The sequence below is a fragment of the Streptomyces sp. NPDC043870 genome, assembly GCF_056435785.1.
Genome location: NZ_JBWKDT010000007.1, coordinates 57,672 through 114,282 on the forward strand (window position 1 = coordinate 57,672; position 56,611 = coordinate 114,282).

Sequence of the window (56,611 nt, forward strand, 5' to 3'; positions counted from 1 at the left end):
GGTACACGCCGACCCGCAGATCGGCGAGCATCCGCAGAACGGCGTCGTGCGACACCAGCCGCTCGGCATACCGGAACACGGCCCGCCCGATCCCGAAGGCCCGTGTCGCCGTCACGGCCACCATCAGGTACAGCACCGGCGGCTGCTCCGACGCCCGCGAAATGAGCCACCCGGAAACCGCCATGAGCCCCACGGCCGACCCGAGCGCCAAGCTCCCGAGCACCAGCCCCACAACGAGCTGCCCCCGCAACGATCCCGCCATCGCCCGCACCCGCGCCAGCGCCCCGAGGCGAGTGCCCTCGCCCGCATGCCTCAGTGCGGCGGCACTCGGGCCCGTACCCGCGCCGGCCCCCGCAGGTGCGACCTGCGGACCGCTCGGCGCAGACGGCTGCGGCCCCCCGGAAGGGCTGGGAGAACCTGGGGTTCCCCCCTCGACGGCAGGCCGGAGCTCCACCACCCGGTCCGCCAGTGACAGCAGCGCCGGCCGGTGGACGACCAGCAGCACCGTCCGCCCCCGCGCCAGCCGCCGCACCGCGTCCACGATGCCCGCCTCGGTCTCACCGTCCAGCGCGGCCGTGGGCTCGTCGAGCAGAAGAAGCGGCCGGTCCGCGAGGAAGGCCCGGGCGAGCGCAAGCCGTTGGCGCTGCCCGGCGGACAAGCCCTCGCCGTCCTCGCCCAGGACCGTGTCCATCCCCTGCGGCAGCCCGGCCACGAAGTCGTACGCCCCCGCGTCCCGCAGCGCCGCCGCGACGTGCGCGTCATCCGCGTTCGGGCGGGCGAGCCGCACATTCTCCGCGACCGTTCCGGCGAAGAGACAGGGCCGCTGCGGCACCCAGGCAATGTGCCGGCGCCATGCCTCAAGGTCCACAGAGGCCAGGTCCACCGGGGCCTCACCGGCGCTCCCGATCCGCACGGCCCCCTCGTCCGGCGGCGCGAACCCCAGCACCACATCCAGCAGCGTCGACTTCCCGACCCCGCTCGGCCCGACCAGCGCGACGGTCTCACCGTTCTCCACCACGAGAGACGCCGCGTCCAGCGAGGGCTCGGACCGCCCCTCATGCCGTACGGTCACGGACTCCAGCTCCAGCCGGATTCCACGCGCGCCCGGCACCGCCGCCGTGCCGCCCGTGCGGACCGGCGCCTCCAGTACCGCGAAGATCTCCTCAGCCGCCGCGAGCCCCTCCGCCGCCGCGTGATACTGCGCCCCGACCTGCCGGATCGGCAGATACGCCTCGGGCGCGAGGATCAGCACCACGAGGCCGGTGTAGAGATCAAGTTCGCCGTGGACGAGCCGCGTCCCGATGCCGACCGCCACCAGCGCCACCGACAGCGTCGACAGCAACTCCAGCGCGAACGACGAGAGAAACGCGATCCGCATCGTCTTCAGCGTCGCGCGCCGGTACTCCGACGTGATCGTCCGGATCGACTCGGCCTGCGCCTTCGCCCGCCCGAAGACCTTGAGCGTCGGCAACCCCGCGACCACATCCAGAAAGTGCCCCGACAGCCGTGACAGCAGCTTCCACTGACGGTCCATCCGGGCCTCGGTGGCCCAGCCGATCAGCACCATGAAGACCGGAATCAGCGGCAGGGTCACCACGATGACCGCCGCCGACACCCAGTCCTCGGTCACGATCCGCGAGAGGACCGCCACCGGGACCACAACCGCAAGTCCGAGCTGCGGCAGATACCGGGCGAAGTAGTCGTCGAGTGCGTCCACGCCTCGCGTGGCCAGGGCGGCCAGTGAACCGCTCCGCTGTCCGCTCAGCCATCCCGGGCCCAGCCACGCAGCCCGGTCCAGCAGCCGCATCCGCAGCTCGGACTTGACCGCCGCACTCGCCCGGTACGCCGCCAGTTCGGTCAGCCAGGCCACCAGCCCCCGACCGGCCGCGACCGCCGCCAGCAGCATCAGCGGAGTCCACAGCTCGGAGGCGTCCAGTCCTCGCTGGAACGCCCCCACGACGACCTCGGCAATGAGCATCGCCTGGGCGACGACCAGCGCCGCCCCGGCAAGACCAAGGGCCACCACGGCCGCCATGAAGAGGCGTGTGGCCCTGGCGTACCGAAGCAGACGCGGGTCGACGGGTTTCACGTGAAACATCCCTCAGTCAGGGGACTCGGCGGTCCCTGCGGAACTCAGTGCGAGTCGGCGATGTGCTGCGTTCCGATCCGCTTCCGGAACACCCAGTACGTCCACCCCTGGTACAGGAGCACCACGGGTGTGGCGATCGCCGCACACCACGTCATGATCTTCAGCGTGTACGGGCTGGACGAGGCATTCGTCACGGTCAGGCTCCACTCCTCATGGAGCGACGACGGCATGACGTTGGGGAAGAGCGTCAGGAAGAGCATCGCGACCACGGCCACGATCGTGACGCCCGACAGTGCGAACGACCACCCTTCGCGCCCCACCTGGTTCGCCACGATCGCGCCGACGAGTGCCACCACGGCGACGATCATCGCGACCAGGCTGGTCCCGTCACCCTTCTCCGCCTGGGTCCAGCTCAGGAAGCCGAGTGCCAGCACAGCGGTGATCAGCCCCAGCGTCAGCGCCAGCTTCCGCGCCCGGCCGCGGATGTCCCCGACGGTCTTCAGCGCTGCGAACACCGTCCCGTGGAAGGTGAACAGGAACAGCGTCACCAGTCCGCCGAGGATCGCGTACGGATTGAGCAGGTCACCGAAGGTGCCGACGTACTCCATCTCCGCGTCGATCTTCACGCCGCGCACGATGTTCCCGAAGGCCACACCCCACAGCACCGCCGGCACCAGCGAGGTCCAGAAGATCGCCTCCTCCCAGTTGCGCTGCCACCGCTCCTCAGGCCGCTTCGCCCGGTACTCGAACGCGACACCGCGCACGATCAGACAGACCAGGATGATCAGCAGCGGCAGATAGAAGCCGGAGAAGAGCGTGGCGTACCACTCGGGGAACGCGGCGAACGTCGCACCACCCGCCGTCAGCAGCCACACCTCGTTGCCGTCCCATACAGGACCGATGGTGTTGATCAGGACGCGCTTCTCGACCCGGTCACGGGCGAGCAGCTTCGTCAGAACGCCGACCCCGAAGTCGAAGCCTTCGAGGAAGAAGTAGCCGGTCCAGAGGACGGCGATGAGTACGAACCAGACGTCGTGGAGTTCCATGCCTCGGCTCCCAGTCCTCGGTCTCAGTAGGAGAAGGCCATAGGCCGGTCGGCGTCACGGTCGTCGCCGCCGATCTTGGTGGGCGGATTGAGGTCGGATTCGGTGAGCTCGGGAGGCCCGGCCTTGACGTACTTCACCAGCAGCTTGACCTCGATCACGGCGAGCACCGCGTAGAGCGTTGTGAAGACGATCATCGAGGTGAGCACTTCACCCTGGGAGACGCCGGGGGAGACCGCGTCACGGGTGCGGAGCACGCCGTACACGACCCAGGGCTGCCGCCCCATCTCGGTGAAGATCCAGCCCCAGGAGTTGGCGATCAGCGGGAAACCGAGCGTCCAGATGGCGAGCAGCCAGTACAGCCGGGTGAGCTTCGGGCCGAGCGGCTTCTTGAACAGCACCACATGCGGCACTTCGTCCTCACCCACCCGCAGCGCCGACGGCAGCATGAACTTCTTGCGGGTCAGCCAGAGCCCGGCCAGGCCGATCGCGAACGAGGCCATTCCGAAGCCGATCATCCAGCGGAAGCCCCAGTAGGTGACGGGGATGTTGGGCCGGTAGTCGCCCGGCCCGTACTTCTCCTGCTCGGCCTTGTTGGTGTCGTTGATCCCCGGCACGTACGAGGTGAAGTCGTCGTTGGCCAGGAAGGACAGCAGACCGGGGATCTCTATCGCGACCTTGTTGTGGCCCTTGTCGACATCGCCGTACGCGAAGACGGAGAAGGGCGCCGGACCCTCGCCGTCCCAGAGCGCCTCGGCCGCGGCCATCTTCATCGGCTGCTGCTTGAACATGACCTTGCCGAGGAAGTCGCCGCTGAGCGCGGTGAGCAGACCGGCGATGACGACGGTGACCAGCCCCAGCCGCAGCGAGCTCTTCATCACCGGGATGTGCTTCTTGCGCGCGAGGTGGAAGGCAGCGATGCCGACCATGAACGCGCCGCCCGTGAGGAAGGCAGCGGAGAGGGTGTGGAAGACCTGCGTGAGGGCGGTGTTCTGGGTCAGCACGAGCCAGAAGTCGGTGAGCTCCGCCCGCCCGTTCTCCTTGTTGATCCGGTAGCCGACCGGGTGCTGCATCCAGGAGTTGGCCGCCAGGATGAAGTACGCGGAGAGGATCGTGCCGATGGAGACCATCCAGATGCAGGCGAGGTGGATCTTCTTCGGGAGCTTGTCCCAGCCGAAGATCCACAGCCCGATGAACGTGGACTCGAAGAAGAAGGCGATCAACGCCTCGAAGGCGAGCGGGGCTCCGAACACGTCGCCGACGAAGCGCGAGTAGTCGGACCAGTTCATGCCGAACTGGAACTCCTGCACGATGCCGGTGACCACGCCCATCGCGATGTTGATCAGAAAGAGCTTGCCCCAGAACTTGGTTGCCTTGAGGTACTTCTCCTTCTCCGTACGCACCCATGCCGTCTGCAGTCCCGCCGTCAGGGCGGCCAGCGAGATCGTCAGAGGGACGAAGAGGAAGTGGTAGACGGTGGTGATGCCGAATTGCCAGCGCGCCAAAGTCTCTGGCGCCAGAGCTAGGTCCACGTCGTCTCTCCTTACGTCGGCGTGGTCACATCGGCGCGGTCACGGCAGTTTGCCCTGTTGATCCCACCGATTCCGGTAGATTCAGGACCTGCTTGTGAACGCGTTCACATTCACAAGCATTATGGCTCATACGAAATCCGCACCATCGACCGGGGTCCCCCTATCGGCCACCGACGCCGACCCCGGTTACCCGACAGTCACCCTTCCCCAAGACTTCAACATATTGTTGAATCTGTCGAATGAAGATCCGAATCTCCTGGCCCGCCGGACAGCTCACGGCGACCCTCGAAGAAACCCCCACGAGCACGGCGCTCGCGGGGGCTCTCCCGGTCTCCTCCACCGCCCACACCTGGGGCGAAGAGGTCTACTTCACTGTGTTCTCCCGGGGGACGACCCCCGGAGCATCCGGCCACATCTCCCCCGCCCTCGAGGCCGACGCCCGCCAGGTGGTGGACCCGGGCACGGTCGCGTTCTGGACCGAGGGCGACGCTCTGGCACTGCCGTACGGACCGACGCCCATCTCTCTGGGCGACGAGCCCCGCCTCGCGAGCCCGTGCAACATCCTCGGCCGGATCGACGGCGATCCGCGCGTGCTCGCGACCGTACGGCCCGGCGACCCGATACGCGTCGAGCCCGTGACGGACTGAGACGCGCGTCCCCGGGGGCACGGCGCACCCCGGGAGAGCCGCCCGGACACCCCGGGCGCCCGGGCGGCTACAGCTCCTTGCGGAACGCCTCCGCCGTCTGCAGGAACACGTCATTCGCCTCGCACTCACCGATCGTGACCCGCACGCCCTCACCGGCGAACGGCCGCACCACGACCCCGGCCCGCTCGCACGCCATGGCGAAGTCGACCGTGCGCTCGCCGAGCCGCAGCCAGACGAAGTTCGCCTGTGTCCGCGGCACGGTCCAGCCCTGCTTCACCAGCCCGTCGTACACACGCGTCCGCTCGGCGACCAACGAGCCGACCCGCCCGAGCAGTTCGTCCTCCGCACGCAGCGACGCGACCGCGGCGTCCTGGGCGAGCTGGCTGACACCGAACGGCACCGCCGTCTTGCGCAGCGCGGCGGCCACCGGCTCATGGGCGATCGCGAAACCGACCCGCAGCCCCGCCAGCCCGTACGCCTTCGAGAAGGTACGCAGCACGGCGACGTTCGGCCGGTCCCGGTAGATCTCGATGCCGTCGGGCACGTCGACGTCCCGGATGAACTCGCGGTACGCCTCGTCCAGCACCACCAGGACATCGGACGGGACCCGGTCGAGGAACCGTTCCAGCTCCGCCCGGTGCACCACGGTGCCCGTGGGGTTGTTGGGGTTGCAGACGAAGATCAGCCGGGTCCGGTCGGTGACCGCGTCCGCCATCGCGTCCAGATCGTGCACATCGCCCGAGGTCAGCGGGATCGGCACCGCCGTGGCCCCGCTGATCTGGGTGATGATCGGATACGCCTCGAAGGACCGCCACGCGTAGATGACCTCGTCGCCCGGCCCCGACGTGGCCTGCAGCAGCTGCTGGGCGACGCCTACCGAGCCGGTGCCGGTCGCCAGATGCGAGACGGGCACCCCGAACCTGTCGGCAAGCTCGTTCATCAGGCCCGTGCAAGCCATGTCCGGGTACCGGTTGAAGCCGCCGGCCGCGGCGATGGCGCTCTGCATCACGCCCGGCAGCGGCGGGTACGGGTTCTCGTTGGAGGAGAGCTTGAATGCGACCGGACCGCCTGGCGCAGCGGGCTTGCCGGGCTTGTATGTGGGGATGCCGTCCAGCTCGGCGCGCAGCTTGGGGCTCGTCTCGCTCACCGCAGGTCCTCCTCGACCGTCGACCTCAGGCCGTACACATCAGTACCGCTCACCAATACTGCTCACCTTATGAGGATTCCCCGCTCCTGCGAATGGGCGGACGGGAACCGCGAGGAAAGCGGACGGCAACCGCGGGGAAGGGGGGAGCGCTCCCCGCCTGGCGCGCGCCGGTAGCTCGCTCCGTGGCGCGCATCCCCCGTAGTGGTGAGTTGAGACCTCTTCGAGACATCGGTCATTCGGCAGGCCTATACCGGCCGATAACCGCGAGACCGGCGCCGCATCCGCCAACTCCCTTAACTTCAAAGGCAATTGGGTATCCCAGACCATGCAGAAACGTACCTGTCAACGACTGCATATGCGACCGGCCCAACCGCCTGCCATCGCCCTACTATCGGCCTGCCATGACAGCAGCAGGGAAGCACCAGGTGAGCCGGACGGAGACAGCACGCCGGGGCAGCCGGCAAGGCCGGGCGGGCATCCGGGACGTAGCCGCCGCAGCCGGTGTCTCCATCACGACCGTCTCAGACGCACTGAACGGAAAGGGCCGGCTCCCGGACGCCACCCGCCGCCATGTCCGCGAGGTCGCCGACCGGCTGGGCTACCGCCCGTCGGCCGCGGCCCGAACCCTCCGTACCGGCAAGTCGGGACTCATCGGCCTGACCGTGACGACGTACGGGGATGAACCTTTCACCTTCACAGAATTCGCGTACTTCGCGGAGATGGCGAGAGCCGCGACCTCCGCCGCGCTCGCCCGCGGCTACGCCCTCGTCATCCTCCCCGCCACCTCACGCCATGACGTCTGGTCGAACGTCGCCCTCGACGGCACCGTCGTCATCGACCCCTCCGACCACGACCCGGTGGTCACCGAGCTGGTCCGCCAGGGTCTCCCCGTCGTCTCCGACGGACGCCCCGCCGGCACCCTCCCGGTCACCGCATGGGTGGACAACGACCACGAAGCCGCCGTCCTCGCACTGCTCGACCACCTCGCCGCCGCCGGCGCCCGCCGGATCGGCCTGCTCACCGGCACCACCACCGACACCTACACCCGGCTCTCCACCACCGCGTATCTGAACTGGTGCGAGCGCGTCGGCCAGGATCCGGTCTACGAGGCGTACCCCGCGCACGACCCGTGCGCCGGGGCCGTCGCCGCCGACCGGCTGCTCGCCCGGCCCGACCGGCCCGACGCCGTCTACGGTCTCTTCGACCCCAACGGCACCGACCTGCTCGCCGCCGCCCGGCGGTACGGGCTGCGCGTCCCCGACGATCTGCTGCTGGTCTGCTGCAGCGAGTCCACGGTGTACGCCAACACCGAACCGCCCATCACCACCCTCTCGCTCAAACCGCGGCGGATCGGCACCGCCGTCGTCCAGCTGCTCATCGACGCCATCGAGGGAATCGACGGCGGCCGTCCGGTCGAGCAGGTGATACCGACCGAACTCATCGTCCGTACGTCGTCGCAACGCCGTTCGCCACGGACGACCGTCAGCCCCCCGCGGTCGCCCTCCCAGGACGAGACGCAGGACTAGACGCAGGACCGGACACAGGGCCGGACGCAGGACCGGACACAGGGCCGGACACAGGACCGGACACAGGGCCGGACGCAGGACCGGTCGCAGGACTGGACGCAGGCCAAGGCTCAGGACGAGACTCCAGGACAGGACTCAGGACTAGACCAACCCAATTGGGGCGAAACAACCGGTGAACCCGGGGTATACCCGGATTCAGCACCCCTGGTGCGTCACACAGCACGATCCGCATTCCTATGATGGGCGCACGACACCGAGGACCTCCCCGACCAGGACGGTCCGATGGTGCAGGGCGGCACGACGGTGGTGGAGGGGTCGATGACACAGGGGGCCGGTCAGGGACCCGTGGAGCGGACGGCGACGTTGCGTGACTTCCGCGTGCCCCCGTACGCACAGGTTCCCGTGCAGTCGCAGGTCCCCGTGCAGCCACAGGCCCCGGTGCAGCCGCAGGCCCCCGTGCACCCACAGGCCCCGGTGCAGCCGCATGCCCAGCCCCCGTCCCCGGCCCACGCCCAGGTGCCCCCGCACCCCGGCAACGCGTTCCCGGACGACGAGCCGCCCGAGGGCTACACCCCCACCGAGCGCGACCTGCCGGTGATCAACCGCGGCGACACCGTCCAGGTGACCGTCACCCCCGACGAAGCGCCCGCGCCCGCATCCGATGGGCTCGGTCCGCTCTACGTCGTCGGTGACGTCCACGGCTATCTCGACGAACTCGTCGCCGCGCTCGCCGAGCAGGGCCTCATCGACGCCGAAGGCCACTGGTCCGCCGGGAACGCCCGGCTGTGGTTCCTCGGCGACTTCACCGACCGCGGCCCCGACGGCATCGGCGTCATCGACCTCGTCATGCGGCTCTCCGCGGAGGCCGCTGCGGCCGGCGGCTACTGCAAGGCCCTGATGGGCAATCACGAACTGCTGCTCATCGGCGCCCGGCGGTTCGCCGACACCCCCGTCAACTCCGGTGCGGGAACCGCCACCTTCCAGGCGGCCTGGCTGCTCAACGGCGGCCAGAAGAGCGACATGGACCGCCTCCAGGACGTCCATCTGCAGTGGATGGCCCGACTGGACGCGGTGGTCGAGGAGGACGGGCATCTGCTGATGCACTCCGACACGACCGCCTACCTCGAGTACGGCACCACGATCACGGACGTCAACGACAACGTCCACGAGATCCTCAACCGGAACGACCCCGACGAATGCTGGGACCTCTTCCGCAAGTTCACCAAGCGCTTCGCCTTCCGTGACGACGACGGCCCGCAGGCCGTGCGCGAGCTCCTCGACGCCTACGGCGGCACTCGCATCATCCATGGCCACAGCCCGATTCCGTATCTGCTGGGAGTAGTCGGCACGGAGGACGCGGCGGACGGTGAGGAGAGCTCCGGCCCGGTCGTCGAGGGCCCGCACGTGTACGCGGACGGACTCGCCGTCGCCATGGACGGCGGAGTGACCATGGCCGGAAAGCTGCTCGTCGCGCAGCTTCCTCTGCATAACTGAACGAATCCGGGGCAGGCGATTTCCGGAAACCCCCTGTCACCCCGTGCCTTAACCGCTCTACCATCGGCTTATCCGTAGCAGGCTCTCCTCCGTTTCCGCCCAACTGCCCCACCCACGTGGGCAAACCGGCCCTACGGAGCATCGGGGGATGCACATGAACAGCGCTCCGCACCTGCTGACCGAGGATCGCGCCGAGTACGAGCGCATCCTCGACGACGCGCTGCGCAACGCGCACGACCGTCCGGATCTCACCGCCGTCGGGGAGCGGCTCAACACGGAACAGCTTCGTACGATGGCGCTCAACGCCATCGCACTGATAACCGCTTCGGCCGCCGCCGAGTACGAGTACTTCGTGAAGGTCCGCGAGGAGAAGCGCTCACCCGCCGGCGCGTCCGTACGCCGTTCGGAGCCGGGCCCCGCAGTCGGCGACGCCACCGAATCCGGTGCCGGTTTCGGCGCCGTGCTCACCGTCCTCGCGCCGGTCCTGGCCGGCACCGCCGCGGTGATCTTTCTGTTCGTGGGCTATGTCCTGAAGATGCTCAGCCCTGAACCCGCCTTCGCGGAGACCCTGCTGACGGTGGGCTGGTTCTTCGGGGCGCTCACGGCCGCGGGGCTACTCGCCGCCGCGGTCGGCCTGCTGATCACGGCACTGCGCAATGGCGCCACCCAGCTGCCCGCCGAGGACGCGGGCGGCGAACTTCCCGACGAGGTGGCACGTGCCAAGGAGGCCTGGCGGCACGCGCTGCTGGAGCGTGGCGTCATTCCGTTCCTGCGGGCGGCCCTGGCCGACCCCAGCGCCGATCCCGCGTCGCCCGCACCACCGCGCAGCGTGAACCGGATCCCCAAGGTCGGCTACAGCGGACCCGACTTCTCCAGCCCGAGCGAGGGCTCGTCGGCCGGCTCCCGGCCGACGTTCACGAGCCCGGACTTCACGAGCCCGGACTTCGGCCCTCCGGAGCATCAGCCGGAGTAGCCCCCGGGCAGCACCCGCGCAGTCCCGGTCGGTCCCGGTCGGTCCCGGTCAGTGGACCGCTCGGCTGCGCAGCTGCCCGGGAGTGGTACCCAGCCGTTCGCGCAGGAGCGAGGCGAGTGTCGCTGCGTTCTCATAGCCCACGCGGCGCGCCACCACGTCGGTCGGCAGATCCGTGGTGCGCAGCAGATGCGTCGCCTGTTCGAGCCGGATCTGCTGGGCGAACCGCAACGGCGAGATGCCCAGCACCCGGTCCAGCGCCCGCTGCAGGGTGCGTTCGCTCGCGCCGACCGCCCGGGCCGCGTCCGCGATGCGCAGGGGACGGTCGATGTGCTCGCGCACCCAGCGTTCGTACGCGCTGACCGTCGGGTCCGTACGGGCGAGATGACCGGGTATGGCGTAGCTCGCCTGCGTGGGGCGGCTGTCGACCACGAGGTAGCGGGCGGTGAGGTCGGCGAGGGCCGGGCTGCTCTCCCGCACGAGGCAGAGCGCGAGGTCGAGGTGGGCCATGGCGGCGCCGGCCGTCGTGACACCTTCCGCGTGGGTGACCATGCGGGTCTCGTCCAGGGCCACGCGGGGGTAGCGCTGCCGGAAGGGAGGCGCCAGCCACCAGCTCGTGGTGGCAGGCAGGCCGTCCAGCACCCCGCTCTCGGCGAGCATCCACGTCCCCGTGCACGCGGCCGCCAGGCGCAGCCTGTCGGCGCGCGCCTGCCGCACCTCGTCGCGCACAGGCTGCTGCCCGGGAGCGCCCACCCACTCCGTGAGCGGCCCCGGCCGCTTGAACCCGACACCTGGCACGACCAGCACATCCGGCGCCCCCGCCGCCGCGGGCGTGGCCGCCTCCACCAGGTGCCCGGCGGCCGTACGAACCGCTCCCCGCGGGCCGACGCACGTCACCTGCCAAGGTGGGGGCGGCTCGGCCAGTTCGTCGCGCAGTTCATTGGCTGTCTGGAGGACATCGAGCACCGAGGCGAGCCCGGAGTCGAAGACTCCGTCAAAGACCAGCACCGAGATCTTCATGTCGGAAACGGTAAAGGACGTGTCGGATCCGCCACTGGGAGGGGGTTACGGTGGCCCCATACGTTGATCACACCGGCCGGAACCCGACCACTGACCACCGACCACCGATGACCGACGATCGACGGAGATCCCGATGACCAACGACACCACCCGCCTCGGCCTGCTCGCCCGTATCGAGGCCAAGCCTGAGCACGCCCAGGAGATCCAGGACCTGCTCACCGGCGCGGTCGCCCTCGCCGAACAGGAGGCCGGCACCACCGTCTGGTTCGCCCTGCGTCTGGGCCCCACCTCGTTCGGTGTCTTCGACGCCTTCAGCAGCGACGAGGCCCGCCGCGCCCACCTCGAAGGAAAGATCGCTGCCGCCCTCGTCGACGCGACCCCGCTCCTCACGGAAGCTCCGGACATCCGCCCGGTGGACGTACTCGCCGCGAAGCTCCCCACTGTCTGACACATACACACACCCACACGGACACCCGGGCGCTGCCGCGGAGGTTCCCCGGCCAGGCCCCGTCCGTTCCGGACGGGGCCTGGCCGGGTTCTCAGAAACGGGAGTACTGGCGCCCACCGACAGCGGCCGGACCGAGGGGGCGGACGGACCGGATCAGTCGGCCAGCGGGAGATACACGCGGTTGCCGGCCGCGGCGAACTCGGCGGACTTCTCCGCCATGCCCGCCTCGATCTCGTCCGGCTTCAGGTCGCCGCCGTGCTCGCGCCGGATGTCCTGGGAGATCTTCATCGAGCAGAACTTCGGACCGCACATCGAACAGAAATGCGCGGTCTTCGCCGGCTCCGCGGGCAGTGTCTCGTCGTGGAACTCTCGTGCCGTGTCCGGGTCCAGGGCCAGGTTGAACTGGTCCTCCCAGCGGAACTCGAAGCGCGCGTCGGAGAGGGCATCGTCCCACTCCTGCGCGCCCGGGTGCCCCTTGGCGAGATCCGCGGCATGAGCCGCGATCTTGTAAGTGATGACGCCGGTCTTGACGTCATCCCGGTTCGGCAGGCCCAGGTGCTCCTTGGGCGTGACGTAGCAGAGCATCGCCGTGCCCCACCAGGCGATCATCGCGGCACCGATGCCGGAAGTGATGTGGTCGTACGCGGGTGCCACATCAGTCGTCAGGGGCCCCAGGGTGTAGAAGGGCGCCTCTTCGCAGATCTCCTGCTGAAGGTCGATGTTCTCCTTGATCTTGTGCATCGGGACATGTCCCGGGCCCTCGATCATCGTCTGTACGTTGTGACGCTTGGCGATCGTGTTGAGTTCCCCGAGGGTCCTCAACTCGGCGAACTGCGCGTCGTCGTTGGCGTCCGCGATCGACCCGGGCCGCAGGCCGTCGCCCAGCGAGTACGTCACGTCGTACGCGGCGAGGATCTCGCACAGCTCCTCGAAGTTCTCGTACAGGAACGACTCCTTGTGGTGCGCCAGGCACCACGCCGCCATGATCGAGCCGCCGCGCGAGACGATGCCGGTCTTGCGGCGGGCCGTGAGCGGTACGTACCGCAGCAGCACACCCGCGTGGACCGTCATGTAGTCGACGCCCTGTTCGGCCTGCTCGATGACAGTGTCCTTGTAGATCTCCCAGGTCAGCTCTTCGGCGCGACCGTCGACCTTCTCCAGTGCCTGGTAGAGCGGGACGGTGCCGATCGGCACGGGGGAGTTGCGCAGCACCCACTCGCGGGTGGTGTGGATGTTGCGGCCGGTGGAGAGGTCCATGACCGTGTCCGCGCCCCAGCGGGTCGCCCAGGTCATCTTCTCCACCTCCTCCTCGATGGAGGAGGTCACGGCGGAGTTGCCGATGTTGGCGTTGACCTTCACCAGGAACCGCTTGCCGATGATCATCGGCTCGATCTCCGGGTGGTTGACGTTCGCCGGCAGGACCGCGCGCCCCGCGGCGATCTCCTCCCGGACGACCTCGGGAGAGACGTTCTCCCGGATCGCCACGTACTCCATCTCCGGCGTGATCTCGCCACGGCGGGCGTACGCGAGCTGCGTCACTGCCTGTCCGCCGCGGCCCCGGCGGGGCTGGCGCGGCCGGCCGGGGAAGACCGCGTCGAGGTTGCGGAGCCCGCCGCGCGGCGAGGTGTGCTTGATCCCGTCGTCCTCGGGGCGGACCGGACGGCCCGCGTACTCCTCGGTGTCGCCGCGGCCGACGATCCAGTTCTCCCGCAGGGGCGGCAGCCCCCGGCGGACATCCGTCTCGACGTTCGGATCGGTGTACGGGCCGGACGTGTCGTACAGGGTCACGTCCTTGCCGTTGGTGAGGTGCACCTGGCGCACCGGCACCCGGATGTCGGGGCGTGAGCCCTCGACGTATCCCTTGTGCCAGCCCATGGACTTCCCGGCCTCCGTCGTGCTGTCCGTGCTGGAGGCAGGCGTGCGCGTGTCCGATGTGGTCATGAGACCTACTCCCTACGCCGGCATTACCCGGTAACAGGTTCGGCGGTCGGCGCAGCTGTCCCGTACGGATGTACGGAGGTCAGCGCCCTCTCAGCCCGGTGCTCCGAGCTCCCGCGTGTGCAAAGGTGCCACCACGCTAGCGCGCAATCTGGCGTGCTGAACAGTGGGCCCCGTCCGTTCTTGCGATGATCGGTCGGTGACTTCCTCCCAGCAGACGCCCGCACCGGATGGCCACGCGGACGGCCGGACGGCCGGACACGCCCACGCCCATACGCACAGTCACGGGCCCGCCGCGCCTGTTTCACGGCATTTGCGGCGCGTCATCGCCGCGGTGCTGATTCCTTTCGCCACCGCGGTGGTGGTCGGTCTCGTCGTTCTCTGGCCGGGCGGCGCACCAGGTCACGAGCGCACCGGCGTCGGCTTCGACCGCCAGACCGAAGAGGCGCGGGTGGTCAGGGTCTTGCAGGTCGCCTGCAAGGACGTCAACGTGGGACAAGTGCCGCCGACCGGGGACACCTCCACCCCTGAGGGGCGCGAAGCGGTCAACTCCCAGCAGGGGGTGTGCAAGAAAGCGACCGTCGAGATCACGACCGGTAAGGACAAGGGCCGTACGTTTGTCGAGATCGTTCAGCCGGACGCGCCACGCCAGCTGAAGGAGGGCCAGGGCGTGGTGGTGGCGTACGCCCCCGACGCCCCGCGCGATCTGCAGTACTCGGTGAGCGATGTGAACCGCGACTTCCCGATGGCGCTGCTCGCCGGGATCTTCGCGCTCGTGGTCGTCCTGGTCGGGCGGATGCGCGGCGTGATGGCGCTGATCGCGCTCGCGCTGAGCTTCGCCGTACTGACCCTGTTCATCCTGCCGGCGATTCTGCAGGGTTCGAATCCGCTGATCGTGGCCGTGGTGGGGGCGAGCGCGATCATGCTGCTGGCGCTCTACCTGTGCCATGGTCTGACCGCCCGCACCTCGGTCGCGGTGCTCGGCACGCTCATCTCATTGCTGTTGATCGGGCTGCTCGGCTCGGTATTCATCGGCTGGGCATCCCTGTCCGGCAACACCGACGACAACACGGGACTGATCCACGGGCTGTTTCCGAACATCGACATGTCGGGTCTGCTGCTGGCGGGCGTCATCATCGGCTCGCTCGGTGTGCTCGACGACGTGACGGTGACTCAGACCTCGGCTGTCTGGGAACTGCACCAGGCGGATCCGGCGATGGGCCCGCGCGGTCTGTACAAGGCAGGCATCCGGATCGGCCGTGACCACATCGCCTCGGTCGTCAATACGCTCGTACTCGCTTATGCGGGCGCGTCGTTGCCTCTGCTCCTGCTGTTCTCGATCGCGGAGTCGAGTGTGGGGATGGTGGCCACCAGCGAGCTGGTGGCGGAAGAGATCGTACGGACGCTGATCGGTTCGATCGGCCTGGTCGCCTCTGTTCCGGTGACCACGGCGCTGGCCGCTCTGGTCGTTTCCGCCGACCGGCCGGGGGGCACCGTGACGCGCGCGATGACCGGCGCGGTACGCAGCAAGGGCCGCCGTCGGCGGGCGAAGTAGCCGGAGCGCAGAACAGGGCCCGGCGCGCCATGCGCCGCACGGGCGGAGTGGCCCGCGGGCGAAGTAGCCGGAGTGCAGAGGGACCGGTGCGCCACGTGCCGGATCTCAGAACGACCGGGGCGCGAAGGAGCCGCCCTGCGGTGCCCTCGCCTCAGCCGGCGTTCTCCTCGGCGAGGATGCGCCCGAGCGCTGCCTCCAGGTGGTCGTCGAAGTCACCGAGCGTGCACTCCTGCCCCAGCGGGACCAGCTTGTCGGTCCGGTCGAGGAATGCCACCAAGGGCGCGACGCTCGCCCGGAACAGAGCACGGTCGCAGCCGACCTGGAGCCGGATACGTACGTCGGACAGCCCCTCGGGCTCGGTCGGCGCGATGTGCACATCGCCGTCCCCGCTGGGCCGGTTGATGCCGTCGAGCAGCAATTCCCGGCCGAACGCCCAGGTCACGGGAGCGTCGCCCGGCAGATGAAAGGTCATTCGCACCGCGTAGGGGTCTCTGGTCTCGTACCGGAGTTCCACCGGGATCCGGAAGGACAGTTCTTCCGACACCAGAAAGCTCATCAGTACCTCGGCCTGAACCGACTCGCGCATCGTGTTACCCCGCAGTGGATGAAGCAGTCGTGAAGACGGCCAGGAATGACCCCTCTAGGCCCTCTTGACGCCATCGTGCTGCACCTACTAGCAGATCACAAGGAGTGATTTTTCAGATACTGATAGAGAACGTGATGGAGCTGAGCAGACTTTCGATACCTCTGCGTAGTTGATCAACTGCGGGCAGCAATCTTTCTGCCTGGTGATGAGGGAGAGAAATCGCCATCGCTGCGGCCGTGGAACCGGCGGTGACCGGAATGGCCGCGCAGACCGTGCCGAGTGCATATTCCTGTCGCTCGACCACGGGTTGCATCTGACCCATCCCGACCAGCCGCTCCAGCAGAGTCCGCCGATCACGCACCGTATAGGGGGTGATCGCCTCCACCGGATGGCGATCAAGATGGTCCTTGCGGGCCTGTTCGTCGAGCTGGCTCAGCAGGCACTGGCCGAGTGCATGCGCGTGCCCTGTCTCGCGGATGTCGGCCGATTCATCGACGGCGGGTGAGTAGGGGGTGTCGGCGACCGCGACGAGTTCGATTTCGCCCTCGCGGTAGACGGCGAAGTAGATGGGTACGCCGATCGTGTCCCGCCAGTGCGTCATGGCGTCCTGGATCTTGCTGCGACGATTCTGCATCGCCCCGCCGAACGCCAGCCGCACCGCCGCCTCACCGAAGACGAACACACCCTTCTCGCGCCGCAGATAACCCTCGTGCGTCAGGGTCCGCAGCAGGTGGTAGGCGGTCGGAAGCGGCAGCCCCGCCTCACGCGCGAGCTGTTTGGCAGGGGCTCCGTCGGTATGGGAGGCCACGGCCTCCATGAGTCTCAACGCCCGCTGGACCGAGCCGATCAGGGTAGGCGCGGCGGTCGTCGTAGGCGCAGAGCTGGTAGCCGTAGCCGTGGCCAAAGGTCACCCCCAGGCATGGTGACGGGCGGCTCGCCCGCCCGCGGGGGCCGCCCCCGCGCGCCCGCCGTGCTCCTTGGGACATGAGGTGTTCCTGAGATCAATGACAGAAACAACACAGAAAGTCGCACAATCCGCTGTTCACGGTGATCGTCGACTCAGGATTCCCAAGGGACGGCGGAGGTTTTGCCACTCTAATGGCAGCCCCCGTTCGGCCGCGTGGTACAGCCTTCACCATTCCCCCGGGCGGGCTAACAGGCGTACGTACCTTTCGTACTCTCGTACTCCTTGTATCCCCGGCGGTCGCTACCAGTCGCTACGAGTCGCTACCAGTCGCTCTTCGAGGACGAGGACGACGTCATGAACTTCCGTACGACGTAGATCAGTCCACCGACGATCGCCACGAAGAGAAGGATCTTGAAGAGCAGCCAGACCAGAAAGCCGACGAAACTCGCGATCATCCCGCCGAAGACGACAATGGCGATCAAGGGGATTGCGATCCACTTCACCCACCAGGGCGTCCCCGTCAATATCTCCCGCACCGCCATCGTCCTTACCTCGCTTCTCTGAGTTGTCCTGGTTTCGATGCTAGAGGTGCGAGAGCAGTCTCCGGGGCCCCGGCGGCCCTTGAAGTCCCCTGAGCCGTCCCCTAGGGAAGCCGGGGGTTACCTGTCAGCTCTCGGGTGGAGAGAAGACGACCAGAACCCGCAGGTCCTCCGTGATGTGGTGGAACTTGTGGGCCACTCCGGCGGGGACGTAGACGACGCTCCCCCGCCCCACCTGCGTCGTTTCCATACCGACGGTGATCGAGGCCCGGCCGCTGACGACGAAGTAGACCTCGTCCTGACCGTGGGGCTGCTGCGGGTCGAGCTCGCCGGCGTCCAGTGCGTACAGTCCGACCGACATGTTCGGCTCGCGCAGGAACTGCAGATACGCACCGTCATTGGCGGCGCGCTCCGCCTCCAGCTCGTCCAGTCGGAATGCCTTCATGCCCGTCCGCCCCTGCCGTTGGTCCGATCGTGTCTGCCACGATCAGACACATGATGAATTTCGTAGTCAAGACGATCGCGAACGCCGGGGCCCTGCTCGTGGCGATCTGGCTGGTCCAGGACATCACGCTCACCGGTGACAGCACCGGGAAGAAGGCGCTGACGCTGGTCGTCGTCGCCCTCCTCTTCGGCCTGGTCAACTTCCTTGTGAAGCCCGTCGTGAAGCTGCTGACGCTGCCGCTCTTCATCCTCACGCTCGGGCTGATCACGCTGGTGGTCAACGCCCTGATGCTGCTGCTGACCTCCTGGCTCGCCGACAAACTGGGGCTGGACTTCCATGTCGAGGGCTTCTGGACCGCGGTGCTCGGCGGCCTGATCATCTCGATCGTGTCGTGGGCGCTCAACGTCGTACTCCCCGACGACAAGGGCTGAGCACCTGATGTCCTTCTCCGTCTGTTTCGTCTGTACCGGCAACATCTGCAGATCGCCGATGGCCGAGTCCGTCTTCCGCGCCCGCGTCGAGGAGGCCGGGCTCGGCGACCTCGTCGCGGTGGACAGCGCCGGCACGGGAGGCTGGCACGAGGGCCACGGCGCCGACCACCGCACCGTCGCCGTCCTGCGGGCGAACAGCTACGAGTCCGGCCATGTCGCGCGGCAGTTCCGCGCCTCGTGGTTCGCCCGACTCGACCTGGTGATCGCCCTGGACGAGGGACATCTGCACGAGCTGCGGCGGCTCGCCCCGACTGACGCGGACGCCGCGAAGGTGCGGCTGCTGCGCTCCTACGATCCTGCGGCCCGGGGCGAACTCGATGTCCCCGATCCGTACTACGGCGGCATGGACGGCTTCGAGGAGTGCCTGGAGATGGTGGAGGCGGCGAGCGAGGGGCTGCTCGCCGCGGTACGGCAGGCTGTTGAGGAGCGAGCGGCATGAGTGACGAGCCGAGCATGAGCGCCCAGCCCGACGTGGGTGACGGAACGAGGGCCGTACGGGCCGGGCTGCCGGAAGCCCGGAAGTACGAACCGACGCTGCCGGGGCCGGTCTTCGCGGCGCACTACCACCTGCCCGGTGAGCCGACGGGCCCGTACGTCTACGGGCGCGACTCCAACCCCACATGGACGCTGCTGGAGCAGGCCATCGGCGAGCTGGAGGCGCCGGGGGAGTCCGGCGTCGAGACGGTCGTCTTCGCCTCCGGGATGGCCGCGGTCTCGGCGGTGCTGCTGTCCCAGGTACGGGCGGGCGACGTGGTCGTCCTCCCGGACGACGGCTACCAGGCCCTGCCGCTGGTGCGCGAGCAGCTCGAGGCGTACGGAGTCGAGGTGCGCAGCGCGCCGACGAGGGGCGACGCACAGCTCGCCGTGCTCGACGGGGCGAAGCTGCTGTGGATCGAGACACCGTCCAACCCCGGGCTCGATGTGTGCGACGTACGCCGGCTCGCGGACGCAGCGCACGCGGGGGGCGCACTGGTCGCGGTCGACAACACGCTCGCGACCCCGCTCGGCCAGCGCCCGCTGGAGCTGGGCGCGGACTTCGCCGTGGCCAGCGGCACGAAGGGGCTGACCGGGCACGGCGATGTGCTGCTCGGCTACGTGGTCTGCCGGAACACCGCGCTCGCCGCGCGCGTACGGCACTGGCGCAAGGTCGTCGGCGCGATCCCGGGCCCGATGGAGGCCTGGCTGGCACATCGCTCGCTGGCCACGCTGCAGCTCCGGACCGACCGGCAGTGCGCGAACGCGCTCGCCCTCGCGCGGGCGCTGGCCGGCCGCGCCGAGGTGACCGGGCTGCGCCACCCGGGACTCCCCGACGATCCGTCGCACAAGGTCGCCACGGCCCAGATGCGCCGCTTCGGCTCAGTGGTCTCCTTCGAGCTGCCGGACCGCGCGCACGCGGAGCGCTTCCTGGCGCAGCTGCGCCTCGTCGACGACGCGACGAGCTTCGGCAGCGTCCGCTCCAGCGCCGAGCGCCGTGGCCGGTGGGGCGGCGACGCCGTGGCGGAGGGTTTCATCCGCTTGTCGGCGGGCGCGGAGGATCCGGACGATCTCGTGGCTGATGTGCTCCGCGCACTGGACACGGCCGTGGGCTGACATCGCCCGGCAGCGGTGAAGACGGCTGGGAAAGAAAGACGGACGGTCCGAGCCTCCCCCCTCATGGCTCGGACCGTCCCGGTCCCACGCGCGGGTGCCGACGCGGGCGCCTGCGCGGTTACCGGCGCGGCTGCCAGCGCTGTTCCACACGCGAAGAACCGCTCGAACAAGGCTAGTTGACTCTGCGTCAGTGTCCAATCACGCTAGCGACAGAGACCTATCGACTTATTTATAGTTGGACGATGGACCTGGCCCTGTTGCGCACATTCATCACGGTGCACCGGGCCGGCTCGTTCACCCGTGCCGCCGCGCTGCTCGGGCTCTCCCAGCCCGCGGTGACCAGCCAGATACGGACCCTGGAGCGGCAGCTGGGACGCCCGCTCTTCCTGCGTCAGGCGCGTGGAGTCACGCCCACGACCGTCGGCGACGAGCTCGCCCAACGGGCCGCCCCGCATCTCGACGCCCTCGTCGAGATCGCCGAGGCCGGACTGGACGAGGAGTCGGGGGTGCGGACGCTCCATCTCGCCGGTCCGCCCGAGTTCACCTCCGTACGCGCCCTTCCCGCGCTCACCCCGCTGATCTCACAGGGCCTCGCGCTGCGCACGTCCTTCGTGGGCAACGCCGACGAGACCCTGGAGGGACTGGCCGCCGGGCATCATGACCTGGCCATCGCGACGGCACGCCCGCGCGGCGGGCTGCTCACCTCGACTCCCCTCTGCGACGAGGAGCATGTCCTGGTCGCCTCACCGCGCTGGGCGGCACGGCTGGGTGCCGGTGTGCTGCTGCGCAAGGGCGCTGTCGTGCTGGAGCAGCTGCCCGTGGTGGAGGTGCATGAGTCCCTGCCGTTCGTCGCGCGCTACTGGGCCGCTGTCTTCGACAGCCGGCCGTCCGCCGCGGGCACCGTCATCGCGCCCGATCTGCGGGCGGTCCTGGAGTCCGCCGCCTCAGGCGCCGGGCTTGCCGTCCTGCCACGCTATTTGTGCGCCGACGCCCTGCAGAGCGGGCGCCTGGTGGCTCTGCTCGACCCTCCCGTCCCCCCACTGCGCACCTACTTCCTCGTCGTCCGCACCGGAACGCTCGCACTCCCGCACATCGCGCGTGCGCACGAAGCGCTGCTGCGCGCCGCGGTCGCCTGGTGACGGCGGGCGACGACAGGCGAACGGCAAGGCGGACGGGAGTTTCAGAACGGGTGGCGTGGGCCACTCTCTTGCCATGACCGGCAGCAATTCCCTTGCGGGGACGACCCCCCTGCCCCCGAGGCCAGTGGTCAAGCGCACCGCACGTGCCATCCTGCTCGACGGTGATGACCTCATCCTCATCAAGCGCACCAAGCCCGGCGTCGATCCGTACTGGCTCACCCCCGGCGGCGGGGTCGAACCGGAGGACGCGACCGTCGTCGACGCCCTGCACCGCGAAGTCGACGAGGAACTCGGCGCCAAGATCACCGACGTGGTGCCCTGCTTCGTCGACACCGTCGAGCACATCGTGGACGGCGGAGTCTCGGGCGTGAAAGTCCAGCACTTCTTCGTCTGCCGGCTCGCATCGATGGACGAATCGCTGCGCCATGGCCCCGAGGTGGACGAGCCCTGCGGCGAGTACGAGATCGTCCGCGTGCCCTTCAGCCGCGTTGGGATCGCCGCGGTCCATCTCGTACCGCTCTCGCTGCGGCACTATCTCGACGGCAATATCGAGGGTGTGCGCGCCATGCACGCGCCTGACCTGGGCTGATTCCTGGCTGCTCGGCCGCTGCTGAACCCGGTACGGCACGGTCCGGTGCGACTCGCTCCGCTACGGCACGGTCCGGTGCGACTCGCTCCGCTAGGGCTCAGTCCGCCGCGGCGACGAGCTCCTCAAGAGAGTCGTGGCGGATGCGCTCGAACGGGATACCGACGTTCCTGAGCGCGTCCACGCCGCTGCGGATCATCCCGACCGGGCCGGAGAGATACGCGTCGTACTCGTTCCACGGACCGTACTCGCGTACGGCGTCGGGCAACTGTGCCTTGCCGTCGACAACCGGCCGCACCTGGAGCCACGGATGGCTCTGCTGAAGCCGCAGCATCGTGTCGATGTCGTAGAGGTCGTGGCCGCTGCGCGCCCCGTAGAACACCTCCACCGGACGGCGCTCGCCGTGCTCGGCGACATCTTCGACCAGCGCCTTGATCGGGGCGATCCCCGTGCCGCCGCCCAGACACAGCAGACCGTTGTTGGTGGTGTGATCGACGGTCATCGAACCCGCGGGCGGGCCGAGCCGGAACACGTCGCCGGGCCGGGCGTGGTGGACCAGCGCGTTGGAAACCCAGCCCGCCGGGACGGCCTTCACATGGAACGACAGCAGCCCGTCGGAGCGCGGCGCCCCCGCGAAGGAGTAGTGGCGCCAGATCCGCGGCCACCACGGGGTCTCCAGGCTCGTGTACTGACCGGCCAGGAAGGGGTAGGGCTGGTCCGGGCGGACGGTGATGACCGCGATGTCCGGGGTTCTGAGATCGTGCGAGACCACCTCGGCGTGCCACCAGGCGGGCGCGAGCCGCTCGTTCGCCGCCGCCGCGTCGATCATGACCTGGGAGATCGTCGTGTACGTACGGACCCAGGCGGCCTCGGTCTCGTCGTCCCAGGTCGTGGTGGCGTAACGGGTCAGCGCGCCGATGAGGGCCTCGCCGACGGCCGGGTAGTGCGCGGGCTGGGTGCCGTATTTGCGGTGACCCCGTCCCAGATGCTGGAGGTAGTCGACGAGCACGGCGGTGTTGTCCATGTGCTCGGCGGCGGTGAGCAGCGCCTTGAGGAGACGGTCCCGCTGCGTGTCCATCGCGGCGGGGAAGAGGGACCGCAGGTCGGGGTGGCGGACGAACAGCAGGGCGTAGAAGTACGAGGTGACCTTGTCGGCGACGGGCGCGATCTCCGCCATGGTCCGCCGGATGCGGATCGCGTCGGGCGAGGCATTGTCGTCGCGGACGCCGGAGAGCGGATCGGGGGCGGGCTGAGCAGCCTCGGCACCAGGTGCGGAGCCGTGGTGCGGAGCGTGCGGCTCAGAGGCACGGTACTCGGACGCGGCCTGGGGCACCGCCTGCGGCACCTCCTGGGGTACGGCCTGGGGCGCGGGGGTCCCAGGAGGCTGCGGCGCGGTCCGCGCCGGAGGGACCGTGGACCCGCGGGCCGTTGTCCCGGAGGCCCGGTCCGCCCCGGTGCCGACCGGACGTATGGAGGCGACGGGCCGGCTCGGGGTCGCGATTCGCCCCTCGCCCGCTTCGCCCGGCGCAGCCGTGGGGCCCTCGTCAGCCCCGGGAGCCGGCCGGCCCGCGGCAGACCGCTTACGAGGTGTGAACCAGCCTTCTCCGCCGTTCGCACCGTTCTCGCCGGAGGTGCCGTTGTCGGCCGACGTGGTGGTCGGAGCGTCCATTGTGTGCCTCGCCTCGAACATCTCTCGGTCGGTCTGCGCACTTCCGTTGGTCCGGAACGTGCCCTCAATTCCCCGCTCTGCCTCAGGACTCCTGCCCGCCCACATTAGCCTTCGCGATTTCGAGAATCAGGACGAGCGGGACCGGATTGCCTCAATGCCCGCAGCACTCGTCGTCGCAGCATGCCAGGTGGCACCTCCGCATCGGACAAACAGCGGAAAGTCCGGGTATCCATACCCGTTTTCCCGTTAGGCTGCATCGCCCCCATGTCCGTAAGCGCGGCCGGGTCTCGGGCCTGCAGGGCATGCCCCACGCCCGAACTATCAAAGGAATCGGACCAGTTCGTAGGCCTCCCGCAGATCTCTCCCCGTATAGGCGTGTGTGGAGAGCCCGGACAGATGATGGTCCGCATTCACCGCCACCGCAACGGGCACCGCGGCGAAGATCTGCGCGTCGGACATCGAATCACCGTAGGCAACGCAGTCGTCCAGCTCAAGCTCGAACGCTGCACAGAGCTGGTTTGCGATCTTCACCTTGGCCGTCGCATCAAGAATGCCGGACCGGTCGACCGGCTCGCTGAACGGAACCGACGGCCAACGTGAACCATGGGTGGCGTGCGCACCCCATGCCAGCAATCTCTCGACGAAGAAATCGGGCGACAGGGAGATCACGGCGCAGTAGTCCCCACGCGTCCGGATATCGCCCCACACCTCACGGATTCCCTCCATCCAGGGTGCCTCGTCGAATGCCGCGGTCAGCTGCTCCGGAGTGAGCGCGGCCCAGAGTTCCCGGGCACGTACAGCGAACTCGTCCGGCGGTAGTCCGCGCAGTACGAAGTCACGCTCCAACTCGGCGATCTCCTGGGAGAGCCCAAGTCGGCGCGAGATCTCCAAGGCGGCCGCCGAGCCGCGGATCAGCGTTCCGTCGAGGTCGAAGAGGTGCAGTCTCGCCATGTACGCCGAGGCTAGTACGCCCGGTTACTCCCGCCGTCAGACGCGGAAGAGACCGTCTCCCCGGCACGGTGTTTCACGTGAAACCACTGAAGCGCCCCGCTCGCCGGGCCATCCTCGTCGTCCACGTCTCCGCGTCCGCGGGCTGGCTCGGGCTCTCCCTCGGGCTGCTCGGACTGAGTGTCGCCGCGGTCGCCTCCGGATCTCCCGCCGTCGCCGAAGCTTCGTACCGCTCCATGGCCGTCTTCGCGAACTGGCTGATGATCCCCGTCGCTCTGCTCACCCTCGGCAGCGGCCTGGTGCTCTCGCTGGGCACACCATGGGGTCTGGCCCGCTATCGCTGGGTCTGGACCAAGTTCTGGCTGACGCTGCTCACGACCGCACTGACGACGTTCTCGCTCCGGCCGGGTGTGAACGCCGCAGCGCAGGAGGCTGCGGCAGGTCTCCCCGTGGCGGACCCGTCCGGTCTGCTCGCCGCCCCGATCGTCTCCCTCTCCACCTACCTCTTCATGACCGCGATCTCGGTCCTCAAGCCCTGGGGAATGACGCAGCGCGGACGCCGCCTCCGGGTCTCGGCCACTTCCGGTAAAGCGCTGGACGGGCGATCTCTGCGTCCGACAGCCTGACCTTCATGTCAACACCGTTCAGCGAGTTCGCCATCCGGCGTCTGACCCCGGCAGACCTGTTTTCCTGCGCCGATCTCTCCGAGGACCGCGGCTGGCCGCGCGAGGAGCACAAATGGGGCCTGCTGCTCGCGGCAGGAACGGGATACGGCATCGACGACCCCTCGGGCAAGGGCCTCGTCAGCGCTTGCGTGGTGACCTCGTACGGTCCGGGCCCTTCCCCTGGCAAGGGCCCTGTCCGCCCTGTCCATGGGCAGAGTCCGGCCAACGGCCAGGGGCTCGCCGCCATCGGGATGGTCCTCGTGGCCGAGCGGTATGCCCGGCGTGGCATCGGGCGACGTCTCATGCAGCATGTGGTGGCCGAGGCCGCAGAGACCCCGCTCACCCTGCATGCCACGCCGAACGGACAGCCGCTGTACGAAGAACTGGGCTTCACCGTCGTCGGTCGCGCCGAGATGGTTCGCGGCCACTTCCGCCCCTCCGGCCCTGCTCCTCGGGCCACGACCCGCCCCGCGACCGCGGAAGACCTCCCGGCGATCCTCCGCCTCGACGCCGACGTCTTCGGCCAGGACCGCACGCACATGATCACGCGCCTCCCGGCATTCGCCGACCAGTTGAGGGTCGCGGAGGCCGACGGTGTCCTCACGGGCTACGCGGCCGCCTGGCCCAACATGGAGACCCATGTCATCGGCCCCCTCATCGCCCGCGACACGGACACGGCGAAGTCCCTGATCGTCTCTCTGGCCAACGCGACGGACCGTCCCCTGCGTACCGACATCGACGTACGCCACGAGGAACTGCTCACGTGGGTGAAGGCGAGCGGCCTGAGCCCGATCGCGTTCAACGCCGTCATGACCCACGGCATCCCCGTCCTTCCGGGCGACTGGACCCGCCGCTTTGCTCCTTTGACGGTCGCGGCGGGCTGAGCGCGTCCGCGCCAGGGCCGGTCGTACGCCCATAGGTCCTGTCCCGCCTGATCGACCGACACCGCCTAGGCGAGGGCCTCCAGCGCCGCGACCGCGAAGCCGTGGTCCTGCTGCGGTGCGCCGCCTCCCACGCCGATCGCGCCGATGACGCGGCCGTCGCGGTGGACCGGTACGCCGCCCGCGATGAAGAGGAGCGGGCGGTCCAGAGCCGCATCGGTGGGGATGAGTGGCCTGGGCGCTGGGGCTCAGTGACGCGCGGCGGAGACGGACACGGGCTCTGTCGCCGCACCGGCGGCCACGACCCGGCTCCCGCGGCGGACGGAAGCGCGCTCCAGGGCGGCCGAGAGGACAGCGAGCCCGAGCGCAGAGGCGGCGAGCAGGGCCCCGACCCAGTTCGGGGCGGTGAAGCCGAGGCCGGCCGCGATGACGATCCCGCCGAGCCAGGCAGAAAGCGCATTGCCCAGGTTGAAGGCGCCGATGTTGACGGCCGAGGCCAGCGTCGGAGCACCCGACGCCTGGTCGAGGACCCGCTTCTGCAGCGGCGGCACAGTGGCGAAGCCGAGCGCGCCGACGAGCACGATGGTGACGGCTGCCGCGATCTTGTTGTGCGCGGTGAACGTGAACAGTCCCAGTACGAGGGCGAGAGCGCCGAGCGAGACATACAGCAGCGGCATCAGCGCCCGGTCCGCGAACTTGCCGCCGACCAGGTTGCCGCCGACCATGCCCAGGCCGAACAGGACGAGCAGCCAGGTGACGGAGGAGTCGGCGAAGCCGGCGATCTCGGTCATCATCGGCGTGATGTAGGTGATCGCTGCGAAGACCCCGCCGAAGCCCAGCACGGTCATCGCCATGGCCAGCAGTACCTGCACATTGCGGAACGCGGCGAGTTCGTGGCGCAGCCGTACACCTTCGGGCCTGGGCTGCTCCGGCACCAGCTTCGCGACTCCGGCGAGCCCCAGCACGCCAAGCCCGGCGACGATGAAGAACGTGGCGCGCCAGCCGACGTTCTGCCCGATGAACGTGCCCAGCGGAACGCCGACGACGTTCGCGACGGTCAGCCCGGTGAACATCATGGCGATGGCGCCGGCTTTCTTCTCGGGGGCGACCAGGTCGGCCGCGACCACCGATCCGATGCCGAAGAACGCGCCATGGGCGAGCGAGGCCACCACACGGCCGGCGAGCATGACACCGAAGGCCGGAGCGACGGCGGACAGCAGATTGCCCGCGATGAACAGCCCCATCAGCAGCATCAGCATCCGCTTGCGGGAGACCTTGGTCCCGAGGACGGTCATCAGCGGTGCGCCGAGGACGACCCCGAGGGCGTACCCGGTCACCAGGTAGCCGGCGGTGGGGATGGAGACCTGGAAGTCATCGGCGACTTCTGGGAGCAGTCCCATGATCACGAACTCGGTGGTTCCGATACCGAATGCCCCGATGGCGAGTGCGAGGAGCGCGAGCGGCATGGGGTTGTTACCTTCCAGAAGATTGCGTCTGCACCTTACGGGCGTCCACAATAATTGCAGACGCCGACTAATTGCAAGCGCGGGCTATTGCATGGGTCGACTATCCTGGGCTCCAGCCACTCCAAGGCCCACTGCCCCGGCCCTCAAGGCGCTCCTCGCCGAAGGAGAGATCGATGACAGCGACTGACCCGGCACTCACCGCCCTCGCCCAGAGCTGGTGCGCCCTCTCCCTGCTGCACGGCAGGATCGAGGCCCATATCGAGCGGGCACTCCAGGCCAAGCACGATCTGAGCGTGCGCGAGTACTCGCTCCTCGATGTCCTGAGCCGTCAGCACAACGGACCGGGCGGCCATCTCCAGATGAAGCAGGTCGCCGACGCCGTCGTGCTCAGCCAGAGCGCCACGACCCGTCTGGTCACCCGGCTCGAGGACCGAGGGCTGCTCAGCCGCTATCTCTGCGACACCGACCGCCGCGGCATCTACGCCGATGTCACGGAGGCCGGCCTGAAGCTGCTCTCCGAGGCGCGGCCGACGAACGACAGCGCACTGCGCAGGGCGCTCGACGAGGCCGCGAAGAACCCCGAGCTGGCTCCCCTGGTCAGGACGGTCGAGGAGCTGAAGATCCCCACCGCAGGGGTACCGGCGTAGGCGCCGTACGCCTGCATTGCTACGGGCGGACCGTCGAAGCCGCACCCGCATAGGCTGCGGAACATGAGCGATCTCCAGATACGGCCCGCGTTCCCCGCCGACATCCCCACGATCGTGGCGATGCTCGCCGACGACCCGCTGGGCACGCGGCGCGAGTCGCCGGACGACCTCACCCCGTACACCGCTGCGTTCGAGCGAATGGCGAAAGATCCGAACCAGCATCTCGTGGTCGCAGAGCGGGACGGCCGAGTCGTCGGCACGCTGCAGCTCACCGTCATCCCCGGCCTCTCGCGGCGCGGCGCCAACCGCTCGATCATCGAAGCGGTACGCATCCACGCCGAGGAACGCGGCAGCGGCCTGGGCACCCAGCTCATCGAATGGGCCATCGACGAATCCCGGCGCCAGAACTGCCAGTTGGTCCAGCTCACGTCCGACGTCTCCCGCACCGACGCCCACCGCTTCTACGATCGCCTCGGCTTCGAGGCCTCGCACATCGGCTTCAAGCGCGCGCTCTGACCGGCAACCGTCCTACGATCCGGTCATGAGTAGCGCACCGCATCGGATCAGCGCGGCAGAACGCCGTACCCGCCTCGGGCGGCGCCATCTCCTGGCGCCCTCCGTGCGCGCCTCCACCGCAGTGGAGGCTGCCGATGCGGTGGTCGCGCTCCACGGCACAGATGCCGCAACCGTCTTCCTCTCCGCCCGCGCCCGCCTCGCCCACGCCACCACCGCCGATGTGGAGCGCGCGCTGTACGAGGACGTCTCGTTGGTCCGGCTGCTCTCCATGCGCCATACGCTCTTCGTCGTCTCCCGGGAGCTCGCCCCCTACGTCGCCGCCTCGACCGGACACGCCATCGCCGTCAAGGAGCGCAAGACCCTGGTCAAGCATCTACTGGAGGACGGGAACGGGCTGGACGAGCGCTGGCTCGCCGACGCCGAGGAGGCGGTCCTGGCCGCACTCGCCGCCCGCGGCCCGTCAACCGGAAGCGAGCTGTCCGCCGCCGTCCCCGCCCTCCGTACCAAGATCACTGTTTTCCGGGGCAAGAAGTACGAGACGCTGCAGGGGGTGTCCACCCGTGTCATACGGCTGCTCGCCGCTGACGGCCGCATCCGGCGCGACCGTCCCCGTGGCTCCTGGACCTCGAGCCAGTTCATGTGGACGTCGAGCGAGCCCTGGCCCGCTCTCCCCCTCGCCGAGGCTCAGGCCGAGCTGACCCGGCGTTGGCTACTGCGCTACGGACCCGCCACCGAGGCGGACTTCAAGTGGTGGACAGGCTGGACGCTGGGCCAGGTACGCAAGGCCCTCGCAGCTTGCGGCGCGGAAGAGGTCCGGCTCGACGACGGCGTCGTGGGCTATGTCGCGCCCGGTGACACCGCAGCGGAACCTCCCGTTGAACCCTGGGCAGCGCTACTGCCCGGGCTCGACCCGAGCGCCATGGCCTGGGCCGACCGCGACTTCCATCTCACCGCCGACCACCGTGCTGCCCTCTTCGACTACGCCGGGAACGTCGGGCCCACCGTGTGGTGGAACGGCGAAATCGTCGGAGGCTGGGCCCAGCGCGCTGACGGCGAGATCGTCTGGCGACTGCTGTCGGACCCCGGACGTGAGGCTTCCACCGCGATCGAAGCGGAGGCCTCACGACTGTCGGCATGGGTGGGCCAGGCGCGGATCACGCCGCGTTTCCGTACCCCGCTGGAGCGCGAACTGACCGCCTGAGCGCCGGGCCTCGCCGGCCGGACCAGTTTCACGTGAAACATCGCTCCGGTCGTGCGTTCCGGGAACCACAGCGGCCGCCCGGCGGCCCACAGCCCACGGCTTCAGCGCTTCAGGCCACGCCAGCCGCCCTCGTCCACCCCACCGGGTACATCGGCCGCAGGATCGTACGGCTCACGCGTAAAGGCGAAGGAACCCAGGTCGAGATGGCTCACCGCGCCATCGGTCCGTCGCACGACGCGCAGCGTCTCCCCCGCGTAGTAGCCGTCCAGCCCGGTCCATGTGCCGTCCGGGCAGGCACGGAAGCGCGAGCCGCGGCCGTTCGCCTTCAGCGGGTACAGCTCCAGGCCCCGGTCCGCCACCAGCTTCAGCCCGAAGGCGTACGTGCCCCAGTACCAGGGCCCCGCCAGCTCCAGCAGCGCCTCGTCCACTTCCGGCATCGGACGCCACGGCTCGGGGAAGCACGGCTCCGCCTCGGCCACGATGCGTACGAGATCGGCGGCCACCACGGCGGGGAGCGGCCCCGAGGTGGCATTGGCCAGCACCACCGCGGCGACGTCTTCCTCCACACACACCCACAGGCAGGCAACGTACCCGGGCAGCGACCCGGTGTGGCCGATGAGCGTGCGCCCGTCCCTCCGTACGACCTGAAGACCGAGCCCGTACCCGCTGTCCCACTCCCCGGTCTCCGGCGGCGCCGACGGTGTCCGCATCTCGCGTACGGAGTCCGCTGAGAGCACGCGGTCGTCCCCCTCGGCCAGGAAGCCGGCGAACCGGCAGATGTCGGCGGCGGTCGACCAGAGCTGACCGGCCGGGGCCATCAGACCGAGATCCTCGGTCGGCTCGGGCATCATCACATCCGCCCAGGGGTGCACGGCCCATCCGCCCGCATGGGGAGCCTGCGGCTGAGTACTCGTACGGCTCATGCCCAGTGGTACCAGGATCTCGCGCCGGAGCACCTCGGCCCACGCTTCCCCGCGCACCGCCTCGACCAGCGAACCGAGCAGCGTGTAACCGGGGTTGGAGTAGTGGTGCCGACGGCCCACAGGGTGCAGGAGAGGCCTGTCGCCGAGTACATCGCTCAGCTCGGGCCGGAGCGCGCCGGGCGTGCGCTCCCACCACGGCGCGGGACTCTCGGCAACCAGCCCCGCGCTGTGACCCAGGAGTTGGGCGACGGTGACCTCACCCACCCCCGTGCCGGGGAGGTGCTTCTCCAGATGATCGCCCAGGTCGAGCAGCCCTTCGTCCCGCAGCCGCAGGACCAGCACGGCGGTGAAGGTCTTCGTTAGGGAGCCGATGCGGTACTGAGTGTCGGCGTCCGGCGCATGGCCGTCCACGCAGCTGCGCGCACCGCTCCAGACGCGATGTCCGCCCCGGGCCACCGCCCCGACGAGAGAGGGGGCGCGCCCTTCGGACTGCGCGGTGGCCACCCGGTGCAGCAGGGCCCGCTCGGTACTGGGCAGAAGCGAATCGAATGGTGAGGTCATGCACCAGATCTATCCGAACGGTCCGGCCCGGGTCGACCGGCCCGCTGAGTATCGAAAGGCATCGCGGCCGCGCGAACCACCCGCCCTGCGCCCGGGGTCTCTACTCCACAGCCGGCTCGGGAAAGCTCTGCGTCTGATGTCCCCGGCCTGACCACCCGACCCGGAATCACTCGAAGTCCTCCGCAGGCGCCGTGGCCAGCAACTTCCTTGCCAGGGCGCGCGCCTCGTCGTCGGCATGCGGGGTCCCGTCGTTGAACGGGTCGGCGGCCGCTACCCGGCTCCGCGACCACGCGAGCCGCTCCACCGCGGGGCGCGCCTTCCGCGGGAGCCGGCCCATCTCGGTCAGCGTCCGCAGCGACTCCATCTGGGGCTCGTAGAAGTGCTCAACCGCGAGCGAGTGGTCCCCGGTCATCCGCGCGCCGCGCGGCATCCGGATCGTCGAGAAGCCGCTCGTCGAGCGGCTGGAAGGGGTCGGGCCATGGCCCCCGACCCAGCGAGACCGGCCGGGCCGCGTACGCCTCGACCGCACACTCCACCAGCTCCGCGGGGAACGGCGCTTCAGCCGTGCGCAACAGATCGTTCGCCGCGGCCAGCCGCACCTCGGGCTCCGGGTCGGACAGCAATGCCCGGCCCCGCTCGGTCCGGGCACCCTCGCTGACAAAACAGCACCGGCACATCGTCCGCCGGGCCGTACGCGTGCGTGAGCCCTGCCCAGTCCACCTCGTCGAGCCGCTCCATCATGGGGCGACCCTATGGGGACGGGCTCGAGGCCCTGCACGGCTGTTGGAGGATCTCGCGGCCCATGTCCTGGGGCATGCTCCTGAGCAGTGGTTCTCCTGGCTGTCTCTGCCCGTGTCCCGTGATCGTGTCCCAGCTCCGTGGGCTTCCTCGGGACGCCTCTCGTCTCCCGGACCTCACCGCCCACCGGAGTGGCCGAAGGATTTCAGTCCCCGTAGCCGAGTGCCTGCCCGGGCGGGCCGGCTTCCGGGGGCGGGGGCGAGGTCCCGTGCAGAAGGTGACGCGCCGCGCCAAACGTCCGTGCCGCGAAAATCAGGCCCTGCATGGCCGTGGATCAGGTCTGGGCCATGTCCACGAAGCGCGAGTAGTGGCCCTGGAAGGCGACCGTGATGGTCGCGGTCGGACCGTTACGGTGCTTGGCCACGATCAGGTCGGCCTCACCCGCGCGCGGCGACTCCTTCTCGTACGCGTCCTCGCGGTGCAGCAGGATGACCATGTCCGCGTCCTGCTCGATGGAGCCTGATTCACGCAGGTCGGAGACCATCGGCTTCTTGTCCGTACGCTGCTCGGGGCCACGGTTCAGCTGGGAGAGCGCGATGACCGGGAGCTCCAGCTCCTTGGCGAGCAGCTTGAGGTTACGGGACATGTCCGAGACTTCCTGCTGCCGGCTCTCTGCCCGCTTGGAGCCTCCGGACTGCATCAGCTGCAGATAGTCGATGACGACCAGCTTCAGATCGTTGCGCTGCTTGAGCCGACGGCACTTGGCGCGGATTTCCATCATCGACAGGTTCGGGGAGTCGTCGATGTACAGCGGAGCCTGGGAGACATCGGGCATCCGGCGGGCCAGCCGGGTCCAGTCCTCATCCGTCATCGTCCCGGAGCGCATGTGGTGCAGCGCCACGCGTGCCTCGGCGGACAGCAGACGCATCGCGATCTCGTTGCGGCCCATTTCGAGGGAGAAGATGACGCTGGGCAGATTGTTCTTGATCGAGGCGGCACGAGCGAAGTCCAGTGCAAGCGTGGACTTACCCATGGCGGGACGCGCTGCGATGACGATCATCTGGCCGGGATGGAGACCGTTGGTGAGCGAGTCGAAGTCGGTGAAGCCGGTGGGCACTCCGGTCATCTCACCACTGCGCGAACCGATCGCCTCGATCTCGTCGAGCGCGCCCTCCATGATGTCGCCGAGCGGCAGATAGTCCTCGCTGGTCCGCTGCTCGGTGACGGCGTAGATCTCGGCCTGGGCCGAGTTGACGATCTCGTCGACGTCGCCGTCCGCCGCGTATCCCATCTGTGTGATGCGCGTGCCGGCCTCCACGAGGCGGCGCAGCACCGCGCGCTCGTGGACGATCTCCGCGTAGTACGAGGCGTTGGCCGCGGTCGGGACCGACTGGACCAGCGTGTGCAGATACGAGGCACCGCCGACGCGGGTGATCTCGCCGCGCTTCGTCAGCTCCGCGGCCACCGTGATGGGGTCGGCGGGCTCACCCTTGGCGTACAGATCGAGGATTGCCTGATAGACGGTCTCGTGCGCAGGCCGGTAGAAGTCATGGCCCTTGATGATCTCGACGACGTCCGCGATGGCGTCCTTGGACAGCAGCATGCCGCCGAGGACGGACTGCTCGGCATCGAGGTCCTGGGGAGGCACGCGCTCGAAGCCGGCTGAGCTGTCGTCCCAGGGGCCGCTTTCCCTGCTCCGCTCGTGCTGCTCCTCGCGGCCGCGGCCACGGCCCTCTCCCCGTCGCGGACGGGAGACGGGCAGACGGTCACCCGGACCGGTGTCGGCCCAGGGATCGTCCAGGGGCTCGGGAATGCTCACCGGCCACCTCCTCCCGTCCGCTCCGCGGACCTCGCCATGGCACTCTTTTTACGACACAGCACTGACAAAACGAGAGGCCCGACTCCGCTTCCTGGCACGTCGGGCGCCGGTCCACGTTAGGGCTGTCGGCACCGTCAGCCAATCTGGTTATCCACAGGCCGTGTGGACGACGGACCAGATGCTGTGGAGAACCCCACAGAACCTGTGCACGGACCGGGGGACAGCACTGTGGACAAAGTCATAGCACTTCTGCCGCGACTGCTTTGACCTGCTCTTTTTCCGTCCACCGGCTGTGGGGGAGAAAAACTTTCCCGACTGGACCAAGATCAGAACAAACGGCGCACAGCAGAAGCCTCGTCCCATAGTTTGGTAAGGACCACAGATACATTGCATCTCTTACCTGTGGAAGATTAGATTGAGCGCCATGACACAGGCCCCCACGGCACCGAACACCAGCCGGCGACGCCATGACCGCGAGATCATCGCGCTGGCCGTCCCCGCCTTCGGAGCCCTCGTCGCCGAGCCGCTCTTCCTGATGGTCGACAGCGCCATCGTCGGCCACCTCGGCACTCCGCAACTTGCCGGACTGGGGGTCGCCGCCGCCCTGCTGACCACGGCGGTGAGCGTCTTCGTCTTTCTCGCCTACGCCACCACGGCAGCGGTCGCACGCAGGGTCGGCGCCGGCGAACTGGGCGCCGCCATCCGCCAGGGCATGGACGGGATCTGGCTGGCCCTGCTGCTCGGCGCGGCCGTCATCGCGGTCACCTTGCCCATGGCACCCTGGCTCATCGAGATCTTCGGAGCCTCCGACACTGCTGCTCCGTACGCCACCACCTATCTCCGGATATCCAGCCTCGGTATCCCCGCGATGCTCGTCGTGATGGCCGCTACCGGTGTACTGCGCGGCCTCCAGGACACCCGTACGCCGCTGTACGTCGCCATCGCCGGCTTCGCCGCCAACGCGGCGCTCAACGCGGGCCTCGTCTATGGCGCGGGACTCGGTATCGCAGGTTCCGCCTGGGGCACCGTCATCGCCCAGTGCGGAATGGCTGCCGCCTATCTCGTCGTGGTCATCCGCGGAGCCCGCCGGCACGGCGCCTCGCTGCGCCCCGACGCCGCAGGCATACGAGCCAGTGCTCAGGCCGGCGTCCCGCTTCTGGTCCGTACGCTCTCCCTGCGCGCTGTCCTGCTGATCGCCACTGCCGTTGCGGCGCGCCTGGGCGACACCGATATCGCTGCGCACCAGATCATTCTCGCCCTCTGGAGCCTCATGGCCTTCGCACTGGACGCGATCGCCATCGCCGGACAGGCGATCATCGGCCGATATCTGGGCGCCGACGATCCCCAAGGCGCACGCGAGGCCTGCCGCCGCATGGTGCAGTGGGGCATCGTCTCGGGCCTGGTGCTCGGAGCTTTGATCGTGCTGGCCCGTCCGCTCTTCGTCCCTCTTTTCACCGGCGACCCAGCGGTCCAGAACACCCTGCTTCCGGCTTTGCTCGTGGTCGCGATCTCCCAGCCGGTCGCCGGCGTGGTCTTCGTGCTGGACGGTGTCCTCATGGGTGCCGGAGACGGCCCCTATCTGGCTGGGGCGATGGTGGTGACCCTCGCGGTCTTCGCTCCCGTCGCCCTGCTCGTCCCTGCCCTCGACGGAGGACTGACCGCGCTCTGGTGGGCGATGGCACTGATGATGACGGGCCGCATGCTGACCCTGTGGCTGCGCACCCGTTCCGGCCGCTGGATCGTCACGGGAGCAACGCGCTGACGAGCGGCTGCTATGGCTGTTTCACATGAAACAGCCGCCGATCCCGTTTCACGTGAAACAGCGAGAGGGCCGCACCCGGCAGGTGCGGCCCTCTCATGCTCTGCGAGCGGTCGCTCAGGCGGCGACAACCTCGATGCCGAGATTCGCGGCAACCTCGGGGTGCAGACGCACGGACACCTGGTGCGAGCCCAGGGTCTTGATCGGCGAACCGAGCTCGACGCGGCGCTTGTCGACGTCCGGACCACCGGCGGACTTGATCGCGGAAGCGATGTCAGCCGGAGTCACGGAGCCGAAGAGGCGGCCGGCGTCGCCGGAGCGAACGGCCAGACGCACCTTCACGCCCTCGAGGCGGGCCTTGATCTCGTTGGCCTGCTCGATGGTCGCGATCTCGTGGATCTTGCGGGCGCGGCGGATCTGCTCGACGTCCTTCTCGCCACCCTTGGTCCAGCGGATCGCGAAACCGCGCGGGACCAGGTAGTTGCGAGCGTAGCCGTCCTTGACGTCGACGACGTCACCGGCAGCACCGAGGCCAGAGACCTCGTGGGTGAGGATGATCTTCATTTTTCGGTCACCCTTCCCTTAGCGCGCGGTGGACGTGTAGGGCAGCAGCGCCATCTCACGGCTGTTCTTGACGGCCGTGGCGACGTCACGCTGGTGCTGCGTGCAGTTGCCGGTCACGCGACGGGCACGGATCTTGCCGCGGTCGGAAATGAACTTCCGCAGCATGTTCGTGTCCTTGTAGTCCACGTACGCGGTCTTGTCCTTGCAGAAAGCGCAGACCTTCTTCTTCGGCTTGCGCACAGGCGGCTTCGCCATGGTGTATCTCCTGTGTGATCAAGAAGTGGGGGTACGAGCTGCCCCTGGGACGGATCCCTAGAAGGGGGGCTCGTCCGAGTAGCCGCCGCCGGAGCTTCCGCCCCAGCCGCCACCGCCGCCGCCCTGCTGCTGACCGCCGGCCGGCGCACTGGTGGCCCAGGGGTCGTCGGCGGGAGCACCGCCGCCACCCTGCTGGCCACCGCTGGGACCGCCGCCCCAGTTGCCGCCGCCCTGCTGGCCGCCGCCGTAGCCGCCCTGGCCACCGCGACCGGTGGTCTTGGTGACCTTGGCCGTGGCGTTCTTGAGGCTGGGGCCGACTTCCTCGACGTCCAGCTCGTAGACCGTGCGCTTGACTCCCTCGCGGTCCTCGTAGGACCGCTGCTTCAGCCGGCCCTGCACGACGACACGCATGCCGCGCTGGAGCGACTCGGCGACGTTCTCCGCCGCCTGACGCCAGACCGAGCAGGTGAGGAACAGGCTCTCGCCGTCCTTCCACTCATTGGTCTGACGGTCGAAGGTGCGGGGAGTGGACGCGACGCGGAACTTCGCGACCGCCGCACCGGACGGGGTGAAGCGCAGCTCGGGGTCGTCGACGAGATTGCCGACGACCGTGATGACGGTCTCGCCTGCCATGGGTGAACCTCTCGGCGGGATTGCTGCTGGCTGCTTGCTGCTACTCGAACCCGATGACCTCTGAGCTAGGCGCTCAGTGGGTCTCGGGACGGAGGACCTTGGTCCGGAGGACCGACTCGTTCAGGTTCATCTGGCGGTCGAGCTCCTTGACGACCGCAGGCTCGGCCTGCAGGTCGATGACCGAGTAGATGCCCTCGGGCTTCTTCTTGATCTCGTAAGCGAGACGACGACGGCCCCAGGTGTCGACCTTCTCAACCTTTCCGTTGCCCTCACGGACGACGGAGAGGAAGTTCTCGATCAGCGGGGAGACAGCGCGCTCCTCGAGATCGGGGTCGAGGATGACCATCACCTCGTAGTGACGCATGTGGAACCCACCTCCTTTGGACTCAGCGGCCACGGTCGTTCCGTGGCAGGAGGGTCGTGATGCGTAAGCATCGATGTCTACGAGTAAATCAGGCGCCACTGACAATCGGCCTCGACAAGCGAGGGATCGAGTACTGGCCTGGGCAGACACCGGTGCAGACCGTACAGAGTACCCGCACACCCGCTTCCGGTTGAAATCCGGCTGCGAGGGGCCGCACCCTGTATCCATCGGGTGTGGGCGGCGTCACAGTGCGCCGCCTTTCCGGGAACGCCAGGAGGTGCTTCATGGCACAGACAATGCGATCGAACCCCACCGGCTCTCTCCTCGCCACGGACGGCAAACCCCATCCACTCCAGGACACCCTGATGGTGGTGACCCTGGTCCTGGGTGTCGTGGCCTTTGTGTCCGCCCTGTTCGACAGCCTCCACCTGCTCAGCTCCTGGTCCGGGCTGATCGGAATCCTCACGGGCGCGTACGGCCAGTTCATCTCCGCCACGACCCGTGAACGCTTCCTCCTGATCATCGGACTCGGTGCCTCAGCCTTGGGCTTTTTCCTCGGGATGGCACACGGCGGGCTCTTCGGCGGCTTGATCGGCTACTAGCCCTTCGCTCACGGCCACGCGGGGTGTTGCCACGGCCCAGTAGGCTTCGGCGCGAGAGCCGGAGCCCCTGACCCATGGGGACACACCTGCCGAGGAGCACCCCGCATGAGCCTGACCCTGAGGACCATCAGCCGAGAGCAGCATCTGGCATACATCCAGAGCCTGCCCGCGGCGAGTCACTGCCAGGTCCCGGCGTGGGCGGATGTCAAGACCGAGTGGCGCTCGGAGAGCCTTGGCTGGTTCGACAAGAGCGGGGAGCTCGTCGGAGTCGGTCTCGTCCTGTACCGCCAGCTGCCCAAGATCAAGCGGTACCTGGCGTATCTGCCCGAGGGCCCGGTGATCAACTGGTATGCCCCGAACCTGGACGACTGGCTGCAGCCGATGCTGGCGCACCTCAAGCACCAGGGCGCCTTCTCCGTGAAGATGGGCCCGCCGGTCGTCATCCGCCGCTGGGACGCGCCTGCGATCAAGGCCGGTATCCAGGACCCGGATGTGAAGCGTCTGCGTGACGTCGAAGCCACCCACATCGAGCCGCGCGCCTTCGAGGTCGCGGACCGGCTGCGCAAGATGGGCTGGCAGCAGGGTGAGGACGGCGGCGCCGGCTTCGGTGACGTACAGCCCCGGTACGTCTACCAGGTGCCCCTGGCCAACCGGTCGCTCGACGATGTCCTCAAGGGCTTCAACCAGCTGTGGCGGCGCAACATCAAGAAGGCCGAGAAGGCCGGCGTCGAGGTCGTCCAGGGCGGCTACGACGACCTCGCCGAGTGGCAGCGGCTGTACGAGATCACGGCCGAGCGAGACCGCTTCCGGCCCCGCCCGCTTTCGTACTTCCAGCGCATGTGGACGGTGCTGAACAGCGAGGACCCGAACCGCATGCGTCTCTACTTCGCGCGGCACAACGGGGTGAACCTGTCTGCGGCGACGATGCTCGTCGTCGGCGGGCACGTCTGGTACTCGTACGGCGCTTCCGACAACATCGGCCGCGAGTTCCGGCCCTCGAACGCGATGCAGTGGCGGATGCTGCGCGACGCCTACGCCATGGGCGCCACCGTCTACGACCTGCGCGGTATCAGCGACTCGCTCGACGAGACCGACCACCTCTTCGGTCTGATCCAGTTCAAGGTCGGCACCGGCGGAGAGGCCGTCGAATACGTCGGTGAGTGGGACTTCCCGCTCAACAAGCTCCTGCACAAGGCGCTCGACATCTACATGTCGCGCCGCTGATCCTTCCGTAACCTCGCTCATATCTCTGATACACCGCTGCCACCAGAAAGGTTCCGGTCCGGCCATGGCGCTCTCCCTCTACGTAGACACCGCACGCTGGCGGGCGCACCAGAAGTCCGTGATCGACCAGTTCCCGGGCCTTGTCCCGGTCTGCAAGGGCAACGGCTACGGGTTCGGTCATGAGCGCCTCGCCGAAGAGACGACCCGCTTCGGCTCGGACATGCTCGCCGTGGGCACGACCTATGAAGCGGCCCGGATAAAGGACTGGTTCAGCGGCGACCTCCTCGTCCTCACCCCGTTCCGGCGAGGCGAGGAACCGGTTCCGCTGCCGGACCGGGTCATCCGCTCGGTCTCCTCGGTCGACGGTGTGCACGCCCTGGTCGGCGCGCGTGTCGTCATCGAGTGCATGAGCTCCATGAAGCGTCACGGCGTCTCCGAGCAGGAACTGGGCCAGCTGAGCGCGGCGATCGAGGACGTACGCCTCGAGGGCTTCGCCCTGCATCTGCCGCTGGACCGCACGGACGGCTCCGACGCGGTCGAGGAGGTCATCGCCTGGATGGACCGGCTGCGCGCCGCGCGGCTGCCCCTGCACACCATGTTTGTGAGCCATCTGCGCGCCGAGGAACTGGCGCGGCTCCAGCAGCAGTTCCCGCAGACCCGCTTCCGTGCGCGGATCGGCACGCGGCTGTGGCTCGGTGACCACGAAGCGACCGAGTACCGGGGCTCTGTCCTCGACGTCACCCGCGTCGCCAAGGGCGACCGTTTCGGCTACCGCCAGCAGAAGGCCGCTTCGGACGGCTGGCTGGTGGTCGTCGCGGGCGGCACGTCCCACGGGGTCGGCCTGGAGGCGCCGAAGGCCCTGCACGGCGTCATGCCGCGCGCCAAGGGCGTCGCCCGCGCGGGTCTGGCGACCGTCAACCGCAATCTGTCGCCGTTCGTCTGGGCAGGCAAGCAGCGCTGGTTCGCCGAGCCGCCGCACATGCAGGTGTCGATCCTCTTCGTACCGGCGGACTCGCAGGAGCCGAAGGTAGGCGATGAACTGGTCGCCCATCTGCGCCACACGACCACTCAGTTCGACCGCCTGGTCGACCGCTAGGGCCTGGGCCTGCCCACGGGCCCGGCCCGGCCGCCCTTTGCCGGTCCCGCGCGGCGCGCGCCACGGCTAGCCTCCCGCGGTCCCCGCGGTCCCTGTGGTTCCCCACTCCACCCGCGGCCCCTCAACCGCGTGCGCGGCGTGACGCGGTGGATGCGCCGCCTGACCGAGCACGAACACGTCCTGCGCCCTGTCCAGCACCCCGCCGGACGGGTCGTCGGTCCCGTCCTGCCGTACGACGTCACGCTCCGGCATCAGGATGTCCCGTACGACCACGGCGCACAGGTAGAGCGTCCCCAGCAGATGCACGGCGATCGCCAGCTGGTAGCCCTCCGTGGGCAGGCCTTGGTGCTTGTCGCCGCTTGTCGTGTACGCGAGGTACATCCAGATCCCCAGGAAGTACATGACCTCGCAGGCCTGCCAGATCAGGAAGTCCCGCCAACGGGGCCTGGCCAGCGCGGCGAGAGGGATCAGCCACAGCACGTACTGCGGCGAGTAGACCTTGTTGGTGAGGATGAACGCCGCCACGACCAGGAAGGCGAGCTGCGCGAACCGCGGCCGGCGCGGTGCGGTGAGCGCCAGCGCTGCGAGACCTGCGCAGGCCAGCAGCATCAGCAGCGTCGCGTATGTGTTGACCGTGTCGACGTCGAGCGGCTCGCCCGTGCGCTGGGTGATGATCAGCCAGAAGGAGCCGAAGTCGACCTGCCGCTCCTGGCTGAAGGTGTAGAACTTCTTCCACCCCTCGGGGGCGAGCAGCATCACCGGCAGGTTCACGATCAGCCAGGAGCCCGCCGCACCCAGCAGGGCTGCCCCGTACGCCCGGTACTTGCCCGCCCGCCAGCACAGCACCAGGAGAGGACCGAGCAACAGGACCGGATAGAGCTTGGCGGCGGTCGCGAGTCCGATGAGGATGCCGAAGGCCAGGGACCGTCCACGTGACCACATGAGCATCGCCGCCGCCGTGAGGGCCACGGCCAGCAGATCCCAGTTGATGGTGGCGGTGAGGGCGAACGCGGGCGCGAGCGCGACCAGTAGCCCGTCCCAGGGCCTGCGGCGGTGTGTGCGGGCAACACACACGGCGATGACGGCGGTGCAGATCAGCAGCATGCCCGCATTGACCATCCAGTACATCTGCTCGCGGTGCTGGATGGACCCGCCGGATGGCGTCAGCCAGGTGGCGGCCTGCATGAACAGCCCTGTCAGAACGGGGTATTCGAGGTACTCCATATCGCCGCTCAGCCGGTCGAAGTACGGGACCAGACCGTCGGCGAAGCCCCGCCCCAGGAAGAGGTGCGGGATGTCCGAGTAGCAGGCGTGCGTGTACTGCGAGCTGGTGCCACGGAACCACGCCCAGTCGTAGCAGGGGATCTTCTGCACCATGCCGAGCGCGAACATCCCGATCGCCACCAGGGCGACGACCCGCACAGGTGTGAACCAGCCGCTGCCGACCCACGCCCAGCGGCCCACAGGACCACCGATCAGCTCACTGCCGGCCGCCGCGACCTCGTCCCGCTGCGTGGGACATACCAGCGGCTGGTCCTTCTGCACGATCGTCTTCTGTGGGCTCGGCATGGAGCACATCCTGCCGTACGGGGCTGTGGACGCGTACGGCCTGTGGACAACGGCGAGGGCCGCCGCACCGGAATCGACGTTCCGGTGCGGCGGCCCTCGTGGCTGGTTCGAAGAGAAGGGCTGTCAGCCCGTTCCTCCGAACCAGCCGCCGTTGCCATTGCCGTTGCCATTGGTGGTACCGCTCGTGGTGTCTGGTGAAGGACTGGTGGTGACCCCTCCATCCGTCGTCCCACCGTCGGTGGTGCCGGCGTCAGTACCGGCATTGGTGCCACCGCCGTCCTGACCGCCCGTAGGCGTGCACTTCCAGTCGAACGGGTCACAGGAGTTGCTGGGCTTGGGAGTACGGGACGGCGTCTGGGACGGCGTCTCGGACGGGCTCGCGGACGGCGTCTGCGAGGGCGTGGGGGAAGGCGACGGCTCGGGGCTGGACAGACCGCCGCCGAAGACGGGCTCGGCGTCCAGGGACTCCGGCTCGGGGAAGCGCTCGACCTTCTCGCCCTTCAGCGCCGCCGCCATGTAGTCGTGCCAGATCTCGGACGGGAACGACGAACCGTGGATCTTCTGCTGGCCACCTGTGCCGAACATCTCCAGGAACGCGCGGTTCTTGCTCTTCGCGTTGTCGTCCATCCGGTACATGTCGATGGCGGTCGACAGCTGAGGCGTGTAGCCGACGAACCACGCCGACTTGTTGCCGTCGGTCGTACCGGTCTTCCCGGCGACGTCCCGGTCCGGGAGCGCCGCGTTCCGGCCGGTGCCGGCGGGGTCCTCGACGACGTCCTTCAGCACATCGGTCACGTTGCTGGCGATCGCGGAGGAGAAGGCCTGCTGAGACTCGTCCTCGTGCTTGTAGACGTCCCTGCCCTCATGGACAACCCGCTTGACGGAGAACGGCTCACGCTGCTCGCCATTGGCGGCGAAGGTCGCGTAGGCACCGGCCATACGAATCGCGCTGGGGCTGGAGATACCGATCGAGAACGACGGGACGTTCGACTTGACCAGCGAGTCCTCCCGCAGGCCCGCATCGATCGCCGTCTTCCTGACCTTTTCGATGCCGACATCCATGCCCAGCTGCACGAAGGGGGAGTTGGCGGAGCGGATCATGGCCTCGCGCAAGGTGATGTCCTTGTACGACTTGTCGCCGTCATTGCGCTGCAGCCACTCCTCTCCCTTCTCGTTGCGCCAGACGGTGCCGTCATACCTCTTGATCTTGAGCTTGTTGACGGCGTTGTACTTGCTCTTGTCGGGATCGACGAGCGTGCGGTTCTCGTCACCCTGATCAGACGGGAGCTGCGGGTCGCGTACGCCGTAACGCATGGCAGCGGCGAGAACGAACGGCTTGAACGTCGAGCCGACCTGGGCACCGGTCTCGTCCGCGTTGTTGGTGAAGTGCTTGGTCGCGTCCTCACCGCCGTAGATTGCGACGATCGCACCCGTCTCCGGGTTCACCGAGGCTCCACCGAACTGGACGTGGGTGTCCGTCTCCGGGCGTTCCTTCGGGTCGATGTTCTTCTTGCGGACGTTCTCGACCGCGGCCTTCAGCTTCTCGACCTTGGGCTTCTGGAAAGTCGTGTGGATCTCGTAGCCGCCCTTGGCGAGGTCCTCGGCCGTGATGCCTTCGTCGTTCTTGTTGATGAAGTAGGCCTTGGCAAGGTCGACGAGATAACCGGTTTGCCCGCTGAGCTGGGCGTTCTTCTTCGGCTGCTCGGGCATCGGGAAAGCCCCCTTGGCAGCCACCGCGTACTTGGAGGAATACTCGGGATAGCCGTCGTTGGCCATCTCGTTCATGATCCACTTCCAGCGCTTCACGGCGCGGGCGGTGTTGGCCTCGCGGGTCGCGGCCCGGTCGATCTCCGTGGAGCCGGCCGGGTCGTAGTACGTGGCGCCCTTGAGCAGCGAGGCGAGGAACGCGCACTGGGCCGGGCTGAGATCCTTGGCGTCCCTGTCGTAGTACGTACGCGCCGCGGCCTGGATCCCGTAGGCGCCACGGCCGTAGTAGGACGTGTTCAGGTAGCCCGCCATGATCTCTTCCTTCTCCAGTTCGGCGCCCACCTTCATGGAGATGAAGAGTTCCTTGGCCTTACGGCTCAAGGTCTGTGACTGGTCACCCAGCATCGCGTTCTTGACGTACTGCTGGGTGATGGTCGAGCCACCCTGCGTCTGCCCGCCCTTGGCCATGTTGACGACGGCACGGGCGATACCCATGGGGTCGATGCCCGAGTCGGTTTCGAACGTCTTGTTCTCGGCCGACATCACCGCGTGACGCATCTCGATGGGGATGGCCTCGTAGGGGACGATCTGCCGGTTGATCTCACCACCGGTGGCAGCCATCTGAGTGCCGTCATCCCAGTAGTAGACGTTGTTCTGCGCCGCGGCCGCCTTCTGCGGGTCCGGGATGCCCACCATCGCGTACGCGATGGTCCCCGCCGCCATCAGGCTGCCGAGGAAGGCCAGACACAGGCCGGTGACGAGCTTCCACGACGGGACCCAGCGCCGCCAGCCGTACTTGTCGTGGCGCGGGTAGTCGATCAGTCGCTTCTTGCCCGGGTTGCCGCCGCGGCCGCGCCGACCGCCGCCATAGCCTCCGTGGCCCGCGCCACCGTCTTCCGCGGCCCTTCTGCGGCCACCACCGCCCCGCTGGGCGGCACGCCGAGCCTCTGCCCGGCCTCCGTACGCTCGCTCCTCCTGCCCGTACGAGGCAGAGGGGGTTCCGGTGCTCGTGCCCCGGGGCGGGGCAGCGCGGCGGCCTGATGGAGGCTGCTGGGCGGCGCGCCTGGCCGCGGCACGTCCGCCACCCTGCGGCTGCGGCGGTTTGCGACGGTGCTCGCTCATCGAACGACTACTCCTAGGGCAGGCGCGAAGGCCTGGAAGCGGCAGTTGAGATCCGGTCCCCCCGCATCAATACGGACCAGCCCCGTGAAGGGCTCATCCGCAATGCATCCAGGACGATGACGCTCGGTGGCGTCACACGGTTCCCGGTGGTCTGCATGCCGCACAGACTACGCACGACCAAAAACCACCCGGCGTCGAAATTCACCCCAAAACAGGCATCTCGATTGCCGCGAATTGATGATGTGACGCCGGTCACGATGCCTCCTCTTGTAGCGGCAAGAGCGCCGTTCTATCGTCTGGATGTATCGAGTCGATACATCAGAGCGGCATAGCAGTCAGGGAAGGCGGAGGAGGCGATCGATGAGCAGACGCTCCGGCATCCTCGAGTTCGCCGTTCTCGGCCTGCTCCGCGAGGCCCCGATGCACGGATACGAGCTGCGCAAGCGGCTCAACACGTCGCTTGGGATCTTCCGGGCCTTCAGTTACGGGACCCTCTACCCCTGCCTCAAGACGCTGGTCACCAACGGCTGGTTGATCGAGGAGCCGGGCAGCGCTCCCGAGGACGCCCTTGCCGCCTCGCTCGCGGGGCGTCGGGCCAAGATCGTCTATCGGTTGACGGCAGAAGGTAAGGAGCACTTCGAGGAGCTCCTCTCCCACACCGGCCCCGACACCTGGGAAGACGAACACTTCGCGGCCCGGTTCGCCTTCTTCGGGCAGACGGAGCGCGAGGTGCGGATGCGGGTGCTGGAGGGCCGGCGCAGTCGGCTGGAGGAGCGTCTGGAGAAGATGCGTACCTCCCTCGCCCGCACTCGCGAGCGCCTCGACGACTACACGCTTGAACTGCAGCGGCACGGCATGGAGTCCGTGGAGCGCGAAGTGCGCTGGCTGAACGAGCTCATCGAGAGCGAGCGGGCGGGGCGGGATCAGCGACGATCCTCCGCCTCCGAGGACGCTCAGCAGGACACCACATCTGTAGAGACGGGCGGCCTGCCCCGGCACCGGGGCGCAGTGTCCCCCGAGGGGAGCCCTTCCGGGCACTCCAACCCGCCGGATCCGTCCGATGACACCACCAAGTGAGACCCCGCATCCACGCAGGGTCTCGTACGAGAACACACAGGGAGCAACCGGAATGGGTTCGGTTCGCGTAGCCATCGTCGGCGTGGGCAACTGCGCCGCCTCGCTGGTGCAGGGCGTCGAGTACTACAAGGACGCAGATCCGGCCGGCAAGGTGCCCGGTCTGATGCACGTCCAGTTCGGCGACTACCACGTTGGTGACGTCGAGTTCGTCGCCGCCTTCGACGTCGACGCGAAGAAGGTCGGCCTCGACCTCGCCGACGCCATCGGTGCCAGCGAGAACAACACCATCAAGATCTGCGACGTGCCGAGCACGGGCGTGACCGTACAGCGCGGCCACACCTACGACGGTCTGGGCAAGTACTACCGACAGACCATCGAGGAGTCCGCCGAGGCCCCGGTCGACGTCGTCCAGACCCTCAAGGACAAGCAGGTCGACGTTCTCGTCTGCTACCTGCCCGTCGGTTCCGAGGACGCTGCGAAGTTCTACGCGCAGTGCGCCATCGACGCCAAGGTCGCCTTCGTCAACGCTCTCCCGGTCTTCATCGCCGGTACCAAGGAGTGGGCGGACAAGTTCACCGAGGCAGGCGTCCCGATCGTCGGCGACGACATCAAGTCGCAGGTCGGCGCCACCATCACGCACCGCGTCATGGCGAAGCTCTTCGAGGACCGCGGTGTCCGCCTCGAGCGCACCATGCAGCTGAACGTCGGCGGCAACATGGACTTCAAGAACATGCTCGAGCGTGAGCGTCTTGAGTCCAAGAAGATCTCGAAGACTCAGGCAGTCACCTCGCAGATCCCCGACCGTGAGCTGGGCGAGAAGAACGTCCACATCGGCCCGTCGGACTTCGTGCAGTGGCTGGACGACCGCAAGTGGGCGTACGTCCGCCTCGAGGGCCGCGCCTTCGGCGATGTCCCGCTGAACCTCGAGTACAAGCTCGAGGTGTGGGACTCCCCGAACTCGGCGGGTGTCATCATCGACGCCGTGCGCGCCGCGAAGATCGCCAAGGACCGCGGCATCGGCGGCCCGATCCTCTCCGCGTCCTCGTACTTCATGAAGTCCCCGCCGGTGCAGTACTTCGACGACGAGGCCTTCGAGAACGTCGAGAAGTTCATCAAGGGCGAGGTCGAGCGCTAAGGCTCGTCCGCTGTCCGATCGTTGAGGGTCCCCGGGCAATCCGCCCGGGGACCCTCTTCGTGTGTGACGCTTGCCCACATGCCTGTCGTACGTGATCTGCGCGTACTCCTGCGCCTGACGAACTTCCGCCGCCTGCTTGCCGTACGGCTGCTCTCCCAGTCGGCCGACGGCGTCTACCAGGTCGCGCTCGCCACGCACGTCGTCTTCTCTCCGGAGAACCAAGCCTCCCCCGGCGCGATCGCCTCCGCCATGGCGGTGTTGCTCCTGCCGTATTCACTGATCGGCCCCTTCGCGGGTGTCCTCCTGGATCGCTGGCAGCGGCGTCAGGTCTTCCTCTACGGGAATCTGCTGCGGGCCGCCCTCGCCTGCTGCACCGCCGTGTTGATCCTCGCGTCCGTACCCGACTGGCTCTTCTACGCCTCTGCGCTGTCCGTCACAGCCGTCAATCGCTTCATCCTGGCCGGACTTTCCGCCGCACTGCCACGTGTCGTCGACGAGGAGCGGCTCGTCATGGCCAACGCCGTCTCGCCGACGGCGGGCACCCTCGCCGCCACTGCGGGAGCAGGGCTCGCCTTCGTCGTACGACTGGTCGCCTCCGACTCGGACGCGGCCGTGGTGCTGCTCGGCGCAACGCTCTACCTCTGCGCCGCGCTCGCATCGCTGCGTATGGACCGTGGACTCCTCGGCCCCGATCCGGAGCTGGTGCAGCCACGACTGGCCGCAGCTGTAGCGTCGACAGCCCGCGGCCTCATCAGCGGGCTGCGTCATCTGACCAAGCGGCGGGCCGCCACCCAGGTCCTCATCGCTATGACCTTGGTCCGCTTCTGCTACGGCTCTCTGACCGTGATGGTCCTGATGCTCTGCCGCTACGCATGGTCGAAGACGGAGTCGGAAGGGCTGGCTCTCCTGGGTCTGGCCGTGGCCATCTCAGCCGCGGGGTACTTCGCCGCGGCTGTCACCACCCCCTGGGCGGTCGACCGGCTCGGCCAGTACGGCTGGGTGGCGATGTGCACGGGGGCGGCGGCCATCCTCGAACCGGCCCTCGGCCTTCCCTTCACTCCCGTACCGACGCTCGCCGCCGCGTTCGTTCTCGGCCTCGTCACCCAGGGAGTCAAGATCACCACCGACACGGTCGTGCAGACGTCCATTGATGACGCCTACCGAGGTCGGGTGTTCTCCCTCTACGACATGCTGTTCAACGTCGCTTTCGTCGGCGCTGCGGGTGTGACCGCCCTGATGCTGCCTCCCGACGGCAGATCCGTCCCGCTGGTCCTCATGGTCGCCGCGATCTACGGGGCGGTCGCCGCGATGATGCTCCGGTGGCGACGCACGGGAGGCGTGCGCTAGCGGGACGATGTTTCACGTGAAACATCGCCACCCCTCCCAACACGACGGGTGCCATGTTTCACGTGAAACATGGCACCCGTTTCGGGGTCAGCCCTGAGTTGCCCACCAGTCCTTGAGGGCCGCGACGGCATCGTCATGCTCCATCGGCCCGTTCTCCAGCCGCAGCTCGAGCAGGAACGCGTACGCCTTGCCGATCACCGGGCCGGGGCCGACACCCAGAATCTCCATGATCTGGTTCCCGTCCAGGTCCGGACGGATCGAATCCAGCTCCTCCTGCTCCTTGAGCTCGACGATGCGCTCCTCGAGCCCGTCATAGGCACGCGACAGCGCGCTCGCCTTCCGTTTGTTCCGCGTGGTGCAGTCCGAGCGGGTCAGCTTGTGCAGTCGCTCCAGCTGAGGGCCGGCGTCCCGCACGTACCGACGCACCGCCGAGTCGGTCCACTCGCCGGTGCCGTACCCGTGGAAACGCAGATGCAGCTCCACCAGCCGGGCGATGTCCTTGACCAAGTCGTTGGAGTACTTGAGCGCCGTCAGCCGCTTCTTGGTCATCTTGGCGCCCACCACCTCGTGATGATGGAACGAGACCCGGCCGTCCGTCTCGAACCGCCGCGTCCTCGGCTTACCGATGTCGTGCAGGAGCGCAGAGAGGCGGAGTACGAGATCCGGTCCGCTCTCCTCCAGGTCGATGGCCTGTTCCAACACGGTCAGCGAGTGCTCATACACGTCCTTGTGCCGGTGGTGTTCATCACTCTCCAGTCGGAGAGCCGGCAGTTCGGGGATGAAGTGTCCAGCGAGACCGGTGTCGACCAGGAGCGCCAAACCCTTCCGGGGGTGCGGGGAGAGGATGAGCTTGTTGAACTCATCACGGATCCGCTCCGTGGAGACGATCTCGATCCGCTCGGCCATCTCCTTCATGGCGGTGATGACCTCGGGGGCCACCTCGAAGTTCAGCTGAGCGGCGAAGCGCGCGGCCCGCAGCATGCGCAGCGGGTCGTCGGAGAACGAGTCCTCGGGGGTGCCAGGGGTACGCAGAACGCTCGCCGCGAGGTCCTCCAGACCGCCGTGCGGGTCGATGAACTCCTTCTCCGGCAGCGCTACGGCCATCGCGTTCACGGTGAAGTCGCGACGGACGAGATCTTCCTCGATGGAGTCGCCGTAGGACACCTCAGGCTTGCGGGAGGTCCGGTCGTACGCCTCGGAGCGGTACGTCGTGACCTCGACCTGGAAGCGCTGCAGGGCGTCTCCGACACGGGCGTCCTTCTGACACCCAACCGTGCCGAACGCGATCCCGACCTCCCACACAGAGTCAGCCCACGGCCGGACGATCTTCAGAACGTCTTCGGGGCGGGCATCAGTGGTGAAGTCGAGATCGTTGCCGAGCCGGCCGAGCAGCGCGTCCCGCACCGAGCCGCCGACCAGCGCGAGGCTGAACCCGGCCTGCTGGAATCGGCGGGCGAGGTCATCGGCCACAGGGGACACGCGCAGCAGCTCGCTCACAGCGCGGCGCTGCACCTGGCTCAGTTCGGTGAGGTTGTCTTCGTTGGCGTTCGGCACAACAGAAAAGAGTACGTGCCCGCGCGCACGCGAGCTTCCCTGTTTCCCTCGCGCTCACGCCACTCTTCTGATCATGTGGAGCAGTCCCCAGCACTTCGTCGCAGCGCACCTCGTTACCATTCGTGGACGCACCTAGCGACACCCACCAACGGCAACAGACGACGAGGGACGGACGAGCGCGTGGCCGAGGCGGCAGAATTCCAGGGGATGGGTCCTTCTCCTGCCCGCCGGTGGCTGCGGCGCACAGCCGCCCTCCTCGCGGGAACTCCACTGCTCGCCGGTCTGCTGTACGTACCAGCGGCACCGGCTGCGTACGCCGCAACAGACGGTAGCGAATCCCGCACCGTCGATGTGGCACTGCACGACCTGTCACCCAGCGCCCCTGTGAAAGACGACACGCTCACCATCACGGGCACCGTGACGAACAAGGGCAAGGAACCGGTCACGGACGCGCAGGTCGATCTGCGCGTCGGACCGCGCATGGCGGACCGGCCGGAGATCGACGAGGCGTCCGCGCGTACCACCTACTCGCCGGAAAGCGACGCCGAGGAGCTCGGCGGCCCGTACACCGTCAGGTTCGCCCGGCTGGCCTCGGGCATCGGCCAGGAATTCAAGCTGACCGTCCCGGTCAGCAAGCTCAAGCTCGACGAGGAGGGCGTGTACCAGCTCGGTGTCTCTCTCTCCGGACAGACCCAGAGCGAGCCGCGCGAGCGGGTGCTGGGCATCGAGCGGACGTTCCTCCCGTGGCAGCCGGAGGCCACCGGCAAGAGGACCCAGCTCACCTTCCTCTGGCCGCTCATCTCGACGACGCATCTGTCGGCGGAGACCGGCTCGGACGAGCAGCAGACCCCGGTCTTCGAGAACGACACCCTGGCCACTGAGCTCGCCCCGGGAGGCCGGCTCGAGCAGCTCGTCTCCCTCGGCAGTCAGCTGCCCGTGACCTGGGTCATCGACCCGGACCTACTGGCCTCGGTCGACGCGATGACCCGGAACTACCGGATCAGGAACGATCAGGGCGCCACGATCCCCGGCCGGAACCAGGCCGTGGCCAAGAAGTGGCTGAGCACTCTCGAAGAGGCGGTCCAGGGCCGCAAGGTCGTCGCCCTGCCGTTCGGCGACCCCGACCTGGCCTCCCTCGCACACCGTGGAAAGGACGTTTCCGGGTCCCTCAGCCATCTGCAGCCCGCCACAGCGGTGGCCGAGTCGACCGTTGAGACGATCCTCCATGTGAAGCCGTCCATCGACTTCGCCTGGCCGATGGAGGGCGCGATCGACCCGCCGATCGTCGATGTCGCGACCTCGGCCGGAGCACACAAGATCATCGCCCGAAGCGACAGTCTCCGCGAGACCGGCTCGGTGTCCTACACGCCCTCCGCGGCGCGGCCCATCGGCGGCGGCACGACGGCGGTCGTGGCGGACGGGCGGCTCTCGACCGCGTTCTACGGGGACATGAGCAAGGCGGGGGCCTCGACCCAGGCGGTCCAGGAGTTCCTGGCCCAGACGCAGGCTCTGACCCTTCAGGCGCCGGACGCGCAGCGGAGCATCGTGGTCGCCCCGCAGCGAATGCCGACGTCCGCCCAGGCACAGACGATGGCGAAGGCGCTGCAGGGCCTCGCCGGCGAGCGCTGGACCCAGCCACTGGACCTGATCGCGGCTGCGTCGGCCAAGCCCGACCCCGACGCCACCACCCAGGTTCCGGCCTCCTCGCAGTATCCGAAGAAGCTCCGCACGCGGGAGCTGCCGGTGCGGACCTTTCAGGACATCAAGTCCACCCAGGAGACCCTCGACAACTTCAAGGTCATCCTCACGTCCCCGGACCGGGTGGTGACCCCGTTCGGCAATGCGATCAACCGGGAGATGTCCACGTCCTGGCGCGGCAAGGCGACCCCGGCGGCCCAGTACCGCAGCGGGGTGCAGAGCTATCTCAAGAACCTCACCACTGAGGTGCGGCTGATCCAGAAGTCGGCACTGACGCTGTCGGGCCGCAGCGCCACGATCCCCGTGACGGTGCAGAACAAGCTGGTCCAGGGGGTCGACAACCTCGTCCTTCGGATCAAGTCCTCGAACCCCACACGCCTCAAGCTGGACGACAGCACCGTGATCGCCGAGCAGCCGGTCGAGATCGACGGCGGGCACAGCCAGTCGGTGAAGTTCGCCGCCGCGGCCAACGCCAACGGACCGGTGCAGGTGACGGCGCAGCTCTACACCGAGGACGGCAAGCTGTACGGCGGCCCCATGACCTTCACGGTCAAGGTCTCCGAGATCACCCCGACTGTGATGCTCGTCATCGCCGGCGGCGTGCTGCTTCTCGTCCTCGCAGGCGTCAGGATGTACACCCAGCGCAAGCGCGCGGCGGCTCGCGATGCCGCCGCGGCCGCCCAACCGGCTGAAGAGGGCCCAGCGGGTGCAGAGGGCGACGGCCCGGAGCAGCCGAGTGACCTGACACCGGACACCGGACCGGAAAGCGCCGACCCGTCGAGCACGGGTGAGAAAGTGGACCGTTGAGCGATGTCGTGGCCGGTCGGCCGGGGACGATGAGGTGGGGTAACCATGAACGCGCCGTACGACGGTGACCGCGGGCAGGGCGCGGGGAGCACTGCGCCCTCCCCGGGCGCTCAGTACCCCCCACCCGGTCCCCAGCCGGCCCAGCCTGCGGCGGGCCAGGTGCCACCTCCGTCACCCGAGCCCACGCCGGACCCGTATGTGCAGGACGCGTACGCGCACGATCCCTATCGAGCGCAGGACCTCTCCGCCCAGGACCCGGTGTCGGAGGCACTCTATGACCGCGCCGCCCATCCTCCGCCGCCGTCCGCCGGCTTCCAGCGGCCACAGCCGATGTACCAGCAGCCGCCGGCTCAGCAGCATGCACCGGACCCCCGGATCTGGGCCCAGACACCGCCACCCGAGCCGGACGGTCCGTCGCGTCGTCTGCCGTACGGGGACGACGCCGGGACTGTCCAGTTCACCGGCGTCGACGATCTCGTGACCCGGGCCGGCAAGGACGAGCCCGAGCCGGACGCGTTCGCGCACCTCTACCGGGACCAGCAGGTCGCGGGCCAGTCGGCGCCCACGCCCAGTGCGGAGGCGGACCCCGCACCCGTCCCAGCGCCATCACCTGCGCCCGCGCCCAAGAAGTCGGGCGGCAGGGCATCGGGGCTACTCAAATCCAGCGCCGTCATGGCCGCCGGCACACTGGTGTCGCGACTCACGGGCTTCGTTCGCAGCCTGGTGATCACCGGCGCTTTGGGTGCCGCGCTGCTCGGTGACGCTTTCACCGTCGCCTACACCCTGCCGACGATGATCTACATCCTTACGGTGGGCGGCGGCCTCAACTCTGTCTTCGTTCCACAGCTCGTGCGTGCCATGAAGAACGACGAGGACGGCGGCGAGGCCTACGCCAACCGCCTGCTGACCCTCGTCATGGTCGCGCTCGGCGCGATCGTCGCCATCGCCGTGTTCGCAGCGCCGCTGCTGATCGCGGCCCTGTCGCCCACGATCGCCGGCAACCCTCCGGCGAACAGCGTCGCCGTCACCTTCGCCCGCTACTGCCTTCCCACGATCTTCTTCATGGGTGTGCACGTGGTCATGGGCCAGATCCTCAATGCCCGCGGAAAGTTCGGCGCGATGATGTGGACCCCGGTCCTCAACAACATCGTCATGATCTTCACCTTCGGGATGTTCATCTGGGTCTACGGCACGTCCGCCGAGTCCCAGATGAGCGTGCAGACGATTCCGCCTGAGGGCGTGCGCCTGCTGGGCATCGGTACCCTGCTGGGTCTGACCGTCCAGGCCCTCGCGATGATCCCCTATCTCCGCGAGACCGGCTTCCGCTTCCGTCCCCGCTTCGACTGGAAGGGTCACGGGCTGGGGAAGACCGTCAAGCTCGCCAAATGGACCGTTCTGTTCGTCCTCGCCAACCAGGCAGGCGTGGTCGTGGTAACCCAGCTCTCCACCGCCGCCGGTGCTGCGTCGGGCAAGGACGGGGCGGGCTTCCTCGCCTACTCCAATGCCCAGCTCATCTGGGGCATGCCGCAGGCGATCATCACGGTGTCGGTCATGGCGGCTCTGTTGCCGCGACTTTCCCGGGCCGCGCATGACGGGGACCCGGGCGCCGTCCGTGACGACATCTCGCAGGGACTGCGGAACTCGGCCGTCGCGATCGTCCCGGTCGCCTTCTCGTTCCTGGCGCTGGGCGTGCCGATGTGCACCCTGCTGTACGCGTCCGCCGGCACGGAAGCCGCCAAGTCCATGGGCTTCATCCTGATGGCCTTCGGTCTCGGACTTATTCCGTACTCGGTGCAGTACGTCGTCCTCCGTGGCTTCTACGCCTACGAGGACACCCGCACGCCCTTCTACAACACGGTCATCGTGGCCGCCGTGAACGCGGCAGCGTCGGCCGCCTGCTACTTCGTCCTCCCGGCGGAGTGGGCCGTGGTGGGTATGGCCGCCGCGTACGGTCTCGCCTACGCCGTCGGCGTCGGGATCGCCTGGCGCCGGCTGCGGAACCGGCTGGGCGGTGACCTCGACGGCTCCCATGTGGTGCGGACCTACGCACGGTTGTGCCTGGCCTCCGTCCCCGCTGCGGTAGCGGCCGGGGCGGTGGGCTTCTTCGTACTCAAGGTTCTCGGCGAGGGCGCGCTCGGCTCGCTCGTCGCACTCGCCGCCGGCGGAGTGGTCCTGCTTGTCATCTTCTTCGTCGCTGCGAAGAAGATGAGGATCGAGGAGCTCAACGCCCTGGTCGGCATGGTCCGCGGGCGACTGGGGCGCTAACAGCGCTCTTTCGCGCACAACCATCGTCCGCCACCGTGTGTCGTGCATAGCGGCGGACTGTGGGCACAATTGGCATGGCTGTTGGATATGGCGCAACGGATGGGGAGGCAGGGAACGACGGTGGCGGAACGTAGCACGGCTGCCGTCGACGTGGCCGACAACAGCGGTGACGACCCGCTGACCGCCCAGGCGGAGAAGGCCACGACCGACGGGGTGGCGGAAGCCGACGACACGGCAGAGAAGAACGCTCAGGACACGGGCACCGAGCAGAAGGGCGGCGAGCAGCCTCCTATGGCGGCGCCCGAACTGCACAGCGGTCACAAACTCGCCAGACGCTACCGACTCGAGGAATGCGTCACCCGTCTGGACGGTTTCAGCAGCTGGCGTGCAGTCGACGAAAAACTGCGCCGCGCTGTCGGCGTCCATATCCTTCCGGCCGATCATCCGCGGGCCCGGTCCGTGCTCGCCGCGGCCCGCTCCTCAGCTCTCCTGGGCGACCCCCGGTTCGTACAGGTGCTGGACGCCGTCGAGGAGAACGATGTCGTCTACGTCGTGCATGAGTGGCTGCCGGACGCCGTGGAGCTCACCGCGCTCCTCGCCGCAGGGCCGATGGAGGCCCATGACGCCTTCCAGCTCGTGAGCCAGGTCTCTCAGGCAATGGCCGCGGCACACCGGGAGGGCCTCGCCCACCTCCGGCTCACGCCGGGCGCCGTTCTCCGCAGTTCGACCGGGCAGTACCGGATCCGCGGGCTCGCCGTGAACGCCGCCCTGCGCGGCATCAGTGCCGAGCGTCCGCAGCGCACCGACACCGAGGCCATCGGGGCACTGCTCTACGCCGCGCTGACCCAGCGCTGGCCGTACGAGAACGATGCCTACGGCCTCTCCGGGCTTCCCAAGGGCGTTGGGCTCATCGCCCCCGACCAGGTGCGGGCAGGCGTTCACCGCGGGCTGTCCGAGCTCGCCATGCGCGCCCTGGTCAACGACGGCGCCACCGCGTCCCGCCAGGAGCCGCCCTGCACCACCCCGGACGAGCTCGCCAAGGCAGTCGCGGCGATGCCCCGTATCCGGCCGCCGGAGCCCTCGTTCACGGCCCCGCCCGAGTATCAGCGCACCACGTACCAGCAAGGCACCTACGGACGGCCCTCGGCACACGCCGGGACGGCCGCCACTCAGCCTGTGGCGGCGCCGCCCGCCCCGCTGGAGAGCCGCACCGGCAAGGCCCTCAAGTGGGCTGTGTCCGCGCTGCTCATCGCCGCGCTGGGACTGGGCAGCTGGCAGGTCGCCGACAAGCTCCTGGACGACGACAAGGCCACAGAGGACCCCGGAACCTCCCAGACGACGGACGACGACGGGGACGACAAGCCGAGGCAGCCGGTACCACTGACCGTCCAGGACGCCAAGGAGTACGCCCCGGACGGCAATCCGCAGAATGCGGACGACGTCAGCAAGACCTACGACAACGACAGCTCCTCGTACTGGCGCAGCAAGAGCTACGTCGGCGGTCCCGTTCTGGCGCCGTTCAAGCAAGGCGTGGGCATCGTCTACGACCTCGGCGCCGAAAGGAACATCGCGGCTGCCTCGATAGCTCTCCACTACGACGGTAAACACACCGCCATCACGCTCTATGCGACGGATTCTCTGACGCCGGCCGGCTCGGTCGACTCCATGAAGAAGATCGCGGCCGGACAGACCGAGGGCAACTCCCTGAAGCTCACGGCCGAGAAGCCGGTGAAGAGCCGCTACGTGGTGATGTGGATGACTGCCATGCCGTCTTCGCCGCGGGACGAGTTCAGCAACCCGGGCTACAAGCAAGGCATCACGGACATAAAGTTCTCCAGCTGACATCAGAGCGAGACGTGGGGAGGGGGCTCACCGTTGGACGACGTGACGCTTGGCGACACAAGCGACCAGGATCTGCTGGCTCGTCATGTCGCCGGAGATCCGGACGCCTTCGGTGAGCTTGTACGGCGCCACCGCGATCGGCTCTGGGCCGTCGCTCTGCGCACACTGGGGGACCGTGAGGAGGCCGCGGACGCCGTGCAGGATGCGCTCGTTTCGGCCTTCCGCGCCGCCCACACCTTCCGTGGCCAGTCCGCCGTGACGACCT

Annotated in this window: 51 protein-coding genes and 1 pseudogene (2 of these 52 only partly in view); 27 read left to right on the forward strand and 25 right to left on the reverse strand. The window is 68.3% G+C overall.

Annotated features, from left to right (window positions below; translation table 11 throughout):
* The 3 genes in view from cydD to AC0699_RS11720 are tightly spaced (at most 44 nt apart) and all read right to left on the reverse strand, a layout consistent with a single transcriptional unit that may run on beyond the window.
* Window positions 1–2,089: the 5' portion of a thiol reductant ABC exporter subunit CydD gene (gene cydD, locus AC0699_RS11710; protein ID WP_478658696.1), read on the reverse strand. Its footprint begins 1,484 nt before the window's first position; 2,089 of the gene's 3,573 nt are visible here — the first part of the coding sequence; the start codon lies at window positions 2,087–2,089; the stop codon falls past the left edge of the window.
* Between the two features lie 44 nt (window positions 2,090–2,133).
* Window positions 2,134–3,135 (reverse strand): cytochrome d ubiquinol oxidase subunit II, encoded by a 1,002-nt coding sequence (cydB, locus tag AC0699_RS11715; protein WP_478658698.1) that lies wholly within the window; start codon window positions 3,133–3,135, stop codon window positions 2,134–2,136.
* Window positions 3,136–3,158: 23 nt separating this feature from the next.
* Entirely contained in the window at window positions 3,159–4,664 is a 1,506-nt protein-coding gene (locus tag AC0699_RS11720; protein ID WP_478658700.1) for a cytochrome ubiquinol oxidase subunit I, read from the reverse strand.
* A 239-nt stretch (window positions 4,665–4,903) separates the two neighbouring features.
* On the opposite strand from AC0699_RS11720, the gene AC0699_RS11725 reads away from it, so the two are divergent.
* Complete coding sequence (locus AC0699_RS11725) at window positions 4,904–5,311, forward strand: cyclophilin-like family protein (protein WP_478658702.1); 408 nt, start codon at window positions 4,904–4,906, stop codon at window positions 5,309–5,311.
* 67 nt (window positions 5,312–5,378) lie between these two features.
* On the opposite strand, the gene hisC is transcribed toward AC0699_RS11725, so the two are convergent.
* A complete protein-coding gene (gene hisC / locus AC0699_RS11730; RefSeq protein WP_478658705.1) occupies window positions 5,379–6,458 on the reverse strand; it encodes a histidinol-phosphate transaminase in 1,080 nt (359 codons plus the stop codon).
* Between the two features lie 401 nt (window positions 6,459–6,859).
* Here hisC and AC0699_RS11735 point away from each other — a divergent pair, with 401 nt between their 5' ends.
* The 3 genes from AC0699_RS11735 to AC0699_RS11745 all read left to right on the forward strand — a co-directional run bounded on the left by AC0699_RS11735 (window position 6,860) and on the right by AC0699_RS11745 (window position 10,451).
* Window positions 6,860–7,984: a LacI family DNA-binding transcriptional regulator gene (locus AC0699_RS11735; RefSeq protein WP_478658707.1), complete on the forward strand. Its 1,125-nt coding sequence runs from the start codon at window positions 6,860–6,862 to the stop codon at window positions 7,982–7,984.
* 318 nt (window positions 7,985–8,302) lie between these two features.
* Window positions 8,303–9,478, forward strand: coding sequence for a metallophosphoesterase (locus tag AC0699_RS11740; RefSeq protein WP_478658709.1), 1,176 nt, complete (start codon window positions 8,303–8,305; stop codon window positions 9,476–9,478).
* Between the two features lie 148 nt (window positions 9,479–9,626).
* The gene (locus AC0699_RS11745; RefSeq protein ID WP_478658712.1) at window positions 9,627–10,451 is read left to right on the forward strand and encodes a hypothetical protein; all 825 of its coding nucleotides are present in this window, start codon (window positions 9,627–9,629) and stop codon (window positions 10,449–10,451) included.
* Between the two features lie 48 nt (window positions 10,452–10,499).
* Here AC0699_RS11745 and AC0699_RS11750 read toward each other — a convergent pair whose 3' ends face one another.
* Window positions 10,500–11,468 (reverse strand): GlxA family transcriptional regulator, encoded by a 969-nt coding sequence (locus AC0699_RS11750; RefSeq protein ID WP_478658715.1) that lies wholly within the window; start codon window positions 11,466–11,468, stop codon window positions 10,500–10,502.
* Between the two features lie 133 nt (window positions 11,469–11,601).
* Between AC0699_RS11750 and AC0699_RS11755 the strand changes: the two genes are divergently transcribed.
* Window positions 11,602–11,916, forward strand: a complete 315-nt coding sequence (locus tag AC0699_RS11755) for a putative quinol monooxygenase (protein WP_478658717.1) — start codon at window positions 11,602–11,604, stop codon at window positions 11,914–11,916.
* A gap of 153 nt (window positions 11,917–12,069) precedes the next feature.
* Here the strand turns inward: AC0699_RS11755 and thiC are convergent, their stop codons facing one another.
* Complete coding sequence (gene thiC / locus AC0699_RS11760) at window positions 12,070–13,857, reverse strand: phosphomethylpyrimidine synthase ThiC (RefSeq protein WP_478658719.1); 1,788 nt, start codon at window positions 13,855–13,857, stop codon at window positions 12,070–12,072.
* 196 nt (window positions 13,858–14,053) lie between these two features.
* On the opposite strand from thiC, the gene AC0699_RS11765 reads away from it, so the two are divergent.
* A complete protein-coding gene (locus tag AC0699_RS11765; RefSeq protein ID WP_478658721.1) occupies window positions 14,054–15,409 on the forward strand; it encodes a YibE/F family protein in 1,356 nt (451 codons plus the stop codon).
* Between the two features lie 151 nt (window positions 15,410–15,560).
* Here the strand turns inward: AC0699_RS11765 and AC0699_RS11770 are convergent, their stop codons facing one another.
* The 4 genes from AC0699_RS11770 to AC0699_RS11785 form a co-directional block, all read right to left on the reverse strand.
* Window positions 15,561–15,995 (reverse strand): SsgA family sporulation/cell division regulator, encoded by a 435-nt coding sequence (locus AC0699_RS11770; RefSeq protein WP_478658724.1) that lies wholly within the window; start codon window positions 15,993–15,995, stop codon window positions 15,561–15,563.
* 112 nt (window positions 15,996–16,107) lie between these two features.
* Window positions 16,108–16,812 carry an IclR family transcriptional regulator gene (locus tag AC0699_RS11775; RefSeq protein WP_478658726.1) on the reverse strand — a complete coding sequence of 235 codons (705 nt, stop codon included), beginning with the start codon at window positions 16,810–16,812 and terminating at the stop codon, window positions 16,108–16,110.
* Window positions 16,813–17,222: 410 nt separating this feature from the next.
* The gene (locus AC0699_RS11780; RefSeq protein ID WP_478658729.1) at window positions 17,223–17,438 is read right to left on the reverse strand and encodes a DUF5326 family protein; all 216 of its coding nucleotides are present in this window, start codon (window positions 17,436–17,438) and stop codon (window positions 17,223–17,225) included.
* Window positions 17,439–17,568: 130 nt separating this feature from the next.
* On the reverse strand, window positions 17,569–17,886 hold the full coding sequence (locus AC0699_RS11785; protein ID WP_453657747.1) for a cupin domain-containing protein: 318 nt from the start codon (window positions 17,884–17,886) through the stop codon (window positions 17,569–17,571).
* A gap of 50 nt (window positions 17,887–17,936) precedes the next feature.
* Here AC0699_RS11785 and AC0699_RS11790 point away from each other — a divergent pair, with 50 nt between their 5' ends.
* From AC0699_RS11790 to AC0699_RS11810, 5 genes are all read left to right on the forward strand, one after another.
* Window positions 17,937–18,317, forward strand: a complete 381-nt coding sequence (locus AC0699_RS11790) for a phage holin family protein (RefSeq protein WP_469768124.1) — start codon at window positions 17,937–17,939, stop codon at window positions 18,315–18,317.
* 7 nt (window positions 18,318–18,324) lie between these two features.
* A complete protein-coding gene (locus AC0699_RS11795; RefSeq protein WP_478658734.1) occupies window positions 18,325–18,816 on the forward strand; it encodes a low molecular weight protein-tyrosine-phosphatase in 492 nt (163 codons plus the stop codon).
* Window positions 18,813–19,967, forward strand: a complete 1,155-nt coding sequence (locus AC0699_RS11800; protein WP_478658737.1) for a cystathionine gamma-lyase — start codon at window positions 18,813–18,815, stop codon at window positions 19,965–19,967. The genes AC0699_RS11795 and AC0699_RS11800 overlap by 4 nt, the downstream gene beginning before the upstream one ends.
* A gap of 242 nt (window positions 19,968–20,209) precedes the next feature.
* Entirely contained in the window at window positions 20,210–21,106 is an 897-nt protein-coding gene (locus AC0699_RS11805; protein WP_478658740.1) for a LysR family transcriptional regulator, read from the forward strand.
* 109 nt (window positions 21,107–21,215) lie between these two features.
* Window positions 21,216–21,695, forward strand: a complete 480-nt coding sequence (locus AC0699_RS11810) for an NUDIX domain-containing protein (protein ID WP_453657769.1) — start codon at window positions 21,216–21,218, stop codon at window positions 21,693–21,695.
* A 97-nt stretch (window positions 21,696–21,792) separates the two neighbouring features.
* Here AC0699_RS11810 and AC0699_RS11815 read toward each other — a convergent pair whose 3' ends face one another.
* Both AC0699_RS11815 and AC0699_RS11820 read right to left on the reverse strand, forming a co-directional pair.
* Window positions 21,793–23,361 carry a globin domain-containing protein gene (locus AC0699_RS11815; RefSeq protein WP_478658742.1) on the reverse strand — a complete coding sequence of 523 codons (1,569 nt, stop codon included), beginning with the start codon at window positions 23,359–23,361 and terminating at the stop codon, window positions 21,793–21,795.
* A gap of 321 nt (window positions 23,362–23,682) precedes the next feature.
* Window positions 23,683–24,312: an HAD family hydrolase gene (locus AC0699_RS11820; protein WP_478658745.1), complete on the reverse strand. Its 630-nt coding sequence runs from the start codon at window positions 24,310–24,312 to the stop codon at window positions 23,683–23,685.
* A 77-nt stretch (window positions 24,313–24,389) separates the two neighbouring features.
* Between AC0699_RS11820 and AC0699_RS11825 the strand changes: the two genes are divergently transcribed.
* Window positions 24,390–24,935, forward strand: a complete 546-nt coding sequence (locus AC0699_RS11825; protein WP_478658747.1) for a DUF2269 domain-containing protein — start codon at window positions 24,390–24,392, stop codon at window positions 24,933–24,935.
* A gap of 5 nt (window positions 24,936–24,940) precedes the next feature.
* Window positions 24,941–25,858, forward strand: a complete 918-nt coding sequence (locus tag AC0699_RS11830) for a GNAT family N-acetyltransferase (RefSeq protein WP_478658749.1) — start codon at window positions 24,941–24,943, stop codon at window positions 25,856–25,858.
* A 65-nt stretch (window positions 25,859–25,923) separates the two neighbouring features.
* On the opposite strand, the pseudogene AC0699_RS11835 reads toward AC0699_RS11830, so the two are convergent.
* Together AC0699_RS11835 and AC0699_RS11840 are read right to left on the reverse strand one after the other, a co-directional pair.
* Window positions 25,924–26,067 (reverse strand): annotated as a pseudogene (locus AC0699_RS11835) (heme-binding protein); the annotation flags it as partial.
* A gap of 36 nt (window positions 26,068–26,103) precedes the next feature.
* The gene (locus tag AC0699_RS11840) at window positions 26,104–27,321 is read right to left on the reverse strand and encodes an MFS transporter (protein ID WP_478658751.1); all 1,218 of its coding nucleotides are present in this window, start codon (window positions 27,319–27,321) and stop codon (window positions 26,104–26,106) included.
* 173 nt (window positions 27,322–27,494) lie between these two features.
* Between AC0699_RS11840 and AC0699_RS11845 the strand changes: the two genes are divergently transcribed.
* From AC0699_RS11845 to AC0699_RS11855, 3 genes are all read left to right on the forward strand, one after another.
* Complete coding sequence (locus AC0699_RS11845; protein ID WP_478658753.1) at window positions 27,495–27,968, forward strand: MarR family winged helix-turn-helix transcriptional regulator; 474 nt, start codon at window positions 27,495–27,497, stop codon at window positions 27,966–27,968.
* 63 nt (window positions 27,969–28,031) lie between these two features.
* On the forward strand, window positions 28,032–28,484 hold the full coding sequence (locus tag AC0699_RS11850; RefSeq protein ID WP_478658755.1) for an N-acetyltransferase family protein: 453 nt from the start codon (window positions 28,032–28,034) through the stop codon (window positions 28,482–28,484).
* 25 nt (window positions 28,485–28,509) lie between these two features.
* The gene (locus AC0699_RS11855) at window positions 28,510–29,685 is read left to right on the forward strand and encodes a winged helix DNA-binding domain-containing protein (protein ID WP_478658757.1); all 1,176 of its coding nucleotides are present in this window, start codon (window positions 28,510–28,512) and stop codon (window positions 29,683–29,685) included.
* 101 nt (window positions 29,686–29,786) lie between these two features.
* Here the strand turns inward: AC0699_RS11855 and AC0699_RS11860 are convergent, their stop codons facing one another.
* From AC0699_RS11860 to dnaB, 4 genes are all read right to left on the reverse strand, one after another.
* Window positions 29,787–31,169 carry a serine hydrolase domain-containing protein gene (locus AC0699_RS11860; RefSeq protein ID WP_478658760.1) on the reverse strand — a complete coding sequence of 461 codons (1,383 nt, stop codon included), beginning with the start codon at window positions 31,167–31,169 and terminating at the stop codon, window positions 29,787–29,789.
* Window positions 31,170–31,335: 166 nt separating this feature from the next.
* Window positions 31,336–31,581 carry a hypothetical protein gene (locus AC0699_RS11865; protein WP_478658762.1) on the reverse strand — a complete coding sequence of 82 codons (246 nt, stop codon included), beginning with the start codon at window positions 31,579–31,581 and terminating at the stop codon, window positions 31,336–31,338.
* Window positions 31,553–31,792 carry a hypothetical protein gene (locus tag AC0699_RS11870; RefSeq protein ID WP_478658765.1) on the reverse strand — a complete coding sequence of 80 codons (240 nt, stop codon included), beginning with the start codon at window positions 31,790–31,792 and terminating at the stop codon, window positions 31,553–31,555. Before AC0699_RS11870 ends, AC0699_RS11865 begins: the two co-directional genes overlap by 29 nt.
* A gap of 449 nt (window positions 31,793–32,241) precedes the next feature.
* Window positions 32,242–33,726, reverse strand: a complete 1,485-nt coding sequence (gene dnaB, locus AC0699_RS11875) for a replicative DNA helicase (RefSeq protein WP_478658767.1) — start codon at window positions 33,724–33,726, stop codon at window positions 32,242–32,244.
* A gap of 424 nt (window positions 33,727–34,150) precedes the next feature.
* Between dnaB and AC0699_RS11880 the strand changes: the two genes are divergently transcribed.
* Window positions 34,151–35,488: an MATE family efflux transporter gene (locus tag AC0699_RS11880; protein WP_478658769.1), complete on the forward strand. Its 1,338-nt coding sequence runs from the start codon at window positions 34,151–34,153 to the stop codon at window positions 35,486–35,488.
* 114 nt (window positions 35,489–35,602) lie between these two features.
* Here the strand turns inward: AC0699_RS11880 and rplI are convergent, their stop codons facing one another.
* The 4 genes from rplI to rpsF form a co-directional block, all read right to left on the reverse strand.
* On the reverse strand, window positions 35,603–36,049 hold the full coding sequence (gene rplI, locus AC0699_RS11885; protein WP_453662024.1) for a 50S ribosomal protein L9: 447 nt from the start codon (window positions 36,047–36,049) through the stop codon (window positions 35,603–35,605).
* 18 nt (window positions 36,050–36,067) lie between these two features.
* On the reverse strand, window positions 36,068–36,304 hold the full coding sequence (gene rpsR, locus AC0699_RS11890; protein WP_005315025.1) for a 30S ribosomal protein S18: 237 nt from the start codon (window positions 36,302–36,304) through the stop codon (window positions 36,068–36,070).
* A gap of 57 nt (window positions 36,305–36,361) precedes the next feature.
* Window positions 36,362–36,937 (reverse strand): single-stranded DNA-binding protein, encoded by a 576-nt coding sequence (locus AC0699_RS11895; protein ID WP_469768142.1) that lies wholly within the window; start codon window positions 36,935–36,937, stop codon window positions 36,362–36,364.
* 73 nt (window positions 36,938–37,010) lie between these two features.
* Window positions 37,011–37,301: a 30S ribosomal protein S6 gene (gene rpsF / locus AC0699_RS11900; RefSeq protein ID WP_004950685.1), complete on the reverse strand. Its 291-nt coding sequence runs from the start codon at window positions 37,299–37,301 to the stop codon at window positions 37,011–37,013.
* A gap of 284 nt (window positions 37,302–37,585) precedes the next feature.
* Between rpsF and AC0699_RS11905 the strand changes: the two genes are divergently transcribed.
* From AC0699_RS11905 to AC0699_RS11915, 3 genes are all read left to right on the forward strand, one after another.
* Entirely contained in the window at window positions 37,586–37,903 is a 318-nt protein-coding gene (locus AC0699_RS11905) for a hypothetical protein (protein WP_469768143.1), read from the forward strand.
* A 105-nt stretch (window positions 37,904–38,008) separates the two neighbouring features.
* Window positions 38,009–39,127, forward strand: coding sequence for a lipid II:glycine glycyltransferase FemX (locus tag AC0699_RS11910; protein ID WP_469768144.1), 1,119 nt, complete (start codon window positions 38,009–38,011; stop codon window positions 39,125–39,127).
* A gap of 64 nt (window positions 39,128–39,191) precedes the next feature.
* Window positions 39,192–40,223 carry an alanine racemase gene (locus tag AC0699_RS11915; protein WP_478658774.1) on the forward strand — a complete coding sequence of 344 codons (1,032 nt, stop codon included), beginning with the start codon at window positions 39,192–39,194 and terminating at the stop codon, window positions 40,221–40,223.
* A 66-nt stretch (window positions 40,224–40,289) separates the two neighbouring features.
* Here AC0699_RS11915 and AC0699_RS11920 read toward each other — a convergent pair whose 3' ends face one another.
* Window positions 40,290–41,792 (reverse strand): glycosyltransferase family 87 protein, encoded by a 1,503-nt coding sequence (locus AC0699_RS11920; protein WP_478658777.1) that lies wholly within the window; start codon window positions 41,790–41,792, stop codon window positions 40,290–40,292.
* 123 nt (window positions 41,793–41,915) lie between these two features.
* Complete coding sequence (locus AC0699_RS11925) at window positions 41,916–44,621, reverse strand: transglycosylase domain-containing protein (protein WP_478658780.1); 2,706 nt, start codon at window positions 44,619–44,621, stop codon at window positions 41,916–41,918.
* Between the two features lie 360 nt (window positions 44,622–44,981).
* Between AC0699_RS11925 and AC0699_RS11930 the strand changes: the two genes are divergently transcribed.
* From AC0699_RS11930 to AC0699_RS11940, 3 genes are all read left to right on the forward strand, one after another.
* Window positions 44,982–45,698 carry a PadR family transcriptional regulator gene (locus AC0699_RS11930; protein WP_478658783.1) on the forward strand — a complete coding sequence of 239 codons (717 nt, stop codon included), beginning with the start codon at window positions 44,982–44,984 and terminating at the stop codon, window positions 45,696–45,698.
* A 52-nt stretch (window positions 45,699–45,750) separates the two neighbouring features.
* Window positions 45,751–46,833 carry an inositol-3-phosphate synthase gene (locus AC0699_RS11935; protein ID WP_478658784.1) on the forward strand — a complete coding sequence of 361 codons (1,083 nt, stop codon included), beginning with the start codon at window positions 45,751–45,753 and terminating at the stop codon, window positions 46,831–46,833.
* A 78-nt stretch (window positions 46,834–46,911) separates the two neighbouring features.
* Window positions 46,912–48,180, forward strand: a complete 1,269-nt coding sequence (locus AC0699_RS11940; protein ID WP_478658786.1) for an MFS transporter — start codon at window positions 46,912–46,914, stop codon at window positions 48,178–48,180.
* 87 nt (window positions 48,181–48,267) lie between these two features.
* On the opposite strand, the gene AC0699_RS11945 is transcribed toward AC0699_RS11940, so the two are convergent.
* The gene (locus tag AC0699_RS11945; RefSeq protein WP_478658788.1) at window positions 48,268–49,734 is read right to left on the reverse strand and encodes a CCA tRNA nucleotidyltransferase; all 1,467 of its coding nucleotides are present in this window, start codon (window positions 49,732–49,734) and stop codon (window positions 48,268–48,270) included.
* Window positions 49,735–49,914: 180 nt separating this feature from the next.
* Here AC0699_RS11945 and AC0699_RS11950 point away from each other — a divergent pair, with 180 nt between their 5' ends.
* From AC0699_RS11950 to sigM, 4 genes are all read left to right on the forward strand, one after another.
* Window positions 49,915–52,239, forward strand: coding sequence for a DUF6049 family protein (locus tag AC0699_RS11950; RefSeq protein ID WP_478658791.1), 2,325 nt, complete (start codon window positions 49,915–49,917; stop codon window positions 52,237–52,239).
* Window positions 52,240–52,284: 45 nt separating this feature from the next.
* Window positions 52,285–54,504, forward strand: coding sequence for a murein biosynthesis integral membrane protein MurJ (gene murJ, locus AC0699_RS11955; RefSeq protein ID WP_478658793.1), 2,220 nt, complete (start codon window positions 52,285–52,287; stop codon window positions 54,502–54,504).
* 120 nt (window positions 54,505–54,624) lie between these two features.
* Window positions 54,625–56,346 carry a protein kinase family protein gene (locus tag AC0699_RS11960; RefSeq protein ID WP_478658795.1) on the forward strand — a complete coding sequence of 574 codons (1,722 nt, stop codon included), beginning with the start codon at window positions 54,625–54,627 and terminating at the stop codon, window positions 56,344–56,346.
* A gap of 33 nt (window positions 56,347–56,379) precedes the next feature.
* Window positions 56,380–56,611, forward strand: the start of a protein-coding gene (gene sigM / locus AC0699_RS11965; protein ID WP_478658798.1) for an RNA polymerase sigma factor SigM. 473 nt of this gene lie beyond the right edge of the window; only the first 232 of its 705 coding nucleotides appear in the window; it begins with the start codon at window positions 56,380–56,382; its stop codon lies beyond the right edge, outside the window.

Bases quoted from the DNA above. Each gene is read 5' to 3' on its own strand.
- cydB (WP_478658698.1), bottom strand. From the start codon at position 3,135: ATGGAACTCCACGACGTCTGGTTCGTACTCATCGCCGTCCTCTGGACC.
- AC0699_RS11725 (WP_478658702.1), top strand. From the start codon at position 4,904: ATGAAGATCCGAATCTCCTGGCCCGCCGGACAGCTCACGGCGACCCTC.
- AC0699_RS11735 (WP_478658707.1), top strand. From the start codon at position 6,860: ATGACAGCAGCAGGGAAGCACCAGGTGAGCCGGACGGAGACAGCACGC.
- AC0699_RS11740 (WP_478658709.1), top strand. From the start codon at position 8,303: ATGACACAGGGGGCCGGTCAGGGACCCGTGGAGCGGACGGCGACGTTG.
- AC0699_RS11745 (WP_478658712.1), top strand. From the start codon at position 9,627: ATGCACATGAACAGCGCTCCGCACCTGCTGACCGAGGATCGCGCCGAG.
- AC0699_RS11750 (WP_478658715.1), bottom strand. From the start codon at position 11,468: ATGAAGATCTCGGTGCTGGTCTTTGACGGAGTCTTCGACTCCGGGCTC.
- AC0699_RS11755 (WP_478658717.1), top strand. From the start codon at position 11,602: ATGACCAACGACACCACCCGCCTCGGCCTGCTCGCCCGTATCGAGGCC.
- thiC (WP_478658719.1), bottom strand. From the start codon at position 13,857: ATGACCACATCGGACACGCGCACGCCTGCCTCCAGCACGGACAGCACG.
- AC0699_RS11770 (WP_478658724.1), bottom strand. From the start codon at position 15,995: ATGCGCGAGTCGGTTCAGGCCGAGGTACTGATGAGCTTTCTGGTGTCG.
- AC0699_RS11775 (WP_478658726.1), bottom strand. From the start codon at position 16,812: ATGGAGGCCGTGGCCTCCCATACCGACGGAGCCCCTGCCAAACAGCTC.
- AC0699_RS11785 (WP_453657747.1), bottom strand. From the start codon at position 17,886: ATGAAGGCATTCCGACTGGACGAGCTGGAGGCGGAGCGCGCCGCCAAT.
- AC0699_RS11790 (WP_469768124.1), top strand. From the start codon at position 17,937: ATGATGAATTTCGTAGTCAAGACGATCGCGAACGCCGGGGCCCTGCTC.
- AC0699_RS11795 (WP_478658734.1), top strand. From the start codon at position 18,325: ATGTCCTTCTCCGTCTGTTTCGTCTGTACCGGCAACATCTGCAGATCG.
- AC0699_RS11800 (WP_478658737.1), top strand. From the start codon at position 18,813: ATGAGTGACGAGCCGAGCATGAGCGCCCAGCCCGACGTGGGTGACGGA.
- AC0699_RS11805 (WP_478658740.1), top strand. From the start codon at position 20,210: ATGGACCTGGCCCTGTTGCGCACATTCATCACGGTGCACCGGGCCGGC.
- AC0699_RS11815 (WP_478658742.1), bottom strand. From the start codon at position 23,361: ATGGACGCTCCGACCACCACGTCGGCCGACAACGGCACCTCCGGCGAG.
- AC0699_RS11820 (WP_478658745.1), bottom strand. From the start codon at position 24,312: ATGGCGAGACTGCACCTCTTCGACCTCGACGGAACGCTGATCCGCGGC.
- AC0699_RS11830 (WP_478658749.1), top strand. From the start codon at position 24,941: ATGTCAACACCGTTCAGCGAGTTCGCCATCCGGCGTCTGACCCCGGCA.
- AC0699_RS11840 (WP_478658751.1), bottom strand. From the start codon at position 27,321: ATGCCGCTCGCGCTCCTCGCACTCGCCATCGGGGCATTCGGTATCGGA.
- AC0699_RS11845 (WP_478658753.1), top strand. From the start codon at position 27,495: ATGACAGCGACTGACCCGGCACTCACCGCCCTCGCCCAGAGCTGGTGC.
- AC0699_RS11850 (WP_478658755.1), top strand. From the start codon at position 28,032: ATGAGCGATCTCCAGATACGGCCCGCGTTCCCCGCCGACATCCCCACG.
- AC0699_RS11855 (WP_478658757.1), top strand. From the start codon at position 28,510: ATGAGTAGCGCACCGCATCGGATCAGCGCGGCAGAACGCCGTACCCGC.
- AC0699_RS11860 (WP_478658760.1), bottom strand. From the start codon at position 31,169: ATGACCTCACCATTCGATTCGCTTCTGCCCAGTACCGAGCGGGCCCTG.
- AC0699_RS11865 (WP_478658762.1), bottom strand. From the start codon at position 31,581: ATGACCGGGGACCACTCGCTCGCGGTTGAGCACTTCTACGAGCCCCAG.
- AC0699_RS11880 (WP_478658769.1), top strand. From the start codon at position 34,151: ATGACACAGGCCCCCACGGCACCGAACACCAGCCGGCGACGCCATGAC.
- rplI (WP_453662024.1), bottom strand. From the start codon at position 36,049: ATGAAGATCATCCTCACCCACGAGGTCTCTGGCCTCGGTGCTGCCGGT.
- rpsR (WP_005315025.1), bottom strand. From the start codon at position 36,304: ATGGCGAAGCCGCCTGTGCGCAAGCCGAAGAAGAAGGTCTGCGCTTTC.
- AC0699_RS11895 (WP_469768142.1), bottom strand. From the start codon at position 36,937: ATGGCAGGCGAGACCGTCATCACGGTCGTCGGCAATCTCGTCGACGAC.
- rpsF (WP_004950685.1), bottom strand. From the start codon at position 37,301: ATGCGTCACTACGAGGTGATGGTCATCCTCGACCCCGATCTCGAGGAG.
- AC0699_RS11905 (WP_469768143.1), top strand. From the start codon at position 37,586: ATGGCACAGACAATGCGATCGAACCCCACCGGCTCTCTCCTCGCCACG.
- AC0699_RS11910 (WP_469768144.1), top strand. From the start codon at position 38,009: ATGAGCCTGACCCTGAGGACCATCAGCCGAGAGCAGCATCTGGCATAC.
- AC0699_RS11915 (WP_478658774.1), top strand. From the start codon at position 39,192: ATGGCGCTCTCCCTCTACGTAGACACCGCACGCTGGCGGGCGCACCAG.
- AC0699_RS11920 (WP_478658777.1), bottom strand. From the start codon at position 41,792: ATGCCGAGCCCACAGAAGACGATCGTGCAGAAGGACCAGCCGCTGGTA.
- AC0699_RS11925 (WP_478658780.1), bottom strand. From the start codon at position 44,621: ATGAGCGAGCACCGTCGCAAACCGCCGCAGCCGCAGGGTGGCGGACGT.
- AC0699_RS11930 (WP_478658783.1), top strand. From the start codon at position 44,982: ATGAGCAGACGCTCCGGCATCCTCGAGTTCGCCGTTCTCGGCCTGCTC.
- AC0699_RS11935 (WP_478658784.1), top strand. From the start codon at position 45,751: ATGGGTTCGGTTCGCGTAGCCATCGTCGGCGTGGGCAACTGCGCCGCC.
- AC0699_RS11940 (WP_478658786.1), top strand. From the start codon at position 46,912: ATGCCTGTCGTACGTGATCTGCGCGTACTCCTGCGCCTGACGAACTTC.
- murJ (WP_478658793.1), top strand. From the start codon at position 52,285: ATGAACGCGCCGTACGACGGTGACCGCGGGCAGGGCGCGGGGAGCACT.